Origin of the sequence: Cryobacterium zongtaii, from assembly GCF_002909375.1 — a bacterium.
Lineage (GTDB): Bacteria > Actinomycetota > Actinomycetes > Actinomycetales > Microbacteriaceae > Cryobacterium > Cryobacterium zongtaii.
The window spans coordinates 1-55,820 of sequence record NZ_PPXD01000011.1; the positions used below are offsets into that span (position 1 = coordinate 1).

Below are 55,820 nucleotides of genomic sequence, written 5' to 3' on the forward strand. Positions count from 1 at the left end.
TGGCGTGTGAAGATTCGGGCCAGGCATCGATGTCGAGAGGATCGGCAAGCGTGCGCCGGAGGGACGGCATCATCGCGGTGAGAGTCATGAGCCAGACCTTGTTCCCAGATCGCTGGGTCTAAGGGGCTCCAATGTGGGGCTGTCAGGAGTAGTCATTCTTCAGTCCTAACGGACCCCCGGGCGTAAAACCTCCCCCCTAACGGAAGACATACGGGAATTTCGCGGAACCGAACGGTACCGCGGTGGGGGAGGAGACAGTGGAAATCGCCCGGCAAGCAAAATGGGGCGTGAGGTTCAGCGTGCCGTTTCTGACAACGAGCAAGTAACTGCTCTGAGCATCAGGGCCGCGCAGACCGGGTGCGTACCTCGGATGCGACAGAGGTGAGGGCGTCGGTGAAGGCGGCAAGCTGATCGGCAGTCAAACTGCTGGTCGAGGCGGCGAGCATCTCCGAGAAATCCTGGTGGATGCCGCCCATCACCTCGTGCCCGAGCGGGGTCAACTCCAGGTAAAGGCTGCGCCGGTCGCCGGGGTGATCCACCCGGTGTAACAGGTCCGCGTCCACCAACCGGCGGGCGATCGCGGTGATCGCGCCCGTTGTCATGCCCAGGTGGGCGGCCAGCTCCTTGGGCGTGATGCTCACCGACCGCCCCACCCGGAACAGGGCGCGCAGCTCGGTCGCGCTTACGCCGACGTCCTGCGCAATGCGCTGGCGGTTGGCGTCCAGGGCGCTCACGAATGCAGTGGCCGCCGCCGGAAAACCGGTGAGGGTATGCGCGAGCGGTTCGGGTTGGGTCATGTCTCCTCCGGCCTACGTGGGGGCAAGCCCCGCCCACGCGGCGTTGTGAAGTAATCGTACCCAATTCACCCCAAACAAGGTGAAAATGTAGTTTACTGAGTAAGTCACTTAGTGACTAAGGCAAATCAGGCACCGTCAAAACCGATGGAGTAGATCATGATTCCCGACATTCTCTCGCCCGGCCAGTACGACACGGTCTACAACTCCTTGTCCCTGGTCATCGCCGCCCAGCTGTTCACGGCGGTCTTTCTGCTCATCTCGCTGCCGCGCATCCTGCCGCGGTATCGCCAGGCCATCACGGTGGCCATCGTCGTCTGCGGGATCGCGGCCTACCACTACTTCCGCATCTTCGACTCGTTCAAGGCGGCCTTCGTGACCGAAGGCGTCGGCGGCCAGGCCGACTACAGTCAGGCGGTCGGCGAAGGTTTCAACGAGGGCTACCGCTACGTGGACTGGCTTCTCACGGTCCCTCTTCTGCTCGTGGAACTCATCGCCGTGCTCGCGCTGGCCCGGTCGGTGCAACGTGGGCTGCTAGTGCGGCTCGTTCCGGCCGCCGCACTCATGATCATCCTCGGCTACCCCGGAGAGATCAGTGGCGACAACGGCATCCGTGGCCTGTTCGGGCTGCTGTCCACCATCCCGTTCGCCTACATTCTTTATGTGCTGTTCGTGCAGCTGGGTAAGTCGCTGAACAAACAACCCGTGGGCGTGCGCCGCATCCTGAGCCAGCTGCGTTTCTTGCTGTTGCTGAGCTGGGGTGTCTACCCGATTGCCTATCTGTTGCCGTTGCTGGACATCGCCGGTCCTGATGCCTGGGTCTACAAACAGGTGGGCTATTCGATCGCCGACATTCTGGCAAAGGCCGTCTATGCTCTGATCATCTTCCAGGTGGCACGCATTAAGTCTTTCGACGACGACCCCACGTTCGCCGGTATTGAGCGCTCCCGCGATGAGGCGCCTGCGCGCGTCTGACTTTCTGGCGGTCCACGATCTTGCTGGGCGTGGCTTTGTCAGCAAGCGCGTCGACATCGGCGCCAAGGCCCCCACGGGTGACTTCGAATGGGCAGGTCACTCGTTGCGGTTCTCCACGTGATGCAGATACTCCGCCGGCAAGTTCTGGGTGCTGTGGTTGGTGCGAGGATCCTTATGCGGTTGTGACTGGAATGCGGATGCGGAGCTTGCTGGGCTCGATCCAGGCTTTGAAGGCAACGGCTTTGCCGAACGCGTCGCCGTCGAGTTCTATTTCCTCGGGTCGAGAGAAGCGTGCGGTGAACTCAGAGCCGGTTTCATAGCGCAAGTCGCCGTCGTTCTTCTGTTCCCCGGCGAGGGCCTTTCCCGCTTTGGTTCGACGAACGATGCCGTTGGTCCAGGCCACTTTCACCCATACCCTGATCCAGCCCAGTGCACCGCCTGGCCGGGTCATCATGACATCGAACAAACCGTCATCCAGCACTGCTTCGGGCATCAGCAAGATATTGGCCGGCAACGATCCGCAGTTGCCGAGGATCAGGGTGTGCACCGTTGCTCGCTTGGCAGCGCCGTCGTTGATCTGGAATCGCATGTGCAGCTCATCCGGGTCACGCAGAGACTTGACGATTGCTTTCACATAGGCTGCCCAGCCAGCTTTTGCCTTGAGATCTTCGTCAGTGTTCGTGATCATCTTTGCGTCAAGGCCCAAACCTGCCATCACCACGAACGCGTGCTCGTCGCGCGACTTGTCGTCTCGCTCGATACGAATCATGCCCAGATCAATGGCGCGATCCTCACCGGTGAATGCTGCGCGCACGCTCTCATGCATGTCACTGAGGGTGATGTCGAGATTGCGCGCGAGGAGGTTGCCCGTTCCGGAGGGTATAAGCCCAACGGGCACGTCGTGCCCGCGGACGGCCTCGATGACAGCACGCACGGTACCGTCACCGCCGGCGACGATGATCAGATCAACGCCGAGTTGCAACGCTTTCGCGGTCACGCCCTGGCCGACATCGTCGACGGACGTTTCAAACCAGACGCTCTCAGACCACCCCCCGGCCGCTGTCTCCGTATTCACAGCGTTTCGGAGGGCATCGAGATCGACCTTGACGGGGTTGTAAATGACAGCGGCGTTCCGAAGCGTGACATCACTCATTGAGCCACTGTAAACCAGGCCGAACAGAGATGAGCATGCTCGCAGGGAACGAATCTGCGCTCTAACCTCGCGCTTGTCGCCGCACAGGATTTATGATCGTCCCGGCCGCGTGTTTCGGGCTGCTGCCGTAGGTCGTTGAAGGGACAGCCGTGTCGAAGTCGAAGAAAACAGGTGCGGTCAAGCGCGTTCCGAAACCTCTATACGAGGATGAGCTGGAACGGTTGCAAGCCGAGCTCGTAGGCATGCAGCAATGGGTCATTGAGACCGGGGCGCGGGTGCTGGTCATCTTCGAGGGTCGAGACGCCGCGGGCAAGGGCGGCGCGATTAAGCGGATCGTCCAGTATTTGAATCCGCGCTCCGCCCGGGTCGTCGCACTTCCCACTCCGAGCGAGCGAGAGAAGGGCCAGTGGTATTTCCAGCGCTACATTGAACGGCTACCCGCTGCCGGGGAGATCGTCCTGATGGACCGCTCTTGGTACAACCGTGGTGGCGTCGAACGGGTGATGGGATATTGCACCGATGACCAGTACCGTCTGTTTCTCGAGCAGGTGCCCTTGGTGGAAAAGATGCTCGTTGACGAGGGGATCATTCTGGTGAAGTTCTGGTTCTCCGTGTCTGACAAGGTCCAGGAAGACCGGTTCCGTTCTCGACTGGAAGATCCGATGCGCCGGTGGAAACTCTCCGAGACGGACCTCTTTTCGATTACCCGCTGGGAGGACTACTCGCGAGCCAAGGATGACTTGTTCGCTGTCACGGACCTTCCGTTTGCACGGTGGTGGACGGTTGAGAGCGATGACAAGCGTGCGGCACGAATCAACTCAATCAAGCACCTTCTGTCCAACATCCCCTATGAGCACCGGGTGCCGGACGAAGTGACTATTCCCGATCGCCCGGAAGCAAATGACTACGAGCGGCCCCCAAAGGATGAGGCGAGCCTGGTCACTGATCACGCCAACACTCTGAAGAAGAAATAGAGAGGTCTCATGCTTCGCGCAGGGTATTCTGCGGCTCGCAGGGCGTCAGGCGAGTTCACGGTGACCCGGCGGGTTCGGCGGGTCAGCTCGGCGTCGAAGTAGCGCTTTTGAGCGCCAAAGCAGATCGCCGGCCTTCTAGGCGCAGTTCCATTTCGCTCATGACCACCGCAGCGAGGTCGCCGAGGGTGGCGAGTTCCTCTTCCGACGCCTGGCGCGGTTCGAAGTCGAGAACGCACAGAGTGCCGAGGTTGTGTCCGTCGCGGGTGCGCAACGGCACCCCGGCGTAGAACTGGAGGCCGAAATCGCTGGCGACGAGGGGATTAGCCAGCGTCCGGGGGTCGAACCGGGCATCCTCGACGACCCAGGGCACGTCGTCCAGGATCGCCGAGGCGCAGAGCCCCGGGTGCCTCTCAATGTGGTCGATCTCCAGGCCGTGGTGGGACGTGAACCAGATCCGGTCCTGGTCGACGATCGTGACGAGCGCGACCGGAACGGAGAACACTCGGGCGGCAATGGCCGTGACGCGGTCGAAGGCCCCGTCGGCCGGTGCTTCCGGCAGTCGATAGCGCGCGACCGCGAGCATCCGGGCTTCCTCGGTCGAAGGCGCGGGAATCGCCGCGACATCCCGGTGCCGGCCGGTCTCGGCAGCGACCATCTGGCGAAGCGCCACGACCAGATCGTGGATGGAGGGGCGGTCCTTCGGGTCGCGGGCGGTCATCGCAGCCAGCAGCGCCCGCCATTCCGGGGCGATGTCGGGCGGAATGGAGGGGTCTTTTCTGAGCCGGGCCAGTGCCGACGGGATCGGGTCGCCGGGGAACGCGATGGTGCGAGTGAAGCACTCGAGAAGAACGAGCCCCAGCGAGTAGATATCGCTGGCCGAGCCGAGCGTCTGACCCCGCGTCTGTTCGGGGCTGAGGTAGGCGGCCGTGCCCGTCGTCACGGCGTCCGGGTCTCGGCGGTCGATGGCGCCTACCAGGGCGATGCCGAAATCGGTCAGCTTCGCGCGGTATCGAGCGCCGCCGTGGTTGTAGTCGACAAGCAGGACGTTGGCCGGCTTGACGTCCCGATGCACAACACCCCGATGGTGGATGTACTGCAGGCCTTCGGCCAGGTCGTAGCCGATGTGCGCTATTTGACGAGCCGAGAGAGTGCCCCGCTCGAGCTGGACCTTGAGATCCGCGCCGGTGACGAGCTCCATGACGAAAAAGACACGTGGCCGGCCCACATCCGTGCGGTCGACACCCGCATCGAGCAGGGTGACGAGGCTGTGGTGGCTCAGGCTCGCCAAGAGGTTCACTTCGTCTTCCTGACGACGGATGTCCTTCTCGGTTGTCGCGGACGCCTCGAAGACCTTCACCGCGACATCGCGACCCAGCGTTTCGTCCCTGGCGCGGTAGACAGAGCCCTCGCCGCCTCGACCGATCAGTTCCAACAACCGGTAACGTCCGCGTAGTCGCGGTGGTCCGGCTGCGGTGACCTCAGGAGAGCGCCCGGCCAATGTGATTGCGTCCATAGTGAACCCTTGTTTCGTGGCGCCTCCACCACAGGCGGTCCGGAGTATCCACTTCTAGGACGTAGCTCGAGGCGAATGTGTCACGCCCGACACCAAAATTGCGGGCTGCATCTCGCGTCTGCGTGTCTGATCGATTCCGTTCGGCAGCGTCGGACGGACTCCTTCGGCGGAGTGCGCTCTTGAAGACTGCTATCCGTCGGTACGATCGATTTCACGACTTGGGTGATTCAACCGGTAGCCCGGCGTAATCTGCTGCGAAATGCTGGCCGGCGGACTTGGGAGGACGACGGCGGTGCCGTCCAGACGGCCGTGTACCGCCAGAACAGGCTGCGCCGTAGGGTGATACCGGGCAGCACCCGTCGGGCAACGGCCTTGACCTCGGCGTATGTTTCCGTGGGCGGCTGGATGGGGGAGCGCATGTGAGCGGGCAAGCGGACGGCCGGGCGCGGGTGCAATGCCAAGCCGACCAGAGGATTGAGCAGTGTCGAGATCAGCGACAACGGGATGTCGCGAGCGGTTTCACGGGCGACGCCCACGATGACCAGACGGCCTCCTGGAGCGACGAGCAGGCTCGCTCTGCGCAGAGTTTCCTGAAGGGGGAGGTGGTGGAGTACTGCCACGAACGTGATCAGGTCATACGGGGTGTCGCGGACTTCGGCCCATGTCGATCGGCTGATCACCACGTTGCGGAGCTCTCGCGTGTTGTAACGCGCCGCTTCCACGCTGGCCGGGTCTGGTTCGATGCCACGCACGTCGGAGAGCTCGCGGGACAGGCGTCCGACCAGATGCCCGGTGCCGCAACCGACGTCGAGTGCGCGTGACCCTCCGCGGTTGTGAACGCGTCGGGCCTGATGGACGATCCAGCCTGAGTACGCATCGTTGTGCGACCAAGGATGCCGGTCGTTGAATCGGCCAAGCGCCTGAAGTACCGGGGAGGTCAGTTGTGCCATCACGCGTCATGATAGCGAGTCCAGGACTGGAATGAGCAGCCGGAACTCTGTCAGCGGTGAGGCGATCGATTTCAAGACGCGCAAGTAGCCCTCCCAGAGTCGGACTGGGGGAGGATGACACCGCGGAACGCGCAACGTCATCCTCCGTGGCCGGTCGTTGAAGCTCTCGCCGCAAACACGACCACATTTCCGAACTTCTTGGCGTGTGGAGCGGTCAGGCTGCCAGAAGGCACTGGCGCTCCCACCGCCCATTACTGACTACTCTGCGGGCGCCGGCTTGCGACGAGTGTCGTGGTCGTCGTGGTCGTAGTATTCCCGACTTCCTGACTTAGCGAGGCCGCGGCTGACCATGTAACCGATGGTTAGGAGCGTGGCGTAGAACCAGGCATCCTGAGCGCCGAATCCCTCACCGTCGTCTCCGTTGTCCACCATGGCCGATGCGACGAACAACCCGACGAGTATGACCACATACGCAATGAACTCAGTGGTCTTGAATGCAGCCTTCGTCTCAGTTGAGAGCCGCGTGACGCGGCCCCTGTTGGTGGTGTTGCTCATGGTACGTTCCTCGTACTTTCAGCTTGTCATCTGCTGCTTTAGAAAAATGCAATCACAAGTCGCAAAAGTTGGCATTAACTCATTTTTCCCGTCCTCGGGCGTCCCGAGGTCCGTCAGCGCCGCTGCGACGGTCGATCTCACGAGGCCCTGGTTTGCGGCGCCACAGCGTTGTCGCCGTTCGGCGATGCGTAAACGAAGTCTCCGGGTCCACAAACCCTCGAACCGGGCGCTCCTTCTTTATCGTTTCTTCGTCAAACCTGCATCGAGAAGCGCGGGTGGATGAGCCAGAGTCATGACAAGACATTCCAGCAGGAGGAAGTAATGGTCATGAGCGCGTGGCCGATTCTCGCCGGAATTTGTGTGGTGTTCGTCATCCTCGGGGTGTGGGCGATTGCTCGGATCTTCCCCATAAACGGCAATGACACACCACCAGGGGACGCAGTCCACCCAACCGAACTCCAGAGAAGAGAATGTCCATGAACGGGCACAACCACGGTGGCAAGTCGCATCTCATCGGCATGATTGTGATCGGTGTCGTCATTCTCGGCGGCCTGCTCGCGGCCGGAAGATCGATCGGCGAGGCACTTCCCCTCGCAGCGGTTCTGGCGTGCCCCGTGGTGATGCTCGGGATGATGTTCATGATGATGCGCAGCAAAAACAAGGACGCTGACACCCCGCGGGAATCACCCGTCCACGGCGACACCGGCTTTAACGAAGCCGCGAAGACTACGACCCAGGCTTGACCCTCGGGCGTCCGCCCGTCCCCACGGCATCGGCACGGCGGTGAGTCCGTGCACTTTTGAAGGAGCAATACATGGAGCAGGTCCTGCTCTCCACCACAATCCTCGCCTCGTTCTTAGGCGGCATCGTCGCCCTGCTGGCCCCCTGTTGTGTGTCGGTCATGCTGCCGGCGTTCTTCGCGTCAAGCTTCCGCCGTCGCGGCCAGATCCTGGGAATGACACTGGTTTTCGCTGCCGGTGTCGGCACGATCATCCTGCCCATTGCGTTGGGGGCCGCGATCGTTAGCCGCGCCCTGGCGCAGTACCACTTCTGGATCTTCAGCGTGGTGGGAATTGCCATGGTCGTCGTGGGTGTCGCCACGTTGGTGGGGTGGAAGTTGATGCTCCCGATGCCGTCGGGGAAGAGTTCAGGGTCAGGAATCGGTTCCGTGTACGGGTTGGGCGTGTTTTCTGGTGCGGCGAGTGCTTGTTGTGCACCAGTCCTGGCCGGAGTTGCCGCAATGTCTGGGGCGGCGTCGTCGATTTCTACCGCAGCGCTGGTCGGTATTGCCTACGTCTTCGGCATGGTCGCTCCGCTCTGTGTCCTTGCGCTGGTGTGGGATCGGAAGGACTGGAGCAACAGCCGGCTGCTCACGGCGCGCACTTTCGCCCTGTGGCCCGGCGGACGACGGCTGCCGCTGTCGAGCCTGTTGTCCGGTGGCTTGATGCTCGGGATGGGTATCGTCACCATGATCATCGCGGTTCGCGGCATCGGCATGGCGCCCGACGGCTGGCAGGTTCGGGTCACCGCCTGGCTCAACCACGCAGCTGTGGTTATTCAGCAGTCCGTCGGCTTCATACCCGGCTGGCTCTCGGCCCTCGTGGTCTTCGTCGCCCTCGCCACCCTGGTGTGGAAGGCGCTGCGCGCCCGACGCCCACAGGGAGGTCACACCACTTCCGCGACAGAGCCAGATACGGCAGAGCAGGTAGCGGCCGGTTCGACCACTCCGGCCTGCCACGACACCGCAATGGAATCACAGTAATGGCATCACGCAACAAGAAGCCCGCCGCAGCGATGCGGCCTCTGAAAAAGAACACCAACCGCCTTGCCGTGCTGATCGGTGCCGGCGTGGTCGTGGCCATCTTCGGCGCCTTTTTCCCTATTCTCGCTCAGGAGCCCTCCGCACCCGCCCAGCCGGCCCAGTCCGCTCCTCTGGGCAGGAGCGCCGATGCGGCTGACTACGCGGTGGGATCTCCGGGGGTGGGAGAGATAGCCCCGGGATTCGCAATGGAGTCCACATCGGGGGACACCGTGGATTTAACTGACTACGCGGGCAAATCGGTGCTCTTGTACTTCCATGAGGGACTGGGCTGCCAGCCCTGTTGGGACCAGATGCGTGACCTGGACGCCGCATCCGATCAGCTCACTGCCGTCGGAGTCGACGATGTGCTCACAATCACCAGCGGGCCGGTAGACCTGATTGCGCAAAAGATGGACGATGACAAACTCGCCTCCGTCGCCCTGGCGGACACGAAGATGGACGTCATTAAAAAGTACGGGGCGAACGACTACGGAATGATGGGCGACTCCCGCGCCGGACACAGCTTCATCCTTGTCGGGCCTGACGGCACGATTCAGTGGCGGGCCGACTACGGTGGCGCCCCGGATTACACAATGTACGTGTCCATGACCGACCTTCTCGCCGACATGACGGCTGCCGGGGTGAACGGATCATGATGGTCACCGTCCTGACCCAGGAGGCCTGCCCCTCCTGCGTGAACGCGAAAAACACCCTGGCGCAGCTCGCCGACGAGTATCCCTTCAACATCGTGGAGATTCCGTTGGCATCAGCCGAAGGCCGAGATCTTGCGAGCCGGGTCGGCATCGTTTTCGCCCCGGGCATCTTGATCGACGGCGAGCTGTTCAGCTACGGCCGCTTGTCCGAAAAGAAATTGCGCCGCCATCTCTCCTCAGTGGAGTGGCCCACCACACGCCCGCCCGCGGGCCCCAGCTGACGGAGGCATAGGCGAACGCATTGGCGAGCTCGTCATTGTCGTTGACGGTTACACCCAGTTCCAGCTCTCCCCGCAGGCAAGTTCGGTAGCGCCTATGGGGCCTTCAACCTGGGCGAGCGAGACGGGCAGCGAGCTCGCGTGCCCGACATCATCCCTCATCGCGCGCCAACTTCGGCTGTCCGTCCGGGTTGCTCAGAAGCGCGCGTTGCACGGTCACGGTGTCGACGCCGAGAGTGATGGCGATCGTGTCAATCGTGGCGCCCCTTTCGCGCATATCGATTGCGACAGCGATCCTCTCGTTTGTCATTGCTGATGGGCGTGCGCTGTCGCGCGAATGCGCTCGAGCCAGTGGGGGGCCATCGCGGCGGTGCGCCTGGATCGACTCAGTACGCAACTGAGCGAAAACGGCGATGATGTCGAAAAGGACCCGGCCTGAGGGGCCGGTCGTATCGATCGCCGGTTCCGCTAACGAACGAAGTCCGATGCCGCGTTCGCCGAGCTCGTGAAGGAGTGAAATCAGACGATCGTCACGAGCCAACCGATCCAACTGGCTAAGTTGACAAACCAACAAGACGTCACCGGCCCGCAAGTAAGCCAAGCAGGCTGAAAACTGCGGCAACGACGCCCTATTCTTCGACTCGCCGTGGTCCACGTACACGCGCTCCGCGCCGGCCGCGGTCAACGCGATTTCTCGCTCATCGACTCTCTGCTTGCGCGTTGCAACACGCGCGTAACCGATGACAGTCATCTTTACCTGCTTCGCTCGCGGAATCCGGGGTCCGACCGCTCGCGTATCACGGTCGCTCCTGAACCTGGGGCTACAGTGTGGCGAGGATGCCGTTCATGACATCAATCTCGGCGGTCTGGCTGTTCACGATGTTCGTGGCCATGTCCACAGCGTCCGGGAATTGTCCCTCGTCGATCTCGGTCTGAGCCATCGCGATGGCGCCCTGGTGATGAACGATCATCTGTTCGAGAAAGAGTTTTCCGGCGTCTTCTGAGGGCGCGGACTCGAGGGCGTTCATATCGTCATCAGACATCATGCCGTCCGTGCCGTGATCCATATCGGACATATCCATTTCGCTGGAGCTGGTGTCATCCATGCCCCATGCGGATAGCCAGGATTCGAGCTGCTGAATTTCGGGCTCTTGAGCGTCTTTGATCTCGGTGGCCAGGTCCACGATGCGCTGGTCGATCTCGTCTTTCGCGAGAAGGTCATCGCTCATTTCGACGGCCTGTTCGTGATGGGGGATCATCATCTGGGTGAACTCGACGTCCGCGTCGGCGAGATCAACCGGTGAGGCGGAGGACTCGGGGGAGCTGGGGGCGGCGGATGAGCTGGTGTTGGTTGTTCCGCCAGCGCAGGCGCTGAGAGTGAGTGCAGTCGCGACGGCTGCGGCAGCAAGAATATAAGTATGTGGCTTGGGCATTGTCAATCCATTCGGAGTCAGACGTGAAAAATCGGGTCGCCATACGGCGTGGTGGAGGTAGGCGTCGAGTGACGCTAAGGCCGTTGCTGGTTTTAGGTGCGACTGATGGAGAGAACGACCAAGCTAGGCCGGAAGAGATGAAGCGCGGGGCCCTGAAAGCGAGAGATGACGCGCCCGCCCGCCTCGAGCAGACGCCGATACGTGGCCGGAGAGCTGGCAAGAATGATGAGAGCCGCTAAGACCAGTACCAGGGCGCAGGTCATCGCCCATACGGCGCAATCGAGCATGCCGTCGGCGCTACCGAAAAGGCCGACTTCTGCATGCACGACTACTGGGAGCATCGGCGCCGTCGCCGTGACCGCCACGTCAGTTCCGAAGTCAGCGGCCCCCGGGACGGTGTCGGAATGTGCAGTGGACTCGGCTGCCCCCGAACCTACGCTGTGCTCGCCGATCATGGAGTGCATGCCCAGCAACATGGCTGCCATGACAAGAACCGCCGTGAACGCATAGGCGAGTACAGGCCTTTGGTGACGGTCAGCTACGGAATTGCCGTGCGGGTTCATGTCACCTCCAGTGTCGACAAACCAGGTTGAAATCGCGGGTACCCAGAACCGTATCGACACTTGACAAAGTTCAGCTGGGAATGGCGCGGTGCAGCTCAGCCGAAATCCATTGATAGGTCTTTTGACAAAGATTGACTGGGGATATGGGCGGCAGCCGCTCATCAGAGCGGTCCGGGATGAACCCGGAGGGACAATGAGACCATGATGTCAACGACCTTCAGGCCACAAACCACTGCGGAGCCGCGGCCGCGAGTCCTGGTGGTCGACGATGAGGTGCCGCTGCTCGAGTTGGTCGCCGGCTACTTGGAGCGAGATGGGTTCGACGTGCAGACGTCAGCTGACGGCCAGTCTGCGGTGACGACGGCACGAAACTGGGCCCCCGCCATCATCGTTCTCGACTTGGGCCTACCAGGGATGGACGGCATTGAGGTTTGTCGTACCGTGCGCACCTTCACCGATTGCTACATCATCATGCTGACCGCCCGGGTTGACGAAATCGACAAGCTGGTCGGCCTCTCTGTCGGAGCAGACGACTACCTGACCAAGCCTTTCAGCCCGCGAGAGCTCGTGGCTCGAGTGCGCGCTATGCTCCGCCGGCCCCGCCCCAGCGAACAAGCCGCCGCTGTCGGCACACCGCCTCTTCTCTTTGGCTCCCTCCAAATCGACGTCGGCGGCCGCGAAGTCCGCCGAAGCGGTGAAGCGGTGGACCTGACCCGCACCGAGTTCGAGGTGTTGGCGGCATTGGCCGGTCAACCTCGAATCGTCTTCTCTCGGCAGCAACTCATTGATGCCGTATGGGGAGACGGCTGGATGAGCGATCCGCACCTTGTGGATGTGCATATCGGGCATGTACGACGCAAGATCGGTGATGATCCGGCTTCACCCGTTTTTATTAGGACGGTGCGCGGCGTCGGCTACCAGATGGGCGTGGGAGCGTGAGCAGAACACGCACTCGGGTCCCTGGCCCTCGGGACCTCAGCGCCCGCCTACTTGGCGCCATCCTCGTCGTAGTTCTCGTCGGAGTCGCAACTGCCTGGGTCGTCGTCGCAGGGATCGGCCCAGCCATTTTCCACGTTCACATGATGGGCACGGGTGGTTCTGGGGCTGACTCGACGGTGCATGCCGAGGAGGCATTCCGGACGGCATCAACGCTCTCCCTAGCCTTGGCCCTCATCGCTGCTCTGGCAGCGTCAGTCGGGGTGAGCCTGTTTCTCTCCCGCCGGATCACCCGGTCCCTGGCACCCGTCACTGAAGCAGCTGGCCGGGTGGCTGACGGGGACTACACCGCGCGTATCCCCGCTGTGGGACTAGGCAGTGAGTTCGACGACCTCACTTCGGCCTTCAACTCGATGGCCACCGATCTCGGCCGGATCGAAGCGACCAGAACGAGGATGCTGGGCGACCTGGCACACGAAATGCGCACCCCCATCACCACGATCGGCGCCTACCTGGAGGCCATCGCCGATGGCGTCCAGGAAGCGGATCCGGCAACCCTCACGATGCTGGGTGACCAGGTCACCCGTCTGGCACGGCTAAGCCAGGACGTCGCGATCGTGACGACCGCCGAAGAAGGCCGACTGACAATGCACCGACGACGCCTGCTCGTTTCCCAGGTAGTCGCGGATGCAGTGGCCCAGGCGACAGCGCAATACGCTGCCCAGAATGTGACGCTGACGGTCACTATGTCCGGAGCCGCCCGGGGCGCGGCTGTCGATGGGGACAGCGATCGCATCGGTCAGGTCCTGACAAATCTCCTCGACAACGCGGTTCGACACACCCCGTCCGGGGGCGAGGTCGTGATCTCCGCCGCGGTAGTCGGCGGCAGGGCGGTGGTCGCCGTCTCCGACGAGGGCGATGGAATTCCGGCCGACCACATTTTGCATGTTTTCGAGCGTTTCTACCGAGTGGACGCCAGCAGGGACCGCGCACACGGTGGCTCCGGCGTAGGCCTGGCGATCGCTAAGTCCATCACCGAGGCCCACGGTGGAAGCGTTCGAGCGGACAGCGCGGGTGTCGGCCGAGGAGCGACCTTCACCGTTGAATTGCCGTTGCTCAGCCAGAATCACTAAGGCCAACCGGTCACAGAGGTCGAGCTCAGGTCACCAATATTCAGGGGCGAATCTCGGTGTCTATACGTCGACAAACTTCGGTGTGAAAGAAACGGACACCCGCATCGGTTCCTGACGGGCGGCCAGAATATGGCGATACATCAGCCGATGCTGGCAACTGTCACGTGGATGCTATCGATGCGCGTGATCGAACTGGCATCGAGGACCATGGCGATCGAGTCAAATACGAGCCGGCACACTTCGGTGGCTGGCTCAGAGCTGACGGCCCGAAAAGCCACGGACACGTTAATCCCCGCGTCTCCCATGGTGACGGCAACAAGGTTGGACGTGCGTTCTCGGTGCGTCAGCGCATCGACAATGGCACCGACAATCGTCGCGACGACGGGCTCGGTCGGATACAGAGTGTCCACTCCAGGAACGGCTCGCACCACCGATTCCAATTCTGAGGACAGCGTGTAGGCGAGGTTAGCGGCATCAGTCACAGAATTCGCCGCGTCTTCGGTTGTCTCGACAGAAGTGGTGTTCCTGGATGCGCCACCGATGCCGGGGCGAGGCGGGCTGTCAAGCATTTATGCTCCCCCGATCGTTGCGGATAAAACCGCTGCCGGGGTCTGGGGCAACACTCAGACCCTACGGCGGAGCTGACTGTGAGTCAATTTTCGCCGCCATCAGGGACGCAACCATTTCGCCCTTTCGGCTTCGCCTTTCGCCCACATTTGGCACTGCCAGCTGTTGTCGGGGGAGGGTCACCAGTAGAGAATGTCCACATGAGCGAGCTAGATGAAACTCAAGCCATCGATCAGGTGATCGATCGGTTGGCGGAACGGTTCCCGAGTCTGGAGCGCGGCCATATCGCGGACGTCGTCGACGAGGAGCATGGGAAGTTGGATGGGGGTCGGGTTCGTGACTTCGTTCCGGTCCTGGTTGAGAAGGCTGCGAAGAAGCGGCTGAAAAAGGAAGCGAAGGAGTCGAGCGTTGTGGTCGAACAGCTCGAAGCGCTGGGTCCGGTGCCGGACGGTGACCAGGCCCTGGACCCGATGGAAGTCGAGCGCGCAAGTCGTGAGGGACATCGTGGGCCCCTGCTTGGCGATCTACTCGGAGGCACCGGCGGCAACGAACGCTGATGCGCGCCAACCCGAGGGAGTGGTCTAACTCGTGGCCGCCCAGCCGTCGCCACTGACACGAAGAACTGTCTTTCCGAGCGCGCGGCGCTCATCCAGCGCGGCGATTGCTTCCGGCGCCTGGGTGAACGGGACGACCTCGCCGATGACCGGCGCGAGCGCACCCCGGGCGACATCAGGAGCAAGCCGCGCCCACTGGTCTTGGAGAGACACCGACGTTGAGGGCATGAGGCCTTCCCAGGCGACACCAACGATCGTCGTGTTGGTCAGCAGAAGGCGGTTCACCCGAACGGTCGGGATGCTCCCTCCGGTGAAACCGAGAACGAGCAAGCGGCCGCGGGTAGTTAGCGCCCGCAGCGAATCAGTGAAGCGCTCACCGCCCACCGGATCCAACACCATATCCACACCACGCCCATCCGTGATGCGGCGGACCTCGGTGAGGAAGTCGAAGGGGGAGATGACGTCATCCGCACCGATGCTTCGTGACAGTTCGGCCTTCTCAGGCGTGGAGACCACAGCGATGACGGATGCGCCCAGTAGCTTCGCCTGTTGGGTGAGCGCCACTCCGAGCCCGCCCGCGGCGCCGTGGATTAACACCGTCTCACCGGCACGAAGATTGCCGCGCTCTCCCAAGGCGAATTCAGCGCTGAGCACATTGATCGGCATCGCCGCACCCTGGATGAAGTCGACACTATCGGGCAATGGCAACACCCGATCGGCAGGGGTGACGACGTACTCGGCAAACGCGCCGGAACCAGCTACGCCAAGGACCCGGTCGCCGGCGACGAATCCGGAATCGGGATCAGCGTCAGCGATGATGCCGGAGAACTCACATCCCACAGTGAATGGAAGCGGAACTTTCAGCTGATACTCGCCGCGCGACTGCAGCACGTCAGGGTAAGCGACACCGGCGGCATGTACTTCTACGAGTACCTCTCCCGGGCCGCGGCTCGGGATGGGGATTTGCTGCATCTGCAGCAGTCGTGGTCCGCCGTGCGTTGTATTTCGCAGCGCGTGCATCATCGTGCGGTGTGGACTCATGAGTCAATCATCCGCCGGTGGATGGCTCGATCGATTCACCTCACCCGTTGTCGCGTCCGACCGTGAGTATCCCCGCGGGAATTTCTATCCGGCCGAGCCGTCTGCTGGAATGGGAGCGCAGCCGCGGCACCGTGCGGAGCGAGAGAGACCTCAGGAGGGTGACCATGAAGGGCGACACGCTGCGGCAGCATGCGCGTAACCGCGTCTGGGAGCTCCCGGGGGCCACGTTGGAGCATCCGTTCGGGCCGGATTGGGACGTCTTCAAGGTGCGCGAGAAGGTCTTCATGCTGATGACCGAGATCACCGGTGAGCCGATCGTTATCCTCAAGGCCGACCCGGAGGACGCAAGAGCTCTGCGCGAGCAGTACGCGGATATCACCCCCGGCTACCACATGAACAAGCAGCACTGGATCACCTTGCATCCCGACGGAACCCTGGAGAAGGATCTCGTCGACGACCTCGTCACCGAGTCCTATCGGCTCGTCATTGGGAACCTGCCCCATGCCCAGCGGCCGGTCGACCCCCGAACGTTCGGCCAGAGAGAACTGTGACCCCCTCGGGAGAGTGACGTCACCAGCACGCCCGCGACACCGGCCTAGCGATGGATTGATGCCCGGCTCTCCACCCGGCTCTTCAACGATTGATTGAACGCGACATACCCTCCCGCATTGTGACTCTTCGCGAAGAGGCCTTCGAAGGGCCTGGTGACCGCGTTCACGCCGCCATGTTCGATGGGGCGACGGCAGCGCCGGGGGCGGCGTCTCCGGAATGAAGGACCTCGTCGTGCAGATGATTTCCCTCCTGTCCGACCTCGTCTGCACGATCGACGTCGGTCCCCTCGTCGACGGCGACCACGTCGTGGTCCGTTGGGTGGCAACCGGACACTACGGCGGCGGCATGCCCGGGGCCGGAGCGCCGGTGGGCAGGGAAATGACCTTCCACGGCACCGGCATCCTGCGAATCGCGAACGATCGGGTCATCGAATACTGGCTCAACGCTGACACCCTGGACCTCATGACTCAACTGCCGGTCGGCGCCGGCTGACCATCACTCGTCAGACGAAGACGAGGTGAGTGTCGCAGAGTGCGTCTGGAGCTCGTCTGCTGCGGCACGCAAGTATCGGCTGATCGCGGCCTGCTCCTCGGGCGAGAATTCGAGTGCGAGGCTGTCCAGCGCGGTGAAGAGCGGGGCGAGCTCTCCGAGGATGCGACCCACGGCGGAAGCCTGCGGCACTAGGTTGACTCGACGCCGGTCAGTCGCATCCCGGGCGCGCGCGATGTGGCCCGCAGCTTCGAGGCGGTCCGCCAGTTCGGTCGCCGAGCCGGTACTGATGCCCAAACGGTGGCCAAGTTCGGCCGGCCCGAGCTGGGTTCCTTCCAGATCCATGATGTGACCCATCGCCTCGAAGTCGAGGGCGCGCAGTCCCACCTTGGCGGCCAGGGCGTGCTCGAGCTGGGACGCGGCGCGATTCACCGAGCGCAGCGCCCACGACAGTTCTGCAGCCGACATTCTGCTGCGCTCGACCTGCTCCGCTCCCGGGATGTCGCTGTCTTTCGCCATGGCCACATCATAGTTGACATTTCCTTCCGTAACGGAGACACTCGGTAAAGGAGCTAAAAGAAGGGAATAGTCATGACCGCACTCCCACCCACCACTGCCGCACCGCACATGCCGCTCAACCCGACTCAGCTTCGTGGGCTGCTTGTTGTGCTCTGTGCCGCCCTCGCGCTGGTCGTTGCGGGCAACTCGGCACTGGCGATCGCCTTGCCCGACATCGCGATCGACCTTGAGGCTGACCAGTCCGAGCTGACCTGGATCATCGATGCGTACGCCCTGACCTTCGCCGCCCTCCTTCTCACTGCGGGCATCGCCGCTGACCGAGTCGGGCGGCGCACGATTCTCGTGATGGGCTTGCTGATCTTCGGGGCGGCCAACGTCGCGTCAGCGTTCGCGCCCGACCCCGGCTGGTTCATCGCGCTGCGGGCCATTGCCGGGGTGGGCGCCGCCGCGGTCTTTCCCGTAACCCTCTCCGCGCTCGTTGACGCGTATCCGCCCGAGCGACGAACCTTTGCCATCGGAGTGTGGTCGGGGGTCAGCTCTGCCGGCGCGGTGGCTGGCACGATCATCGCCGGTGCTCTCCTCGAAGCGTATTGGTGGGGAAGCGTGCAACTGGTGTTCGGCGGCGTCGCCGTTGCCCTGATCATCCCGGTACTGATGCTCGTTGCGCAGAATCGCAACCCGCGGCTTTCTCTCGACCCGTTGGGCGCACTCTGGTCGATCATCGCTTTGGCTGGGCTCGTCTTCGGCGTGGTTGAGGGCCCTCAGCGCGGATGGCTCGACCTCGTCACCCTGCTGGCGCTCGCCGTCGGCGCTCTGGGTTTCGTGGCGTTCGTCGTGCACCAGTTGCGTGCGAAAGATCCGTCGCTCGACGTGAGGCTGTTCGCCAATCGTGGACTGGCCGCGGGATCCCTCATCGTCACCGTTCAGTTTTTCGCCTCGCTCGGGTTCTTCGTGCTTTCGCCGCAGTATCTGCAGATCGTGTTGGAATACACGCCGCTCGGAGCGGCTCTGGCCCTGCTCATCGTTCCCGTCGGCGTCGGCGCAGGCATCGGGATATCGGCCGCACTCGAAAGGAGGTTTGGTGCACGCGTACCCGGCTCATTGGGCCTGCTGCTCATGGGGGTCGGGCTCTTCGTCTGCGCAGCGGGCCTGGCCGGCGGGGTGGATGCTTCGATCTGGGTGTTGGGAGCCGGCGTCCTGGTGTTCGGCATCGGGTTTGGCATGGGGATCACCCCCGGAACCCAACTCATCATTGAGGGTCTTCCCGCGGAGCGGCGCTCCGTCGCGAGCGCCGTCAACGACATCACCCGCGAGGTCGGCGGCGTGCTCGGAATCGCCGTGCTCTCGAGTGTCCTGATCAGCTTCTACCGGAGCGACATCAAGCCGGCGCTTGACGGGATTCCCGACCAGGTGCGCCAGGTCGTCGACGCCGGCGCCGGTGCCGCGATCGGCATCGCCGATTCGTTCGGCCCGGAAGGCGAGGCCCTCGCACGTGCTGCCCGGGAAGCGTTCGCGGTCGGGTTCAGCGCGGCGATGCTCGCCGGGGCCGTGATCCTGGTCGTAGCGTCGATCATCACCTTCCTCATCGCACCCGCCCAGCGCGAAGTCGCGACGCGTGAATTCCCAGCAGACGCCCACCGGTAGTTAACCTGGTGCTTACCTTGCGGGCTGAGGATTACATCATGATCACCATGACAGCCATCGTGCGCCCGGTCGAATCGCTCCGTAGTTTCCCGCAACTGGGCCAGAATCTTCGTCGGCACTACGAACACACACTGTTGTTCACGGATCAAATGTTCGTCATCTTTCCCGGCATCGGTGCGGTCCTCGTGACCGAGCACTCCAGCAGGTATCGATTCGACATCGTGGGAACCGATCAGGCAATCGCCGACCATCGCGTCATGAAGCTTGAGGCCTACATTCTGAACGAAACCGGCGGTCAACGCATCCGGTTTGATTGGGCCAAGGCCGCCCACGTCCCTGTGCCCTTCCGGTAGGCAGCACCTCGCACAGGCGGACCGGTGTGACGGCCAGGCTCGAGGAACGAGCATGGAGACGACGTGCACAGCGCCGGACACCACGGCTCCCAGCATGAAGCCGCTCCGGTCGGTGCTCCGGGCTTTTGTCCTGTCAGATGACGGCCCCTAACAGGTAGCCCCTTTCCTCCTGTCCCGCCCGCGCGGATAATGAGGGCATGGATGTGCCGCCGGCGCCCGGCGAGTTCGACGAATCCACCGAGTTGGAGCGCCTGCGCCGACGCGCGTACGGACGGAATGCCGACATCGCGGGGGATGCGGCGGCTCGGGCTCGGCTCACCGAACTGGAGGCCGCGGTCACCGACCCCGACCCTGACTCACGGGCGGTCACCGAGAGCGACCCCGCCGAGGGTCCGATCGCTGATTCCGCTCCCATCGGCGAAGCCCCCGCGGCGCCGTGGTGGCGCCGCCGCCGCAGCTGGCTGACGATCCTCGGCGGTACCATCACGACCCTCGCCCTAACCGCGGCCATCGTCGCGTGGATGCAGCCATCTGCGCCGGACTACGTGCGCACGCCGAACTACGCATTTCCCCCGGACGCCATTCTCGGGCTGGTGTCGGAGGGCACGGAGGCCGATGAGCCGAATGACCCGCACGGCACTCTCAACCGGCTGGGGCTGAATGCCGATGCGATGCGGCGCTACGAAACCTACGGGTACCTCACCGTCTGGAGCGGGAATTCTCGCTACGGTTCTACCTGCCTGCTCGTGGCCCATCCCGTTCAAGGGCTCAACGAGGGGATCGGTGCCGAAGCGTGTTCCCCCAGCGGTGACGAGACCATCGCTGACCTCGCGCAGACGACGCGCAGTCTCACCCGGTTCGTGCTCAAGAGTGACCATGTCGATGTTTACGAGTACGTGCGGCCCGCGGAGCCGGGCCCGCCGCCAGGCTGACCAGACGCCGCGAGCTGATCCGGTCGACCGGTGTCCGCGTGCCCATTAGCGTGAGTGTCGGGGGATCAATGACCTGTGGTACCTCTTCATAGTCTCTCGGCAATCTGGTGCGCCGAGCGGGCCGGTCGAGCCGATGGCACTATCTGGCCGTCAGGCTGCCTGCGCCGCTGCCGCACCTCATCCTCGACGCGACCTCGAACAACAGGCTCGGCAGCGACCTGCCCACCGGAGTCGATCGCGCCCAGCGGTTGTCTCTTGAGGGAGGTTTCGACCGGTGGTTCCACCTGTATAGGCCGGTCACGTACCGGTCGGACGCGCTCTACCTGCTGACACCCGACGTGATGGCGGCGCTCATCGACACGGCCAGCGACTTCAACATCGAGATCGTCGACGACACTCTCGTCTTCTTCACCTCGTCAACCGCCGACTTCGGCACGCCGGAGCCCTGGCTCGCGATACACGCGATCCTCGCCGATTCTGCGTCACGAATCGCTGCCAGCGCTCGACGATATCGGGATGAACGGGTACCCGGGCAGGAGATCCCCCCCCCGGTTTCTTTTTTGCACGTTGCTCTACGTCGCGCCCGGGATCTTCGCGTTTGCCGGGCTGATGTGCATCATCGACGGCTGGTAGGACCAGGCAGCGCGCCAAACCCTTGACACGCTACTTGTTTTTTGCAAGTGTGGATGGTGTCCATCTCCGGACTCCCCAGTGATACCGAACCCACGAAAGGAAGACCACCATGACTTCGATGTTCGTCAATCTGCCGGTGACCGATCTGGATCGCGCGAAGGCGTTCTACACGGCGATCGGATTCACCATCAACCCGCTTTTCACTGATCACAACGCGGCCTGCGTCGTCGTCGAGGAGGATCACAGCGCGATCATGCTGCTGGTGCGCGACTATTTCCAGACCTTCACCGAGCTTCCCCTCGGTGACCCGGCCGTGAACCCGTCGGTGTCGACCGCAATCTTCCTGGACAGTCGGGAGGCGGTGGACGCCAGCGTAGCCGGGGGCGTCGCAGCCGGCGGCACGGAGGCGCAGGAGCCTTCCGACTACGGCTTCATGTATCAGCGTCAGCTCACTGACCCCGACGGCAACATTGTCGAGTTCGGCTACATGGAGCCCGTCGCCGCCGAGCAGGGGCCGGGCGCCGTCCTGAACCAGCAGGCCTAGCCAGCCATGGCTGCACGCGACTATGGGCAGTACTCCGGTGTCTCCCGCGCCATGGAACTCGTGGGCGAGCGCTGGGCCCTGCTCATTGTTCGCGACCTGCTCGTTGGGCCGCGCCGCTACGGTGAGCTCGCCGAGGGACTGCCCCGCATCCCGAGCAACATCCTGGCGGCGCGACTCAAGGAACTGCAGTCGGCCGGTGTGATCCGCCGGGCACCGCGCTCGCGCGTGATCGTCTACGAGCTGACGCCGTACGGCCGCGAGCTCGAGCCCGTTGTGCTCGCGTTCGGCGCCTGGGGCTTCAAGGCGATGGGTGAGCCGCGGGATGAGCAAGTCGTCACTCCCGACTCGCTGACGATGGATCTGCGAACGACGTTCCGCGCCCAGGTGGCAGCGAAGCTGCCCCCTACCGCCTACGCGGCGCAATTCGGTGGCGCCGAGCTGCTCATCAGGGTAAAGGGCAGCACCCTGGACGTGACCCGCGGGGACGGACCTGCAGACCTCGCCTTTGTGGCCGGTCCGGACATCCACCTGCTCATTCTGGGTGAGCTCGCACCGGCTCGTGCGATCACAACGGGGGTGATCAAGGTGCTACACGGACGTGCCGACCTGCTCGACCGTTTCGCGAGCACCTTCAATCTGGTCGCCTGACCACGAGCGCGACCGGGTCGTCCGGCGTAGCTTGGGGGGCAAACGGCGTCACCTTGACCTGAGGGAGCTGAAGATGAAACGACGACTTCGATGCCGGCTCGGGTTGCACAAATGGGTCATCAAGCAGGACTCGCCGGACGCGCCGAGGTACCACGGCTGCCGCTTCTGCGACAAGATCAGGGACGACAGACAGCCCATTGCCGACCTTGGCGGCGGCTTTTGAGTCTCCGGGTGTTGCACCGAGTGCCTCAAAACTCCGAGACTCGAAACCATCGGTTCGGTCGAGCCTCACTGTGACGAAAGTCCCGCTTCACCCCGCGTAGCGTTGACCGGGCGGGATCGAGATGCCTGACGATGTGGGCACGACGCTCACCAGCCACGTCCGTCCGCGAGGAGACAACGCCATGACACCTGCGCCGAGGTCGCGCGTCCGCAGCACCCGCACCGGTCGGGCTCCGCTGAGCAGCCTTGGCATCCCGTTCGGGCTGTCCGGCCTGGCCGGCACCTGGACCATGGCCGCACACACCTCGCTCACGCCGAACATCATCGCCGAGGGGCTGTGGATTCTCGCGGCAGCCGCCTGGATCGTCGTCGTCACGAACTACCTCCGGCGATCCGGTTATCACGGCGGCAGCATCGGCGAGGATCTCCGCGACCCCGTGCAGGGCCCTTTCGCGTCGCTCGCACCGACGTCGGCGTTGTTGGTCTGCACCCACTACGCGCAGTATTTCCCGATCGTCGGCCGCATCGCCACGGGTGTGTTCATGGTGATCGGCCTGCTCTTCGGCGCCTGGTTTCTTGCTCAGTTCGCTCTCCGCGAGCGCAGCATCGACAGCATCCACGGCGGCTACCTGTTGCCAACCGTCGCCGCAGCGTTCATCATCGGGCAGGGGGCAGGCACGTTCGGCTGGACGTTGTTGGGCGAAGCGGCCATCGCTGTCGGTATCTTGTTTTGGCTGATGCTGGGCACGATCATCCTGGCGCGGATTGCGTTCCGCCCGGCGCCGCCCGACGCTCTCCTACCGACCTTCGCGATCTGGTCCGCACCGCCGGCGGTCGCCGGAAACGCGTGGTTCGCGGTCAACGGCGGCCGCGTCGACCTGGTCGAGACGATGTTGCTCGGTGCCTTCGTCGTGCTGATCCTCGTGCAACTGATGATGCTGGGCACCTACTGGCGGCTGCCTTTCACCCTGGGGTTCTGGGCATTCACCTTCACCGCGGCATCCAGCGGAACCTATACGGCACACTGGCTTGCGCTCTGGGGCGGTCCAGGCCACGCGGTGTGGGCGTGGCTCGCCATTGGGGTCGCCACGATGCTGATCGGGAGCATCGCCGTGCGATCCGTCGCCCTGCTGAGCGGTCGGACTGGTAAGACGAGCTGGGCCGACCCGAAGCCGGGAGAGTCGGGCCCGTGTAGTCCGTGATGGTCGCACTCTGGATGTGATGTCTAGCGGCAGAGGGCGTGGGGGACGATCATGGGCCGATGGTGCTCTTCATTGATCGCGTGGAAGCCGGTCGTCGGCTGGCCCTGCAGCTCGACTACCTGCGTGGGCAGGACATTGTGGTGCTCGGCATTCCCCGCGGGGGAGTGCCGGTGGCGTACGAGGTCGCCGCGTCACTCGACGTCCCTCTCGACGTCATCGTCGTGCGCAAGCTCGGCGTGCCCTTCCAGCCCGAATTCGCGATGGGCGCCATCGGCGAGGGCGGGGAGCAACTCATCGACGAATCGACCGTGGCCTTGACCGGGGTGACCGACGCCGAGGTGAGCGCGGTCGAAGCTCGCGAGCGGGTGAACCTCGACGCGCGGGTCGAGCGACTCCGGCCGGGCCGCGACCGGATCCCACTCGATGGCCGCACCGTCGTGATCGTGGATGACGGGGTGGCTACGGGGGCGACAGCACGAGTGGCGTGCGACGTGGCCCGCAGGTTCGGCGCCGCGACCGTGATCCTCGCGGTGCCCGTGATCGCCGCCTCGACCCTGGCGGAGATGACCGGCGCAGACGACATCGTCTACCTGGCGGCGCCGGAGACCTTCTGGGCGGTCGGCCAGTTCTACACCGACTTCTCGGCCACCACCGACGACGAGGTCGCTCGGCTGCTCGACGAGGCGGCACGCCGGCTCACCGGGCCGTCGGGTGCGGGCGACTCGGACCTCGAGGCGGGGGTCGACGACGAGGTCGAGATCCCCGTCGACACCGTGCCCCTGAACGGGCATCTGCACTTGCCCGCGTCGCCGACCGGCGTGGTGCTCTTGGCCCACGGGAGCGGCAGCAGCCGGCACAGCCCCCGCAACCAGTACGTGGCCGATGTGCTGTTCGAGGCCGGGCTGGGCATCCTCCTGTTCGACCTGCTCACGCCGGAGGAGGAGCTGGACCGGGGGAACGTCTTCGACATCGAGCTGCTGGGCCGGCGATTGGTCGCCGTCACCGGCTGGCTGACCGACCGGTCCGACACCGCCGGATGCCGGATCGGCTACTTCGGTGCCAGCACCGGAGCCGCCGCAGCCCTGTGGGCGGCCGGCGATGCCGAGACGCATATTGCCGCTGTGGTGTCTCGCGGGGGCCGGCCCGACCTGGCCGGAACGAGATTACCGCTGGTGACCGCGCCCACCCTGCTCATCGTCGGCGGTGCCGATATCACCGTGCTGGAGGGCAACCGCGAGGCACAGAAACACCTGCGCTGCGAGAACCGGCTGGCCGTCATACCCGGCGCCACCCACCTGTTCGAGGAACCGGGCGCCCTGGGCGCCGCCGCCGAGTTGGCCGCCGGCTGGTTCGCCCGCCACCTGGTGCCGCCGAACACCGCGGAGCCCGCCTAGGAACCAAGAAGTTTCCCGATCAGACGCAAAAAAGCGCCATCCCGGGGCCCCATGCCGTATGGTCGCCCCTGGGGGAACAACAATGAAGCTTCGACTTGCCGTAAAAGATGTGTCCGGGGTGGTGGGTGATGTCGTCGTGACGGCGGATGTCACCGCCACGGTGAGCGACATCGCCAGACACCTCTCCAGCCGAACGGTTCGCGGAACACCGGGGCTCTCGGCAGACACGGCCGGCGCCCAGCCCCCTGGGCTGGCCCCGGACCTCACCCTGCGAGCGGAATACCCCGGCCGGACCCAGGCCCGGCTACTCAACCCGTCCGCCACCATCCACGAGTCGAACCTGCGCTCCGGCTGCACCGTCGAAGTGGTCTCCAGCCTGGAACGCCGGGACGGCGATGACCTCTTCGGCACCGCCGCCGCGATCGTGCGGGTGCTCGAAGGCCCGGATGCCGGCAACGAGTTCACCATCGCCACCGGCGTGAACTACGTCGGTGGCGCCCCCGACTCCCAGGTGCCGTTGAACGACCCGAATGTGTCGCGCCGGCACGCCTCCATCACGGTGGGCGACACCATCAGCGTCACCGACCTGAACTCGGCCAACGGGGTCACCGTCGACGGCGCCCTTTGCCACCGCTCGTTGCTCTCGGCCTCGTCGCGGCTGCAGCTGGGCGCATCCGTGCTCATGGTCATCCCGCTGCCGGTGCCGGCCGGGGCGTCGGCGGAACCGGCCGCCGCGGACTTCTCCCGCTCGCCTCGCGTTGAGCCGGTCTATCTCGGCCGCACCTTCACCGCACCCGAGCTGCCCAACCCGCCGGAGAAGCAGCGCTTCCCGACCCTCGCCCTGATCGCCCCGGTGGTCATGGGCGCGGTGCTGTTCCTGGCCACCCGGCAGGTGTACACGCTGCTGTTCATCGCCATGGCCCCGATCATCCTGCTCGGCACCTGGATCGACAACCGCATCCAGGGTCGCCGCAAGGGTCGCGCCGAGAACGCACGCTTCGACGCCGCGGTCGTCGACCTCGAAGCCAGCCTGGCGGAGGAGCGCGAGCACCAGATCGACGCCCGGCTGGCCGAATCGCCGTCCGCCACCGCCATCGCCACCGCGATGCAGGAGCACTCCGCGTTGCTGTGGACCCGCAAGCCCGAACACGCCAGTTTCCTCGAGGTGCGCCTGGGCCTGGGCGCCCAGCGCAGCCGCAGCACCGTCGCGCTGCCGTCCAAACACACCGGCACCGTGGACGAGTGGCACCGGGTGAACGCCATCATCGACGAGTGCGCCCAGGTGGACGGCGTGCCCGTCGTGGAGAACCTCGCCCGCTGCGGAGCGCTCGGCATCGCCGGCTCGTCGACCCAGGCGGCGGATGCGGCCCGCGCCGTGATCACCCAGTTGGTCGGCCTGCATTCCCCGGCCGACCTCGTCGTCACGGCCTTCGCCGGCGGCGACGCCACCGCGGACTGGGCCTGGCTGAAGTGGCTGCCGCACGTGAACTCCCCGCACAGCCCGCTGCGCGTCAACGGCCTCGCCGCGGACTTCCCCGCCGCGACCGCCCTGCTGGCCACCCTGGAGGGCCTGATCGCGGCCCGCCGCACGGCTGGATCCGGCGCCGAGCAGGTGCGGTCGAGGCTGACCGAATCGCGCACGGCCACCGACGACCTGGCCGCCGCGGTGGACCGGCTCCCGGCCCGGCCGGCGATCATCGTGCTGGTGACCAACGAAGCGCCCGCCGACCGCTCCCGCCTGGTCGCGCTCAGCGAAGAGGGCGCCGACCACGGCGTGTTCCTGGTCTGGCTGGCACCCTCCGTGGCGGCGCTGCCCGTGGTCTGCCGCACCTACCTCGACGTGCAGCCCGACGGCACGAGCGTCGGGTTCGTGCGTGTCGGGCGCACGGTGGCCCTGGCGGCCCTGGAAACCGTGGACCCGGCCGGTGCCGCGACCGCCGCCAGGGCGCTGGCTCCGGTCGAAGACATCGGTGCCCGGGTGCTCGACGAAACCGACCTGCCGCACAGCGTCAACTTCCTCGACCTCTACGACGGTGACGTGGCCGACGACACCGCGGCGGTCCTGCAGCGCTGGGTGAAGAACGACAGCCTCAGCTCGAGCTGGGTGCCCGGCACCCCCCGCGAGGCCGGCGGTATCCGTGCCCTCGTCGGGCAGGGCGCCAGCGAACCGTTCTACCTCGACCTGCGCACGCACGGGCCGCACGCCCTCGTCGGTGGTACGACGGGGTCGGGCAAGAGTGAATTCCTGCAGACCTGGATCATGGGCATCGCCGCGGAATACGCACCGGACCGGGTGACCTTCCTGCTGGTGGATTACAAGGGCGGCGCCGCCTTCGCCGAGTGCGTCGACCTGCCGCACATCGTGGGCCTGGTCACCGACCTCAACCCGCACCTCGTGCGCCGTGCGCTCACGTCGCTCCGCGCCGAGCTGAGGTTCCGTGAGCACCTGCTGAACAGCAAGGGCGCCAAAGACCTCGAGACGCTCGAGAAGCGCTCCGACCCGGACGCCCCGCCGGCGCTGATCCTGATGATCGACGAGTTCGCCGCCCTCGCCTCCGAGGTGCCGGAGTTCGTCGACGGCGTCATCGACGTGGCCCAGCGCGGCCGGTCGCTCGGCCTGCACCTGGTGATGGCCACCCAGCGGCCCGCCGGCGTGATCAAAGACAGCCTGCGGGCCAACACCAACCTGCGGGTGGCGCTGCGGGTGGCCGACGAGGCGGACAGCCACGACGTGCTCGGCGTTGCGGATGCCGCGGGCTTCGACCCGGGAACCCCCGGCCGCGCCGCGGCCAAGCTCGGCCCCGGCCGGGTGTTCGACTTCCAAACCGCCTACCTCGGCGGCCTGACCCCGCCCGCGTCGGCTTCGGTGCCGGCACCGGATGTGGAGGTGGCCGACCTGTCCTTCGGCCCCGGGGCTACCTGGGCGAGCAACGTCGCCCGCCCCCGCAGTGCCGGCGGAGCCCGCGACATCGAACGCCTGGCCCGGACCATTGCCGGCGCCGCGGACAGCCGCGACCTGGCCCTGCCGCGCAAACCCTGGCTCGACCAGCTGCCGGCCCTGTTCGACCTGGCCGGGCTGCCCGTCGCCGGCGAGGGGCTGCTGCCGGTGGGGATGCTCGACGAACCCGAGGAACAACGGCAGTCCCCGTTCGTCCTGGACCTCGACACCATCGGCAACCTGGTCATCCTCGGCACCGGCGGGGCGGGCAAGACCGCCGCGCTGCGCACAATCGCGGTGGCCGCCTCGGCGGCGGCCGAGACGCATCCGGTCGCCGTCTACGGACTCGATTTCGCCGGCGGCGGCCTGAGCATGCTCGAGTCGCTGCCCACCGTGGGCGCGGTGATCGCCGGCGACGACACCGAACGGGCCACCCGCCTGTTCAAGGACCTCGCCCAATTGGTGGACGACCGGGCCGCCCGGTTCGCGCTGGCCAGGGCCGGCTCGCTCGGCGACTACCGGCGCATCACCGCCGTCGCGGAACCGCGCGTGCTCGTTCTCATGGACGGGATGGCGGCGTTCCGCGCCGACTACGAATTCCGCGGCGCCGGAGAGCTGTTCGACAGGTTCCTCAAGCTCGCGGCCACGGGCCGGCAGGTGGGTGTGCACTTCGTGCTCACCGCCGACCGCTCGGGGGCGCTGCCCACCCAGCTGCTGGCCAACGTGGGGCAGCGACTCGTGCTGCGCCTGGCCGGCGAGAGCGAATACTCGGCCGCCGGGGTGCGCCCCGACGTGCTCACCGACGCCGTGCCCGGCCGCGGCCTGGTCGACGGCCACGAGGTTCAGCTGGCGGTGCCGGGCGGTACCGCCGACCTCACCGCACAGGCCGCCTGGGTGGAGACGCTCGCCGCTCGGCTGCGCGCCGCCGGCGTCGACGCAGCGACCGGGGTCGAGCGCCTGGCCGTGCACATCCCGCTCGCCGACCTGCCCGCGCAGGTGGCCGGCCGGCCCACCCTCGGGGTCAGCGACGAGAGCCTCGAACCGGTCGGCGTGCCCCTGGACGGCCTCTTCGTGGTCACCGGCCCGTTCGGCTCCGGCCGCACGACGACCATGACCACCATCCTGCAGTCGGTGCGCGCGACCCGGCCCGAGCTACGACCGTACCTGCTCGTGGGCCGGCGCAGCGCCCTCGCCGACGTCACCGACTGGGCGGAGCTCTCGACCGACGCGGACGAAGCCGAAGCGTTGGCGGTGCGCCTGGCGACCGTGCTGGAGCAACCGGCCACGCCCGGCAGCACCGACCTCCTGATCGTGGTCGAAAACGTGGGCGACTTCGAGGGGCTGCCCGCCGAGGGCGCCGTGGCCCGGCTGATCAAGGCGGCCCGCCGCGCCGGCGTGCCGGTGATCGCCGAAACCGACACCGTCACCGCCGCCAGCGCCTGGCAGATCTACAGCGAGCTGAAAACCGCCAGGGCCGGCATCGTGCTGCAACCCGAAGAAACGGATGGCCTCAGCCTGTTCCGCACCCCCTTCCCACGGGTCACCCGCAGCGACTTCCCACCCGGCCGCGGCCTGCTCGTCGACGCCGGCCGTGCCATCCAGGTGCAGGTGGCCTTCCCGCGCCCGCTCTTCAGAGAGATCCGGAGCTGACATTTACGGAGACACAAGCCGGCTGCGCACGCAGGCGTCGACCACGCGCGAGAACGCCAACCAGCTACGCAGCCGGGCCAGTGCGCTGCTGACCCAGGTTGAAGGAATGGCCTGGGCGTCGAGCGCGGGGGACACACTGCGCGCGCGTATTCGCACTGTGGCCCTGGGTCTGGGTAGCGAAGCCCAGTTGCTCGACGACGCAGCCTTGCAACTGGAGGCCCACGCCCGCGCCGTCGATGAAGCGAAGGCGGCCATAGTGGCAGCTCAGGCGGCCGTGCAGTTGGCCTGGGACAGGTCCGTGAACGTGGTCGGCAACGTCATCGAAACGACCACAGACATCGCGGTGGCTTCGGTCAGCAGCGCCATGAACACCATCGGCAGCGCCCTGAGCGGCGCCGCGGACGAGGTACGTGTGACGATGTTCACCATGGCGGACGAACTGGTGCCAGAGTCGACGGTCGAGCTGGCCCGGAGTGTGGTGCGCGCCGTGCCGGCGTTACCACCGGCGGGCTCCCGCGATTGGCTTGACCTGGACGGCACGTTCTCCACGCAGGGCTGGAAGTGAGCGGCGTAACCGGCGCCACGGCCCGCGGCGCGGAGACCCTGTTCTCGTTGACCCTGCCGGAGGCGCGTCTGCTCCGGGACCACCTGCCTGGCCTGATCCTGCCGGCGTTTATCCCCGCTGCCGAGTCGACAGGCGCACACGATGAGACAAACCAGTCGGCCGGCGTGCTGGCAGGACTGAAGGCGCGGCAGCTCGTCAGCAACGAAGTCGGCCTGGACGATCCCGACTGGTCGACACAGATCCCGTCGACGCTGCTGCTGGCCCTGACCCTGCAGATGTCGGGTCGACTGGTCTTCCAGGTCGTGGCCTGGAGCGCCGCCGACGGGGCCGGGCGCTCGACCACCATGCACTCCACGACCGTGTCCGAGACCGTGTGCGCGGGCTTGACCGTGCGCTCCACCGCGAACGCCGAGGAGGATCCGCAGGTGGAGGTCACACTGGCGCCTGTGACGGGGTTGTACCCGTCGTTGGCCCAGCTGCTGCCGACCGATTCATCCGTGGCCGGCCCGCCGGTCAGCGATGGGTCGGGCCGGGCCGTGTCGCTGGGGATCGTGGAGTCGCGTGCGCTGATCGCCGCGATCCGCGGCGGCGACCACCGGGTCGTGGCGAACCTCACCACCGAACTCCACGCCGCAGACGCTCGTGAGGTGCTACAGGATCTCAGCGGGGCGATGGGCACGGGGTATCGGATCAAAGCCTTCGGTGCGGTCGGAGACACGTCAGGTCGGGCCTTGTTCGCCCGGGACTGGTTCAGGGGGCCGAGGGGCTGGCTGAAGATGTCTGTGACCCTGCCCCGGCCCGTCGCGGGTGCTGACGCCGCGCAGGCCATCACCGACCAGGGACGGGTGACGATCCGGCGCACCGCTCCGGCCGGTATCCACCAGGATCTCCTCGGGCTGGTTGCCGAAACCCTCGTGTCGTCCGCCGAGCAGACCGGAGCAACCGATGCCCGCTGACGACACAGCCCAGCCGGCCTCGACCATCGTCGACGCGTACCTCGACGGAATCGAAGAGACCGCCGCTGCCGGCGCCGCGGCCACACACAATCTGCAGAATGCGCAGGCGACCGCCGCGCGCGACGTGCAGGACGCGCAGGACACCGCCGTGGGTGACCTGCAGGATGCGCAGTCCACCGCCGTGCACGACGTGCAAGATACCCAGGCTGTCGCCGCGCACAACGCACAGGATGCGCAGACCGCCGCCACCGCCGGTGTCCTCGGCTCAGTGGCCCGCGCCGCAGCCTCAACCAGCCGGGCCGTGGCATCGGGCGGGGCCGCAGTCGCGGTCACCTTCGCCGATGTCGAGGCAATGACGACGTCCATCCAGTCGTTGAACCTGCTGGTGGCACCCATGATCGGCACAGTGGCGGCCCTGGCCGTGGACCCCGACCTGCTGGAATCTCTCGTGCTCTCCCCACTGACCGGTGCCAACGCCGAGGCGGCTGCCCTGCGGGCTGCCACGCGCCTGACCACGCAGCTCGTGGTCACCGAGAGTCTTGCCCTGGTCACAGCCTCCGTGGTCACGACCTACCAGCTCGCCGACAGCGCGCTGCAGGTCTCGGCAGCGGCGCTCGGCGGCGGAGTGTCCGTCGGCGGGTCCGTCGTCGGCGGTGCGGTCACCGTGGCTGGAACGAGCATCCACGGCGCCGGTGACGTGGCCGGCGCGACCGCATCCGGCGCCTGGGATGTGGCCGGCGCCGCCGGCACCGGCGTCAGGGGCTTTGCCAGTGCGGCCGCCTCAGGTGCAGGAAGTGTTGCCGGCGTGGCCGTTACCGGTGCGGAAAATGTCGCCGGCGCCGCCGCCTCCGGTGCCGGGGGAGTTGCCGCCGCCCAGGCCGACCTCGCCGTGACGATGGTGACAGGTGTTGGAGTTGCGGCGGGCCTGGCGGGTGCGCTGTCCGCATCGTTCAAAATGGGCTTCCTTCAGGAGACCGCCGAAACGTGGGCCGGCGCCCTGATGGCCGCGGCGGACGAATTCCAGGAGGACCCCATTGGGGTTCTGCGCACTCGTGGAATCCCGCTTGCCGTGGGTGTCGGGGTTTCTTTCTTCGAGAATTTCTCCTTGAGCGACGTTTCGGCCAACAGCGCGGCGAATGTCGGAGCGCTAATCGGTGCGACCGGTCCGTACTTCGATGACATTGTGGGCATGATCATCCACGACGGTCAGACCCTCGGCATGTTCAACGATGGTGAGGCGACTTTGGGTGACTCCGGGCTCAGCGACGAAGCCATCGACGAACGTGCGATATTCGCTTCAAGGGAGAGCCGACGGCTGACAGGCGATGACGTTGAGATAACGACGGATGGCGAGACCGGTCAGGTCAAACCAACCGACGTCGCGTCCCTGCTCGTCAGCGCCAGCCAGATCGATGCCACAGGCAAGGCGGATTTCGCCGAGATCCGCATCTTCCACAGCCAGGCCGAGAAGCTTGATGCGGAAGGCAACGCGGTGCTTGATGCGCAAAACAACCCGGTCATCGAGCACGCATACACGGTGCAGATTCCCAGCACCCAGGTGTGGAACCCGCTCGCCGGCGCAGTCCCCAACGATCTGACCGCGGACCTGCTTGCGGTGCACGGCGATCAGACCGCCCTGATGGACGCCGTTTTCGACGCCATGGAGAAAGAGGGAATCCCGACCGGGCTTGGCGCGCCCCCCGTGATGACCACCGGCTTCAGCCTGGGCGGTATCACCGCTGCGGCGATGGCGGCCGACCCTCGCGGCTACAACATCCAACAGGTGGTCACGGCCGGGTCTCCGATCTCGGAAATGGCCATTCCGGATGGCGTGGATGTCACCGCGTTGGCGGCCGACGAGGACCTTGTGGCCGTAGCGACAGGAGGGCAGAACCCGGAGAGATGGACGACAGTGGGCGGATCCGGGTCGCATCTCACCGGAGAATCCGACTCGACCCCCATGCACGCGTTGAACGTCCACAATGCGAACCGATACGCAGTCATGGCCTCCGAGAACCCCGAAATCAATAATGATCCGAACATCACTGGCTATTTCGCCGGTGACGTGACCGTGAACGACTATCACGCATCTCGAAAGTAGGCTCCCGATGAAACCGGAAGCGACGTTTCCCAAACGCTCACGACGGCCGACCCGCCGGGCGGCAACGTCGGTATTGGGCATTGGGCTGGTAATCGCCCTGACGGGGTGCTCACTTGGCGGTTCGGAGGGGCAGTCGAAGGAATCCGCAGATGCGGCCCTGTCGGCGATCCCGGGAGTCAGCGGGGGGTCTGTGAATACCAGCAGCATGGTGAGTGGCCTCCAGGAGGAGACCCACACAACGATCGAGGTCCAGGTGGAGCCTGGGTTCTCGGTGCCCGACCCGGAGGCCCTGGTCGATTACTTGATTGGCGTCGCGTGGTCGACTAAGACTAAGGAAGCGACCTCGAGCGTGGAGATCATTGTTGTCAGCGACCCGCAGATCTCCATTGTCGATGCTGTCGAGGCGGGACCGTGGGTGGACACCGGGGTCGACCCGAATTTCCCAGAAGGGGCCGTGGTGGGCGCTGACGAAGTCAAGGACCGCTTTGGGGACTGGCCTGGCGAGGTGCCGGTGCTGCCGGATGGGCTCATTGTCGGCCCGACGCCGGAGCCTACGCCGTGACCCGCGTATGAGCGCCGCATGTCGTGGACTGTCCTCGCGACTGCGCCTGTCCGTTGATGCGGCGGGGCTGGTTGTGATCCTGTCGGGATGCGGGATGCGGGATGCGGGTTGGGCGGTTCGGAGGGGCAGTCAAAGGAATCAGCAGACGCTGCTCTGTCGGCAATCCCGGGCGTCAGCGAGGGGCCTGTGAATACCAGCAGCATGGTGAGCGGTTTACCGGACGGGCTCATAACTGCCCCGACATCGGCCCCTGCCCCGTGATCCGCACGTGAGCGCCCGATAACGCCGCCGCGACGGCCCCCATTTGGGTAACAGTCGGTGTGATTTGGACTTTTTTGCCGATAACGGCGTATTTTTTTGAAATATGAGCCTAAGCTGGCGGCTTGCACGGGGGGTGCGGCATCGAGCCGCATCATTGCATGTTTATCTTTAGGGGAGTTCGCGATGGCGAATATCAATGTTTCGTACCAGGAAATCAATTCCAATGCCGATCGCCTTGTGGCCGGCCGCGACGAGATCAACGCGACACTGGGTAAGCTCCAGTCGCAGATCGCCGCACTGATCAGCTCCGGCTTCTCGACGGACAAGTCGTCCGGCGCGTTTTCGGATGCCTACAACCGATTCACCACCGGAGCTCAGAACACCATCGGCGGACTCGACGACCTGTCGCTGTTCCTGCGCACCACGGCGCAAACCCTCGGCGAGGTCGACGCGCAGCTAGCTGCCCGTCTCTCCCGCTAACAGCGCGCGTTCTGCAGCGCGGCGTCGATGCGACGCTGGGCTGCGGTGACGCGTGGTTGACCTGAACGTCGATGCCGCCTTTGTGAGGGGCATCGCCTCATCGATGGATCGCGCCAGTGCGCCATTGCAACTCGGCAGCGACCTCACCCGTGGCGCGAGTAGCGCCGCGCTGGGCTCTGGGCCCGTGGCAAGCACACTCGACGAGTCGACGACCCAGCGCGCATGCCGTGCCGAACTGGCCGGCGAGACAATCGCGGACCTGGGCCGCCGGGCAACCGACTACGTCAAAGAGATCCTCGCCGCGGACACCAAGCTCGTCACTCAACTGGAGAACGGTCGGAGGCAACTGTGAGCTGGACCAGAACCAACCCGGGTGCCGGTGACCCATGGGGCATCCGAAGCCAAGCCAGCATTCGCCAGACCGGTGCCGACAACCTACGCACAACAACGCTCACAAACCTGCAGACCGCCGTCACCGACGCCGCGTCGGCAACGTGGACCGCGCAGGCGGCGACGGCCTTCGCCGCCAGCGCGGAAGGCCTGATCCCCGACGTGCAGGTAATCATCACCGGGCTGGAGACGGATGCCGGCGCCCTCAATCAGTACGCGGCCATGGTCGAGCAAATCCAAGACCAGGCCCGCGCGGTCCAACGTCAGCAAGAAGACGCCCAACGCGACCTGGCCCGACTACTTTTCACGTCTTTCGGTGACATCGCCGAGACGACGAGCCCTCGCTCGGAACCGGACCCCAACGCCCTTGAGCGTGCGCGGGTGGCGGAGGCCCTGAGGGAAACCCGCTCGACGCTCACCCAGGTGGAGGTGCGTTGGGACGAACTCGCACTCCAGCGCCGGGCCGCGGATGACGCCTGTGTCGCGACGCTGACCTCGGTGGGTTCGCGAGGAAACCTGGCCGGGCTCGGGACCCAGCAGCTGAGCTACCTGAGCACGACAGGGCTTCTGCAGAAGCTCGGCGGTCTCAGCGCCACGGAGATCACCATTCTGGTGCAGAACAATCCAGGTCTGGCGGAAAAATTCCGGAACAGCCCGCCGGATACCGCCGGGGTGGAGGTTTGGTGGTCCGGCCTCGACGCGGCCTCACAGGCTGCGCTGATCGTGGCGTTGCCCATTGTGATCGGCAACCTCGAGGGGGTGCCGTACGGCAGCCGGGTGCGGGCGAACAAGCGCAACATCAGCACGGGCATCGCGACTCTGGAGACAGAGATCGTCGATCTGGAGAAGACCGTTGAGGCCAACAAGGACGGCAGCGGCACCCGGGGTGGGGGGAGCGGGCTCGCCCGACGGGAAGCGCAGGAGAAGATCGATGCCCTGCGGGAGCAGATCAGCTATTACCGGCGCCTCCGCGACGAGGAGATTGAGTTTCCGGACCCCGCGACGGGGCTACCGGTGGCCGTCACTGGCCACAACATCCTTGTCTTCGACCATGCCCACGATGCGATCGCGGAATACTCCGGCCTGCTCGATCCGGTCACCGGCAACGTACCCGCCGGGGTGGACTACGTCGGTCTTTATGTGCCCGGAACCAACACGACCCTCGGCAACTTTGACGGCGAGGTCAACCGAAGCGAGTGGTTCCTGAATCAACCCACAGACAAGGGCAGCGTTGGCATGATCACTTGGAAGGGCGGGCCGTTCCCGCAGGATCTCGAGGCGCTGTCCGGGGCAATGGCCGATGGGCTTGGTCAGAAGCTGGCGCACTTTGGCCAGGGCTTAGAGTTGGCGACATCGGCCGAAGTGACCGGGATGGGTTACAGCGCCGGCGGATCGATTATGGGTTCGGCCGAACGTGCGGGTCTCGCACTGGACCGATCGGTTCAACTGTCCAGCGCCGGGATGGGTTTCGGTGTGCGGGACCTGGCAGAGTATCCCGTCACCGCCGACGTTCCGCACTATTCCCTGATGGCCCCGAACGACCCGCTGGTCCTCTTCCAGGGCGCGGAAGCCGGCGACTTGGGCCACGGCGGCAGTCCCTTGACCACCGACGGGTTCATCCGCCTCGAAACCGGCTACCGAGAAAACGGGCAGGTGTCGTCCGGGCAGCTCGAGGGGCATCTGAATGTCTGGGACCGAAAAGGCACGGTGAGACGACAGCTTTACAACGTGCTTGTGGGCGGACAAGTCGAGCTCTACGCGGAACCCGAGGTGGTCGTGATCCCCGGTACGAACCAGAGTTATGCCACCAATCCGATCATGGAACCCGGCTATGAACCGACGTTGGTTGACGTCGAAGGGGGCGAGCAATGATGCACGATCGGCACGGCCGACGGGTGTTGGCAACAGTGCTACTCCTCGCCTCACTGACGATGGCGGGCTGTACTCAGGGAACTGGAGCGAGAACAGATATGAACGTGAATGACGCATCGAAGACCACCGCCGCACACGTGGATGCGCTGATCGAGCGGATTGACCCTGCGTTGATCGAACGCATCGACAAAGTAACGAGTGAGTCGTCGGGTTGCAGAGGAAACGATGTGGACCCTGAGCAGCGTGTGCAGCAGTGGACGAACCAACGATATGTCTGGTTCGTTGGGAGCGTGAGCCCGCTCGGTGGGCTCGATGTGCTGGACGAGCTGGTGGCGTCCCAGGTCGCAGACGGTTGGACGGCGGGCAGAGAAACAACAGAGGGCGACGGCCGCCGGGTGCAGCTCTTCGCCTCTGACGCGGGCAATGATGCCGGCTATGGAGTCGAGCTCGCTGGCGGCGGTGAGAACGGCGGTCTGACCTCACTCAGTATCAGCGCTGTGAGCCCATGCTTCGAGGTTGCCGAGGGTGAGCGGCCGTGACCGATGGCCTGATGCCCAAGGGCCTGGCAGCTGCGCTGGCGCTACTCGCGCTTGCCGCGGTAGCCGGATGCAGCCAGTCGTCGGGTGCGAGAACCGACCTGACGTTGAACGACGCACAGCAGACCACTGCAGCGCACGGGGAGGATCTGATCGCGCGGATTGACCCTGCGTCGATCGAACGCATCGACAATGTGACGAGTGAATCCTCGGGTTGCAGAGGGATCGATGTGGACCCTGAGCAGCGTGTGCGGATGTGGGAGACCCGGCGTTATGTCTGGTTCGTTGAGGGTGTGAGTCCGCTCGGTGGTCTTGATGTGCTCGACGAGCTGGTGACGGCTCAGGTCGCCGACGGTTGGACATTGGCCGGGGACAGACCGGACGGTGACGGTCGTCGTGTGCAGCTCCTTGCGCCTGACCAGGACGACAACGAGGCCGGCTACGGCGTCAACATCGTCGGTGGCGGAGAGGTCGGCGGACTGACTTCGCTCAACATCAGTGCGGAAAGCCCGTGCTTCGAAGCTAGTGAGAGAGCAGCGCAGTCATGACCGAACAGATCAGCCCCGAAAGGACCAGCACGGGCACCAGGCGCCGCACGCCACGCCTGTCCCGTCCGTTGAAGCCGACTGCGGCGAAGGCCACGGGAACGCTCAGGGGAGCCGTGCGCCCGCCGACGAAGTCCCGTCGTAGGCCGGCCGTGATCGCTGCCGGCGTCGCCCTCGCCATCGTCGGCGGACTCGGCAGCTGGTACTACGCATCCACTGTCGGCAATACCGTCACGGTTCTGTCGACGCAGACTGATGTCGCCCGCGGCGCCACCATCACCAGCGCCGATCTCACCACGCTGCAGATCGCCGGCGGCCAGGACACCCCCGCCTTCACCGCCGCGCAGGCCACCGACGTGATCGGCCAGACCGCCACGGTCGACCTGCCGGCCGGCACCCTGGTCACCACAGCGAACGTGGGGGAGGGAATCAGCATCGCTGCGGGCCAATCCATCGTGGGTGTGGCCCTCACCGTGGCGCAGCTGCCGAACTACCCGCTTGCCGCGGGGGATCGGGTGCGCGTTGTGGACACCCCGATCGCGCAGGGTGACCCGCCCGCGACCTCGCCCAAGTCCTTTGTCGCCACGGTCTTCACCAGCCGGTTCGATGAAGGCACCGGCACCTGGGTCGTCGACCTCGTCGTGCCGGCCCAGGAGGCGGCCGACATCGCGGCGCGCAGCGCCACCGGCCGTGTCGCCCTGATCCTCGACGCCCCCAAGGGCGAGTAGCAGTGGCGATCCTTGCCCTGACCAGCCTGGCCGGCTCGCCCGGTGTCACTACCGTGGCCGTGGGCGCCGCGCTGAACTGGCCGCGTCCGGTGATCCTCGTCGAGGCCGACATTTCCAAGTCCAGCAGCATCCTGCCCGGATTCCTCCGCGGCCAGGTGGACCACGCCCTTGGACTCACCCCGCTGTCGGTCGACCACCAGCGCGGTGAGATCACCCTGGCGAACCTGTGGGCCCAGACCATCGAACTCGCCCCGGAGCGATACCTGATCCCCGGTTTCTCCAGCCTGCAGGCCGCCCGCGGCACGACCACGCTGTGGGTGGCGTTGGGTGCGGCGCTCGCCGGGCTCGAAGCGGCAGGCGTCGACGTTCTGGTCGACCTGGGGCGGCTCAGCCAAAACGACTCGCGGATGCCGCTGCTGCAGCAGGCCGACGGCGTGCTGCTGGTCGCGCGCCCGGTGCTTCCCGATGTGGCCGCACTCGCCCCGCGGGTGGGGGATCTCGGCACGGCGCTCGGACTGGCCGGCCGCGACGGTGCCCTCTCCCTGCTCCTGGTGGATTCGGCCCACGAGAGCTACTCCTCCGCCGAGATCAGCCGGGTCCTGGGACTGCCGGTGGCCGCGCGCCTCGACTGGGACGTGCGCTCCGCCGCCGTGTACTCGCTCGGCGCCACCCGGCAGCTCCGATTCGACCGCGCGCCCCTGGCCCGATCGCTCACCACCGCCACCGAGGCGCTGAGTCAGGGACTCGCCATGCGGGCGACCCGGCTCGGCCGCCGCCCGAGCAAACCGACCGACACCGTGCAGACCAACACCGTGCAGACCAACACCGCGCTCGCCGACGCCAGCCAGGCAGGAGATCCCTCGTGACCGACCGCACCGGGCTGACCGAACGCACCGAACCCATGGACGACACCGAGTCGACCGACTCCACCAAACGGACCGACGACCTGGACCGGCCCCGGAACATCGCCGAGTTGCCGTTCTTCGCCGGCGGTTCGCCGATCAGCATTCCGGATGAGGACCCGTCCGACGCCCTGCTGGTCCATCGCCGTCACGGTGACGGGCCGACCTCCGCCACAGCTCCGGCGGCCGTGGATCCGTTGTGGGCCGGTGGGCTGGACGGCAGCCTGCCCGTTTCGTTGCCCTGGGATATCGTCGCTGGGCTCCGCGAGCAGGTCGCGAATCTGCTGGCCCAGTCCGAACTGGCCTCGCCCAGCCTCACCGACGCCTCCCGGCAGGCCCTGGCGCAGGCGCACATCGTTGACGTCATCCGTTCGCAGGTCGACGACATGGTGCGCCTGGCCGGCGGCACCAGCGCCTGGGATCCGCGCACCCAGACCGCTATGGCCAAGGCCATCTTCGACTCGCTGTTCAAGCTCGGCCGGTTGCAACCGCTGGTGGAACAGCCCGAGGTGGAGAACATCGACATCTACGGCTACGACAACGTCTGGCTCACCTACGCGTCCGGGGAGAAAAAGCGGCACGAACCCGTGGCCTCCTCCGACGCCGACCTGATGGCCGAGATCGCGTTCCTCGCTGCCCGGGGCGGCGAGAGCGGGCGAGCGTTCACCGCCACCAACCCGATCCTCGACATGGACCTGCCCGGCGGCGCCAGGCTCGCCGCCGTCGCACCGCCGATCTCGCCGCGGCCCAAGATCGTCATCCGCATCCACCGTTTCGTCGACATCACCCTCGACGACCTCGTGGTCAACCACGGTACCCTCACCCACCCGATGAGCGCCTTCCTCGACGCCGCCGTGCGGGCCGGCAAGTCCATCGTCGTCGCCGGGCATCCCAACGCCGGTAAGACCACCCTCGTGCGGGCCCTGTGCAACAGCATGGACCCGATGGAGGAGATCGTGACCATCGAAAAGGAGCGCGAGCTGCACCTGGACCGCATGGGCGACCGCCACCACATCGTGACGGCCCTGCAGTACCGGCCCGGTCAGGGCGAGCGCACCAGCGACGGCAGCCGGCCGGGCGAGATCACCCTGGTGGAGCTGCTCGAAGAGGCGCTGCGGCTCAACGCCCAACGGATCGTCGTCGGCGAGGTGCGCGGCGGCGAGATCGACGCCATGTTCCAGGCGATGCAGGCCGGAGTCGGCTCCCTGAGCACCCTGCACGCCGAGTCGCCGTCCAATGCCATCGAGCGCATGGCCACCCTCACCCAGAAGAGCCTGAACACCTCGGATGCCTACGCCTACCGGCAGATCGCCCAGCACATCAACTTCATCGTGCAGGTGAGCAAGGTGCGCGACCTCGCCACCGGACGGGTGCGCCGCATCATCACCGAGATCTCCGAGGTCGGCCCGGGGGAGGGCTCGCGGCCCATCGCCACCCCGATCTTCCGCGCCGACCCGTACACGCACGAACAGGTGACCGCCAACCGGCCCCGCGATGAGACCCTGGCCCAGCTGGTGCACGCCGGGTTCGACCCGGCCCTGCTGATCCCCACGCAGGGCGGTGCGCCCTCGTGAATACCACCCTGCTGATGCTCTGCACCGTCGTGGGCCTGCTTGGTCTACTCGTCGTGGTGCTCGGCGTGCTGCCCGCGCCCCCGCCCACGCAGGCCAGGCCGCCGGGTGTGCTGCGGTTGCGGGTGCGCGCCTACCGCAGTCAATTCAGCCGGAAACGTCAGTTGTTGGCCCTCGGCGGCCTCGTCCTGGGTGTGCTCGCCTGGCTGGTGACCGGGTGGTTCGTCGCCGTGATCGCCGTGCCCATCGCCGCGATCGGCCTGCCGGTTCTGCTGGTCAAGGGCACCGAGAACGAGACCATCGAACGGCTGGAAGCCCTCGAAACCTGGACCAGGAGCCTGTCCGGCCTGATCGTCTCCGGCGCCGGAATGGAGCAGGCCATCGCCGCGTCGCTGAGCAGCTCGCCCGGCGCGATCAAGGAACAGGTGAGCATGCTCATCGCCCGGATCAACGCCCGGTGGGCGACCTCCGCCGCCCTACAGGGCTTCGCCGACGATCTCAACGACCCCACCGCCGACCTCGTCGTGGCCCACCTGCTGCTCGCCGAGAAGCAGCGCGGCCCCGGCCTGGTGAACGCCCTCGACGACCTCGCCCAGATCGTCTTCGACGAGGTGCGGGTGCGCCGGCAGATCGAAACCGACCGCGCCAAGCCTCGCGTCAGTGTGCGCATCATCACCATCGTGACGCTCGCACTGCTGGCGGTCATCCCGTTCGTCGGCGAGTTCATGAAGCCGTACCAGACCTTCTTCGGCCAGGTGGCCCTGTTCGTCTGGCTCACCCTCTACGTGGTGCTGCTGGGCTGGTTGGGGCGCATCACGGTGGGCAAGCCCACGCCCCGCATCCTGGAGAACCCGTTCGACTCCGCGCACGAAAACTCCGCACACGGCAAGGTGGCCTGAGATGTGGCAGCTTGCCCTGATCCCCGGCGTGATCGCCGGGCTCGGCGTTGCGCTCGTGCTCTCCCAACTGCTGCCCAAGCAGCCGCAGCTGGCCGCCGCGATCACCCGCCTGGGCAATACCGCCGCCGTCGACGCGAAAACGGATGCCTCCTTCGAGGTGCGGGTGGGCAGCTGGGTGCGCGCCCGGCTGCCCGACCTGCCGGGTTTCACCCTGCCCACCCGCAACCTTGCCCTCGTCGGCGTGTCGGTGAACAAGTACCTCTCCGACAAGGCCCTGTTGGCGGCATTCGGCTTGATCGCGCCCAGCCTGTTCGGCTTGTTCCTGCAGGTGCTCGGTGTTGTGCCGTTCTACCTGCCGGCGCTGCTGGGCATCCCGCTCGGTGTCGCGCTCTGGTTCGGTCCCGACCAGGATCTCAAGGCCAAGGCCGCCACCGCCAGGGAGGAATTCTCCCGGGCCGTGGCGGTCTACCTCGAGCTCGTCGCCGCCGAACGCCGCCGAGGCGCCCCGGCCGGGCATGCGCTGCTCTCCGCGGCGCAGGTCGGGCGGTCGTGGGTGTTCGTGCGCATCCGCCAGGAACTCACCCGGGCGCAGTACGCCGGCACCCCGCCCTGGGACGCCCTGACCACGTTCTCGGAGGAGATCGGCGTGCCCGAACTCGCCGACGTCGCCAAGATCGTGCGGCTCTCGGGCGAAGAGGGCGCCTCGGTGTACGAGACCCTCCGGGCCCGCGGCAAGTCCCTGCGGGTGCAACTGCTCAACAACGAACACACCCACGCCAACGAGGCCAGCGAGCGCATGACCATCCCGATGACCATGCTCGCCATGGTCTTCGTCGGCATCATCCTCACCCCGCTGGTCATGAACCTTCTCATCGCCTGATTTCTCGCCCGACCCATCCGTTCTCGACCCGCACATCATCAGGAGCGCCACATGTTCACTCTCGCCCAATCCCTCTTCACCGAAGTTCGCCGCCGCGCCCGTCTGGTGCGCTCCACCGCAGACGCCGGCCTGCAGACCGTAGAGTGGATCTTCCTCGTCGTCGGCATCCTCGTGATCGCCGGTATTGTCATCGCCGCGGTGACGGCGTTCGTACAGGCCCAGGTCGGCAAGCTGCCGGGCTAAGCCGCAGACCATGGCCAGACGACCGCGTTTCCGCACCACCCTCACGGCACTTCGTCGTGAGGGGGCGTCAGAGCGCGGTTCACAGACGGTGGAAGCCCTCATCGTGCTGCCGATCCTGTTCGGCGTCTTCTTTGTCATTGTGCAGGGTGCGGTGTGGTTGCACGCCGGCAACATCGCCCAGGCCGCAGCGTCCAGCGCCTACAACGCGGCCCGGCTGTATGACGCCGTGGCGGCGGATGGCGTGGCCGCCGGCACCGCTTCTGCCCAGCAGACCGGCACTGTGCTCGACGGTGCCGTGGTGGTGGTGGATCGAACGATGACCACCGTCACGGTCACCGTGACCGGCACCGCGCCCACCCTGGTTCCCGGCTGGGACACCCAGGTGGAACGCACCGTGTCCGGCCCCGTGGAACGGTGGATCGCACCATGATGTTTCGGCGATGGCTGCGCGGGCGGTTGCACGGCTCCGGCGAGCGCGGCTCGATGTCCGTCGAACTGGTGCTGATCGCGCCGGCGCTGGTACTGGTCATCCTGCTGCTGGTGGCCGGTGCCCGGGTGGCCCTGGCCGGCAACGCCGTCGAATCCGCCGCTGTCGCCGCGGCCCGGGACGCGTCCCTGTCCCGCACGACCGCCGGCGCCCAGGCCAGCGCACAGCTGGCCGCGCAGACCTCGGTGGCGCAGTCCGGCCTCGCCTGCGCGGACTTCAGCGTGGTCGTCGACGACAGCGGCCTCAACGCTCCCCTGGGAGAGGTGGGCACCGTCAGCGCCACGCTGAGCTGCACCCTCGACCTGACCGACATCGCCCTGCCCGGCCTGCCGGGCACCAAGACCGTCACCACGACGGCGAGTTCGCCGGTGGATGCCTTCCGGGGACGACCATGACTTCTCGCCGACTCTTCGCACCAGATGTACTTCCAGTCCTTCAAAGGAGCACCATGACCACGCTGAACACACCGATGTCGTTCCGTCAGAACCGCACGGTTGGCCTTTTGGGCTCGTCACTGGTGGCCGCAGCGATTCTGGCAGGTTGTTCGAGCCCGGCACCACAGGCTGCGCCGACCCCTGAAGCCACCGCCGCGACAGCTACTCCACAGAGCTCGGCGGCTCCCGCGCCGACACCCACCTCAGCGGCTGCTCCCACGAGCGAGTCTGAGGCTGTGGTCGCGGCTGAGGCGACCCTCGCTCAGTTCGTTCAGATCATGAACGCTGTTATTGCGGAGAAGGGTGTTTCACCCGAGCGAATCAACGCGGTTGCAGTCCCTCCAGCAAATACCTCTGTCATCACCACGGCTCAAGCCATCGCCGATCAGGGCTACGTGGTCACCGGGGGAATCACCAGCACCGTAGAGGACTCATATTCTGGGGGCCTGGAAGCGGATGGGACGACCGTCCCCTTCGGATCGGTGATGGTCACCACCTGCTACGACAGCTCCACCCGAACGGTCACCCTGCCCAGCGGGGAGGCTGCACCCCAGCCACCGAACCCGCGTGGTTTGTCGACAATAACTGTCGTATATAGCCCCGCCGCGGGTGCCTGGTTTGTGAGGTCGTTGGATGACACAGGTGAAGCTTGCTAAACAACAGACGTCTGCTCCTCCTCACCTTGCTCAATGGAGCACTCGTGGCAGGAGCAGTTGCCGGCGCTCCCATCGCGGCCTTCGCCGAGACCGCACCCGGTCTTTACTGCAACGAGTTCACGGATGTTTGTTATGAAGTAAGAGAACTGCCAGGCACAGATCCCATCTCAAACCCCGATCCTGAGACCGGTTTCACCCCCGGTCCGGTTGAGTGCACCTGGCCCAACTTCGCCGATGCGACAAACGTCGTCGTACCTTGCTCTACCGACAACGGATATTGGAGCAACAAGAGGCACTGCTATATCAAGCTCACTAGCCCTCAACTCGAGATCCCGCCGGGGGAGGACGCCAACGGTGCCTGGTACACCTGCGACCCTCCCGCGGATTCTTGCGGCTTGTACGAGTGCTACATCCTCACGTACTGGTCTGACACCCCACCACCAGGCGTGAATACAATGACACCTGGACAGGCCGCTCAGCGACTCATCAGCAGCTTCCGGCTGCAGGGCATCACGGTGGGCTTTGCACCGGACCCGACCGTGCCCGGCTCGAAGAGCTACGTGGGCGTCCCTATTTGGATGTGGGCGGCGAACCCGACCCCGCTCAGCTACGGCCCATACGTGCAATCGACGACCCTGGGCGGTGTGACCATCACCGCGACAGCGCAGGTGAGCTCCATTGTCTGGAATATGGGTGACGGCACCACCGTCGCCTGCGCCAACGCGGGAACCCCGTTCGTGGTTGCCTATGGCGCCGTAGATTCACCCACCTGCGGTCACCGGTACGCCCGTACCTCCGCCACCCAGCCGGGCGGCACGTTTCCGATCGCGGCGACCAGCCAGTGGCAGGTCAGCTGGGAGGGCGGCGGAGAATCCGGAACGATCCCGCTGACCACCACCGCGACCAGTGCGGTGCGGATCAACGAGATCCAATCGGTGAACGTGGGACCCGGCCGATGAGCAGGCCTACGGTGTTTCTCCGGGACCGGCTCGCCGCGCTGCGCGGAGACCGCGGGTCCGCGTCGGTCTCGTTCCTGCTCGTCTCCGTCACCCTGATCGTCGTGATCGGCCTCGTCGTCGACGGAGCCGGGAAGATCCAGGCGAACGAACGCGCCGACCTGGTCGCGGCATCCGCCGCCCGCACCGCCACGAACTCGATCGGCGGCGACACCGTGCGGGTGGGCGCGCTCACCCTCGACGCCGCGAAGGCGACCGCGGCCGGCGAGGCCTACCTCGCGGCGGCCGGCATGCCCGGCACCGTCACAGTCACCGGTGAGGTCGTCACCGTCACCGTCAGCACCACCTACAGCACCCGCTTTCTCAGCCTGATCGGCATCGTCGAGCTCCCCGGCACCGGGGAAGCCTCGGCCCGGCTGATCACCCAATAGTTTTCGATGCAGGAGACCACCATGAAAAGACTCGCTCTCGGACTCGGTTCGTTGGTGCTCGTGCTCGCCCTGCTGGTGGGTATCCCGGCCGCCCTGCTGTTCCTAGCCGGCAACCCGTTCCCCAGCGGAGACGAGCTGTCACGGGCGTTGAGCACGCCGGACTACGGCGGCGAGTTTCTGGTGGGCACCCTGCTGCCCCTGATCGCCTGGGTTGCCTGGGCCACCTTCGCGCTCGGCTTCCTAGTGGAGCTGCCGGGGCACATTCGCGGCATCCCCAGCCCGCACCTGCCCGGCCTCGGCCTGCAACAGCTCTGGGCCGCGGCCCTGATCGGGGCCATCGTCGTGATGCTCACCGGCGTCGGAGCCCTCGCCGGGTCGACTGCGGGATCGCCCGCGTCCGCGCCCGCATCCGTCAGCGTGTCCCAAAGCGGCACCGGTGCCACGTTCGGCTCGACCCAGGCGCATGGCGGCACCGGCGCGGGATCGACGGACAGCGCCGCGGTGAGCATCGACACGACGGTGGAGGCTGCACCCGCCGCGCCGATCGCCGCCGCGCCCACCTACGTCGTGCAACCCGGCGACTCGCTCTGGCGAATCGCGGAGCAGCACCTGGGGTCGGGGGAGCGGTTCGCCGAGATCGCGGGCTTGAACCTGGGTGTGGCTCAGGGCGACGGTCATTCCCTCACGGCCGAGAACTGGCTCAACGCCGGCTGGGTACTGACCCTCCCCGCCGATGCCGCGGTTCCGGCTGCTCCCGAAGCCGCCACCCCGGCTGAGCACGTTGTCGTCGAGGGCGACACGCTCTGGGACCTGGCCGCCGACGCATACGGCGACGGCACCCGGTACCCGGAGATCGTCGCGGCCAGTGCCGCGGTGGTGCAACCCGACGGCGCCACGATCACCGACCCCAACCTGATTCAGCCCGGCGAGACGGTGAACCTGCCGGGCGTCGGCGCACCGACACCGGATGCGGTCGCCGGGACAGCAGCCGCCAGCCCGGTTGCCGAGGGAGTACCGGTCGGAGCAACGATCGAGGCAGCATCGCCGACCGTCACCCCGGCCGTGGCCGCTCCCGTTGACGCCTCAGCCGGGGTGGAAGCCAACGCTGCCGGGGCTGCCGCGTTCTCGCACACGGCACCCGCACACACAACGGGCGGCATCGGTGCGGTGCTCGCCGTGGGACTGCTTGGGCTGCTCGCGCTGCGCCGGGCCGGTCAGCGTGGACGCCGGGAGTTCGGGCGCCGGATCGCCCTACCCACCGCTGAAGCCAGCACCCTGGAACTGGAACTGCGCGCCGTCGAGAACCGGATGGGCCTGGACGACATCGATCACGCACTGCGGTACCTGGCCGTGTGGGCCGAGGACACCGGGAGGACCCTGCCCTCGATTGAGGCCATCCGTCTCGCCGATGATGACATTACCCTGTATCTGTCCGGCACCGACCCGCTACCGCGACCGTTCCGCACCGAGGCTGTTCCTGCCAACGTCTTGCCCGCGAACAGCACGACGGCCTGGACGATCGACCGGGCTGCACTGCCCGGAGTGGAACGGGTGCCGCAGCCGCCGTACCCGGCATTCGTGACCCTCGGCCAGGACCAAGCCGGAGCGCACATCCTGGTGGACCTCGAGCGACTCGGCACGCTCGGCGTGACCGGGCCGCTCGAGTTGCGGCTGGGCGTGCTCACCGCGATCGCCGCCGAACTGGCGACCAGCCGCCGCTCCGAGATCCGCGTCACCCTCGTCGGCGCCGCCGACGACCTGGCCACGGCGCTGGCTTCGCCACGGCTACGGCATGTGCCGGATGTGGCCACCCTCCTGGCGCACCCGGCCGGAGATGCCCTCGCCGCGGAGACCCCGGAAATTGTGATCCTCGCCTTGGCGCAACCACTCTCCGACCGGCAGCGGGCCGCCCTGGCCGCCCGGTCCGCGCGGCTGGGTATCGTCCAGTCGGGTTCAACGGCCCGCGCCGCGGCGGCACCCGACCGGGCGCCCTGGACTCTCAACGTCGACGACATCGGCGCCGCCCGGCTGCTGCCGGTGGGGCTCAGCCTTGCCCCGCAGCTGCTGGGGGCCGCGGAGTGCACCCGGCTGATCGAGCTGTTCCGCAGCACCGCCGCCCACAGCGTGACCGGGCCCGAGTGGGCGCGGCAGATGGGTGCGGCGGGTGTCGGCGGAGCCGGTTCGACCGGTACGGCGGAAGCGGCTGACGTCGGAGCATCCGGTGCCCCGTGGATTCGCCTGCTCGGGCCGGTCGAAGTGATCGGCGCCCGCGGTGTTGAACCTCGCGGCACTGCCGGCGGTGCGGAACTGTTTCGGCTGCCGTGGGCGACCGAGCTGGTGGCCTTTTTCACGGTGCACCGCACTGCCAGCGCGGTCGACGTGCAAACGGCACTCTGGCCGGCCGATCTGCCCACCGGCCTGGCCGCCCAGCAGAACCGCAACGCGCTGACGAACGAGACCCGGGCCTGGCTCGGCGACAGCACCGACGACGAACCGTACCTGCCGGTTGTCGGCGCGGACGGCCTGCGCCTGCACCCCGATGTGCAGAGCGACTGGGACGTCTGGCGGCAGCTGCTCGGCGACGATGTCACCCTCACGACGACAGCGACACTGGTCAGCGCCCTGCGGCTGGTCACCGGGGAGCCATTGAGCGGCCTGCCGACCAACCATTTCGTCTGGGCCGAGCCGCTTCGGGAGGAGATCACCGGAGCCGTCCTGGACGCCGCCGACGAGCTTGCGGCGCGGGCCCGGATCTCGGGCGACGCCGACAGTGCTGCCCTCGCCGCGAGCGCGCGCGGGCTCGTCGAGCCTGTACCGTTGGTCGAGCCTGCGGCGTTGGTCGAGCCTGTCGAGACCCGGTGAGACAGGTCAAAAAACTGCACCGTCGCGCAAAATTTGTCAGAAAGGATGCGGAGAGCCCGAACGGGTGATCCCAACCAAGTCAGTATGAAAACCTTCTTCCACCACTTCTCGTGGTCGCTCATCGTGTCCTTGATAGCGCTCGTCATCGCGCTGGTCTACGGCGGCTGGGCTGCGGTTGCCCTCTGCGTGATCCTCGGGTTGATGGAGATCTCTCTGTCATTCGACAACGCGGTTGTCAATGCCAGGGTGCTGGAGAAAATGTCGGAATTCTGGCAGAAGATCTTCCTCACGATCGGCATCCTCATCGCCGTCGTGGGGATGCGCCTGATCATGCCGCTCATCCTGGTGTCCGCAACCACGGGTCTGTCTTTCGGCGAGGTCATCACCCTGGCCCTGCAGAAGGGTGACCCGGCCACCGTCGGCACCTACGGCCACTATCTGCACGATGCCCACCCGCAGATTGCGGCCTTCGGCGGAATGTTCCTGCTCATGCTGTTTCTGGATTTCATTTTCGAAGAGCGGGACATCACCTGGCTCAGCTGGTTGGAGAAGCCGCTCGCACGGGTCGGAAAGCTTGATTCCCTGTCGTACGTTGTCGCGCTCGCGGCCCTGCTGGGCGGAGCTGCCATTGCCGAAGATGCCTCTGTGGTGCTTGTTGCCGGCGTGCTCGGCCTCATCACGTACGTTCTGGTGAACGGACTCGGGTCATTGTTCGAGGGCAGCGACGCGGCCGAGGCAGTTTCGGACACCACACGCGGCGGCGCGTCCACGCTTGCCGTACTCACCGGCCGGGCAGCGTTCTTTTCTTTCCTCTACCTCGAAGTCCTCGACGCCTCTTTCTCGTTCGATGGCGTCATCGGCGCGTTCGCAATCACCGCGGACCCGATTATCATCCTGCTCGGTCTCGGTCTGATCGGCGCGATGTTCGTCCGATCGCTCACCATCTTCCTGGTGCGCCAGGGCACCCTCAACGACTACATCTACCTCGACCATGGCGCCCACTGGGCCATCGGTGCGCTCGCGGGCATCCTGCTTCTGAGTATCGGTTTTGAGATCCCGGAGATCGTCACGGGTCTCATCGGGGTGTTCCTGATCTGCGCGGCCTTCCTCTCGTCGGTTCTCGCGAACCGGCGCGAATCGGCCGAAACCCAGGTGAAGGCCCCTGAACTCGTCGACAGTCCCTAGCGTCGGTTCTCACCGCGCCAGCGACCGTCGTGGAAAGCCAGGGCCGCCGGGCGCACCTCGACGACTCCGTAAAGTGCGGCGGGGCACTTCTCCGCCCACTCCAGCGCGGCGGCACGGTTCGGCACGTCGATCACAAAGCAGCCGGACAGGGATTCGACGGCGTCGATGAACGGGCCGTCGCGCACCTCCCGGCTGCCGCCGCGGAGCGTCACCGTAGTTGACTCCGCGGCGGGCCTGAAGATGTCCGCTGCGACCAACGCGCCCGATTCCTGTAACGACGCCGCGTACGCGTCGAACAGCTCCCGAAACGGCGGCAGCTCCTCCTCGGAGATATCGCCCTCCCTGGTCTCAGCCTTGATGATGAGCAACGAGAAGCGCATGAGATCTCCTTCGATATGCGGTTACAGGTCGAGCGATTCGTGGGGTTCGAGCGGGAAGAAGGTGCCGCCGTTCTGCTCCGTGGCGGACTTGATGCGGGAGCCGGCGAGGTCCTTGCCACTCCGCGACAAACCCATCTCGTGGGTCGGAAAGCTGCGCATCGGCTTGATAGCGAGAACGTAGTCGATGACCTCGCTGATCTTCAGCCACGGCGCCCCAGCCGGAACGGCCAGGGTCTTCACCGTGACTCCCTCGGGGATGGTGAACGCATCACCGGGGTAGAACAGCTCGTCGTTCACGAGCACCCCCACGTTGTCGATCACCGGAATGGACGAGTGGATCACGGCGTGCTTCTGGCCGAAGAACCGCAGCGTGAACGGCCCGGCCTCAACGGTATCTCCCTCGGCGACCACGGTCACGGCGATGTCACCGGCCGCTGCGGCGACACCGGCCGGCCCGTAGATGGGAACGCCGGGGTTCATGGCCAACACCCGGTTCAACTGCTCGGGTGTCCAGTGGTCGGCGTGCTCGTGGGTGATCACGATCGCGGCCGCATTGGCGGTCTCGGTCAGTGCGGTGGTGAACGAGCCGGGATCGATGAACAGCTTCTGCCCAGAGGCTTCGAGGACGAGTGCGGCGTGTTCGAGTTTGGTCAACTTCATGTCTCGAGCTAATACCCAAACCAGACCGCGGGCAACGCGCGACACGCGTATCCTGTGAGCACCTGCACCCCGCACGACGCGCGGACGACGCGCTCGATTTGAACTCGGTAACCAGGCTGTGGCATACTCGTGAAGTTGCAAAAACGGCCCCATCGTTTAGCGGCCTAGGACACCGCCCTCTCACGGCGGTAACACCGGTTCGAATCCGGTTGGGGTCACCAACGCCCGGCCTCCTTCTCACGAAGGAGGCCGGGCATTTTTTGTTTTGGGACGTTCGACCCTGTCGTTGCTGAACGCCGGCTGGGAGTCTGGGACTCACAGCCCAATGTCAGACGACACGGGCGCCATCAATCGACCCAGAGGAAACTTCCCATGGCCACCAGCACCACCCGCGGGGCAGCGGTCACCGCCCCCGCCGCGACGACCGGCACCACCCTGCTCCAGCGTCGAACCCTCGCGGTGCTGCGACTGGCCATCGGATTCATCTTCCTCTGGGCGTTCCTCGACAAGACCTTCGGTCTGGGCTTCTCCACTCCCGCCGAGCGTGCCTGGCTCAACGGCGGAACCCCGGCGCAGGGCTTCCTGAACAGCCCCGGCGTCACCGGACCGCTGCAACCGTTCTTCGTCGGAATCGCCAGCCCGCTGGTGGACTTCCTCTTTATGCTCGGCATGATCGCCGTGGGACTCGCCGTCATGCTCGGTGTGGGTCTGCGCGTCAGCGCCGTTGCCGGCAGCCTCATCATGGTCTTCATGTACCTGGCCGAGTGGCCCTTCGCCGCCGGCGCGGCCTCGACCAACCCGCTGGTGGACTACCACATCATCTACGCGCTGGCTCTGATCGTCGTCGCCGTCTTCGCGGCCGGCGACACCTGGGGCTTCGGCAAGACCTGGAAGGCACTGCCGATCGTGCAGAAGTACACCTGGCTGATCTAGCCAGTCAGCACGCAGAAGTACCTGGCCGGCCGCCCTTCGGGGTGGCCGGTTCTGTTCTACCCGCAGCCGGCCGCAGGCTACTTGGCGGCGCCGCGCTGGTTGCCGCGGGTGATTCGGGCGACTTCGTCGTCAATGGCGTCTTCGGTGATGATGCCCCGGTTGGGTCCGAAGGCGTCGAGGCCGATGAAGAAGGCAGCAATGCCCATGCCGCCGATCGGCCAGATCGGCCAGAAATACCCGCCCGGATCCGTCAACAACCACACGGCGATGACGATGAGAGAAACCCCGAGCCAGACGCCGCAATAGTTCCAGAAGTCACGGCGCGCCTTGAGCCGCTTCGTCGCGAGTTTGCGGAGTTCTTCGTTGTTCATACCGCGAGGGTATCGCCGGTACGGTGCCGCGACCATCCCCCGACCGGCCGAGGTGGCCGAAGGGGAGTGCGACGCCCGTATTTCCCGGTCAGAGTGCGTCTGAACAAGCCCGGGGTATTGGTACGGTGGTACCTCGACTTCCCCCGAACAGGGCGGAAGCGCTCCGAATCGGAGCCGGACGGATTTTTTCGGAGTGCACATGGCAGTCAACGGCGAGAGTGCGATCACCCTCGGCGACTCGAGCGTGCACTTCAGCTTCAGTGCCGGCAGCGACGTCGGACGGGTGCGCAAGGTCAACGAGGACAGCTATTTGGCCCAGTCACCGGTGTTCTTCGTCGCCGACGGCATGGGTGGTCACGCGCACGGTGACGCCGCCAGCCAGACCGTCATCCGGGTCTTCGACGACCACATCGAACAGGGCGTGCCCTCGACCCCCGAGCGGATCCTCGACGCGATCCACTCGTCGAACGACGCGGTGCGCGACCTCAGCGCTGCTGACGACTTCGGTACCGCAGTGTCCGGCACGACCCTCACCGGCGTCGCGTTCGTCGATGCCGGCGACGACGTCGGCTTTCACTGGATGGCGTTCAATATCGGTGACTCCCGTATCTACACCTGGGATGGTCGTACCCTCGAGCAGCTCAGCGTCGACCACTCCGCGGTTCAGGAGATGGTGGACGCAGGCTTGATCAAGGCGATGGATGCCGAGAGACACCCGGACCGCAACGTCATCACCCGCGCCATCGGGGCCGACGAATTCGTCGACGCGGATGTCTGGCTGTTGCCCGCGACCGGACGCCACACCTTCCTGCTCTGCTCCGACGGTCTCACCAAGGAACTGTCGGTCGTCGAGATCGCGGAGCTGCTGGCCTCGCACGCCGTTCCGGAAGACCTCGGATCACTGGCCGACGTGCTCGTCGCCGCGGCGCTGGCCAAGGGCGGCCGGGACAATGTCACCGTCGTCATCGTCGAGTCGACCTGGGGCGATCCTGGTCCGGACAACGATGTGACCCGCGAAAGCCCGGCAGGGTTGCACCAGAATCTTGAAGATACGCGGCCACGCAACACGAATCCGGACTGAAGAACGGCAATGGGGGGATCTGTGCTTTCGTACGACGACGACAACCGGGGCGGATGGCTGGCGGCTGCGACGGGGGACCGTCTGGTGCTCCTGCCCGCCGCCGATTCCGCCGCCGGCGCCCGCGTCTGGGCGAGCCTGGTCGGTGCCGGGTCGAGCGAGCAGGGTGCCCGCGCCGTGCTCGACGACCTCACCGCCGGCGGCCTGTCCAAGACCCCGCCGTTCGCGCTTCTCACCTGGGATGACTCGGTGCCGGCGACGGTACGGGTCTTTGTGCGCGGAGAAGTCGAGGTCGTTCTGACCACGGCCGACGGTGACCTGTCGATCGGCGGCCTGGGCGTCTCAACCTGGGTGGAGCGCTCCGTAGCGGACGTCACCGCTCTCTCGGTGACCGCTGTGCCCGTTGTTGCGGATGCCGACCCGATCGGCACGGATGGCCTCGCCGCCCTGCTGCTCGGGGCCGGCCTTCCCCTCCGGGCGGGCATGGTGCGCACCCGTCGCCTGCGCCTGGCCGTCGACGGCGCCAGTGCGGCGTCGCCGACTCGGGCCGAGCCGACTCGGGCCGAGCCGACTCGAGTCGAGCCCGCTCGAGTGCAACCGACCGCGCAGATCGTGCCGCCGCCGGCAGCGCCGAAGACCGCACCGCCGCCGCTGCCGCCGGCCCGCCCGATCGCCGAACCGGCCAGCGAACAGACCATCTCCGACATCCCGGCGGCGGAGCCTGCCAACGCACCGGCCATCGAGCCCGCCCCGGAGCCCGACGCCGACCCCGCCGGCGGCTACGACCACCTGTTCGGTGCGACCGTGATGCGCGGTGTCGAGCAGGCGGCCGTGCGGCCTGAAGCCGAGGCCGATGACGAAGAGCCCGTCGCGAAGGCAGATGTCGGCCCCTCCGACACCGACCGTGACGACACCGACCCTGACGACACCGACCCGGACGACGACGATCCGGACGACGACGAGCTCGACGGCGACCTGCCCGGCGACCACGACGGCCACACCGTGATGAGCGGTGACATCCAGAGGATGCGCGCTTCGCGTCGCCGTGTCGTCGCCGAACCAGCCGCCGTCGCGCCTCGGCTCTACCTGCTGCTGCCCAGCGGGGTGCGGGAACCGCTCAGCCAGCCGATCCGGGTGGGTCGGGCGCCGAGCGTCAGCAAGATCTCCGGCGGCCTCGTGCCCAAACTGGTGAGCCTGGGCGGTGCCGACCAGGATGTGTCGCGCAACCACGTGCACTTCACCGTCGAGGGCGACACCGTCGTCGTCACCGACCTGCATTCCCGCAACGGCACCCTGGTCGTGCTGCCGGGCAAGCCGGCCCAGAAGTTGCGCCAGGGCGAACCCACCGCGGTCATCGTGGGCACCGTCATCGACCTCGGTAGCGGCATCACCCTCACGGTCGGCCAGGAGTGATGCGCCGCGCGCCGTCCGTCGCCCCGGAATTGCCCGGCTACGAATATGTCTCCGTCCTCGGCTCCGGCGGCTTCTCCGACGTGTTCCTCTACCAGCAGCGCCTGCCCCGCCGCCGGGTCGCGGTGAAGGTCCTGCTCACCGAGCAGCTCAACCCCTCCACCCAGGCGCAGTTCGTCGACGAAGCCAACCTGATGGCGCAACTGTCGACCCATCCGTACATCGTCACGATTTACCACGCCGACGTCGCGGGCGATGGCCGCCCGTACTTCGTGATGGAGCACTGCTCGGGCCCGAGCTTGGCCGAGCGTTACAAGCGCCAGAAATTCGGGGTCGAGGACGCCCTGCGCACCGGAGTACGCCTGGCCGGCGCGATCGCGACCGCCCATTCGGCCGGCATCCTGCACCGCGACATCAAACCGGCCAATGTTCTCACCAACGACTTCGGCTGGCCCGCCCTCACCGACTTCGGCATCTCGTCGAGCCTCGACGAGGAACTGCCCGTACAAACCAGCACCGGTAACCACCGCCCGGCCGGGTCGGAGTCCACCGGCACCGGAGAAAGCCAGTCGGTCGGCATGAGTGTGCCCTGGTCGCCGCCGGAGATGTTCGAGGACGACCCGCGGCCCGACGTGCGCAGCGACGTCTTCTCGCTGGCCGCCACCATCCACACCCTCCTGGCCGGACAGACGCCGTTCGAGATCCACGGGCGCTCCAACGGCACCCTCGATCTGATCGGTCGCATCGAACGCGGTGCCATCACCCCCATCGGCCGTGACGATGTGCCGCGCTCGCTCGTGGCCGTACTGGCCAAGGCCATGGCCACCCGACGCGACGACAGGTTCGCCACCGCCGTGGACTTCGCTCGCGCCCTCCAGCGGGTGGAGCTCGAA

The 55,820-nt window shown here is 66.1% G+C and carries 61 protein-coding genes and 1 tRNA gene (1 of these 62 running past the window's edge); 47 read left to right on the top strand and 15 right to left on the bottom strand.

Annotation, left to right across the window (positions count from 1 at the left end):
* Window positions 1-338: 338 nt before the first annotated feature.
* Window positions 339-797, bottom strand: coding sequence for a MarR family winged helix-turn-helix transcriptional regulator (locus C3B61_RS09310; protein WP_103460367.1), 459 nt, complete (start codon window positions 795-797; stop codon window positions 339-341).
* A 156-nt stretch (window positions 798-953) separates the two neighbouring features.
* On the opposite strand from C3B61_RS09310, the gene C3B61_RS09315 reads away from it, so the two are divergent.
* Window positions 954-1,769 (top strand): bacteriorhodopsin-like, encoded by an 816-nt coding sequence (locus C3B61_RS09315; protein WP_088456555.1) that lies wholly within the window; start codon window positions 954-956, stop codon window positions 1,767-1,769.
* Here C3B61_RS09315 and C3B61_RS09320 read toward each other — a convergent pair.
* Entirely contained in the window at window positions 1,696-1,869 is a 174-nt protein-coding gene (locus tag C3B61_RS09320; RefSeq protein ID WP_103460368.1) for a DUF3618 domain-containing protein, read from the bottom strand. The two genes, C3B61_RS09315 and C3B61_RS09320, sit on opposite strands and share 74 nt — an antisense overlap.
* Before the next feature lie 72 nt (window positions 1,870-1,941).
* Window positions 1,942-2,922: a diacylglycerol/lipid kinase family protein gene (locus tag C3B61_RS09325; protein ID WP_103460369.1), complete on the bottom strand. Its 981-nt coding sequence runs from the start codon at window positions 2,920-2,922 to the stop codon at window positions 1,942-1,944.
* 149 nt (window positions 2,923-3,071) lie between these two features.
* On the opposite strand from C3B61_RS09325, the gene ppk2 reads away from it, so the two are divergent.
* A complete protein-coding gene (gene ppk2 / locus C3B61_RS09330) occupies window positions 3,072-3,896 on the top strand; it encodes a polyphosphate kinase 2 (RefSeq protein ID WP_103460370.1) in 825 nt (274 codons plus the stop codon).
* 82 nt (window positions 3,897-3,978) lie between these two features.
* On the opposite strand, the gene C3B61_RS09335 is transcribed toward ppk2, so the two are convergent.
* The 3 genes from C3B61_RS09335 to C3B61_RS09345 form a co-directional block, all read right to left on the bottom strand.
* Window positions 3,979-5,409, bottom strand: a complete 1,431-nt coding sequence (locus tag C3B61_RS09335; RefSeq protein WP_103460371.1) for a protein kinase domain-containing protein — start codon at window positions 5,407-5,409, stop codon at window positions 3,979-3,981.
* Between the two features lie 227 nt (window positions 5,410-5,636).
* The gene (locus C3B61_RS09340) at window positions 5,637-6,359 is read right to left on the bottom strand and encodes a class I SAM-dependent methyltransferase (RefSeq protein WP_103460372.1); all 723 of its coding nucleotides are present in this window, start codon (window positions 6,357-6,359) and stop codon (window positions 5,637-5,639) included.
* A gap of 258 nt (window positions 6,360-6,617) precedes the next feature.
* Window positions 6,618-6,914, bottom strand: a complete 297-nt coding sequence (locus C3B61_RS09345; protein ID WP_103460373.1) for a hypothetical protein — start codon at window positions 6,912-6,914, stop codon at window positions 6,618-6,620.
* Between the two features lie 476 nt (window positions 6,915-7,390).
* Between C3B61_RS09345 and C3B61_RS09350 the strand changes: the two genes are divergently transcribed.
* From C3B61_RS09350 to C3B61_RS09365, 4 genes are all read left to right on the top strand, one after another.
* Window positions 7,391-7,657: a hypothetical protein gene (locus C3B61_RS09350; RefSeq protein WP_103460374.1), complete on the top strand. Its 267-nt coding sequence runs from the start codon at window positions 7,391-7,393 to the stop codon at window positions 7,655-7,657.
* Window positions 7,658-7,728: 71 nt separating this feature from the next.
* Window positions 7,729-8,676 carry a cytochrome c biogenesis CcdA family protein gene (locus C3B61_RS09355; protein ID WP_103460375.1) on the top strand — a complete coding sequence of 316 codons (948 nt, stop codon included), beginning with the start codon at window positions 7,729-7,731 and terminating at the stop codon, window positions 8,674-8,676.
* Window positions 8,676-9,371, top strand: a complete 696-nt coding sequence (locus C3B61_RS09360) for a peroxiredoxin family protein (RefSeq protein ID WP_103460376.1) — start codon at window positions 8,676-8,678, stop codon at window positions 9,369-9,371. Before C3B61_RS09355 ends, C3B61_RS09360 begins: the two co-directional genes overlap by 1 nt.
* Window positions 9,368-9,649 (top strand): glutaredoxin family protein, encoded by a 282-nt coding sequence (locus C3B61_RS09365; protein ID WP_103460377.1) that lies wholly within the window; start codon window positions 9,368-9,370, stop codon window positions 9,647-9,649. Before C3B61_RS09360 ends, C3B61_RS09365 begins: the two co-directional genes overlap by 4 nt.
* Before the next feature lie 148 nt (window positions 9,650-9,797).
* Here C3B61_RS09365 and C3B61_RS09370 read toward each other — a convergent pair whose 3' ends face one another.
* The 3 genes from C3B61_RS09370 to C3B61_RS09380 form a co-directional block, all read right to left on the bottom strand.
* Complete coding sequence (locus C3B61_RS09370) at window positions 9,798-10,397, bottom strand: recombinase family protein (RefSeq protein ID WP_103460378.1); 600 nt, start codon at window positions 10,395-10,397, stop codon at window positions 9,798-9,800.
* 70 nt (window positions 10,398-10,467) lie between these two features.
* The gene (locus C3B61_RS09375) at window positions 10,468-11,079 is read right to left on the bottom strand and encodes a DUF305 domain-containing protein (protein ID WP_103460379.1); all 612 of its coding nucleotides are present in this window, start codon (window positions 11,077-11,079) and stop codon (window positions 10,468-10,470) included.
* A 92-nt stretch (window positions 11,080-11,171) separates the two neighbouring features.
* A complete protein-coding gene (locus C3B61_RS09380; protein WP_103460380.1) occupies window positions 11,172-11,642 on the bottom strand; it encodes a hypothetical protein in 471 nt (156 codons plus the stop codon).
* A gap of 201 nt (window positions 11,643-11,843) precedes the next feature.
* Here C3B61_RS09380 and C3B61_RS09385 point away from each other — a divergent pair, with 201 nt between their 5' ends.
* Window positions 11,844-12,581: a response regulator transcription factor gene (locus C3B61_RS09385; RefSeq protein ID WP_165787981.1), complete on the top strand. Its 738-nt coding sequence runs from the start codon at window positions 11,844-11,846 to the stop codon at window positions 12,579-12,581.
* Window positions 12,582-12,841: 260 nt separating this feature from the next.
* Complete coding sequence (locus C3B61_RS09390) at window positions 12,842-13,711, top strand: HAMP domain-containing sensor histidine kinase (RefSeq protein WP_241990337.1); 870 nt, start codon at window positions 12,842-12,844, stop codon at window positions 13,709-13,711.
* Window positions 13,712-13,851: 140 nt separating this feature from the next.
* On the opposite strand, the gene C3B61_RS19425 is transcribed toward C3B61_RS09390, so the two are convergent.
* Window positions 13,852-14,280 (bottom strand): hypothetical protein, encoded by a 429-nt coding sequence (locus C3B61_RS19425; RefSeq protein ID WP_133159821.1) that lies wholly within the window; start codon window positions 14,278-14,280, stop codon window positions 13,852-13,854.
* Between the two features lie 198 nt (window positions 14,281-14,478).
* On the opposite strand from C3B61_RS19425, the gene C3B61_RS20045 reads away from it, so the two are divergent.
* Complete coding sequence (locus C3B61_RS20045) at window positions 14,479-14,835, top strand: three-helix bundle dimerization domain-containing protein (protein WP_241990338.1); 357 nt, start codon at window positions 14,479-14,481, stop codon at window positions 14,833-14,835.
* A 24-nt stretch (window positions 14,836-14,859) separates the two neighbouring features.
* Here the strand turns inward: C3B61_RS20045 and C3B61_RS09405 are convergent, their stop codons facing one another.
* Complete coding sequence (locus C3B61_RS09405) at window positions 14,860-15,873, bottom strand: NADPH:quinone oxidoreductase family protein (RefSeq protein WP_244285900.1); 1,014 nt, start codon at window positions 15,871-15,873, stop codon at window positions 14,860-14,862.
* Between the two features lie 164 nt (window positions 15,874-16,037).
* Between C3B61_RS09405 and C3B61_RS09410 the strand changes: the two genes are divergently transcribed.
* Together C3B61_RS09410 and C3B61_RS09415 are read left to right on the top strand one after the other, a co-directional pair.
* A complete protein-coding gene (locus C3B61_RS09410; RefSeq protein ID WP_088458038.1) occupies window positions 16,038-16,424 on the top strand; it encodes an MmcQ/YjbR family DNA-binding protein in 387 nt (128 codons plus the stop codon).
* A 217-nt stretch (window positions 16,425-16,641) separates the two neighbouring features.
* The gene (locus C3B61_RS09415) at window positions 16,642-16,917 is read left to right on the top strand and encodes an ester cyclase (RefSeq protein ID WP_103460383.1); all 276 of its coding nucleotides are present in this window, start codon (window positions 16,642-16,644) and stop codon (window positions 16,915-16,917) included.
* 3 nt (window positions 16,918-16,920) lie between these two features.
* On the opposite strand, the gene C3B61_RS09420 is transcribed toward C3B61_RS09415, so the two are convergent.
* Window positions 16,921-17,433, bottom strand: coding sequence for a MarR family transcriptional regulator (locus tag C3B61_RS09420; RefSeq protein WP_103460384.1), 513 nt, complete (start codon window positions 17,431-17,433; stop codon window positions 16,921-16,923).
* A 72-nt stretch (window positions 17,434-17,505) separates the two neighbouring features.
* Here C3B61_RS09420 and C3B61_RS09425 point away from each other — a divergent pair, with 72 nt between their 5' ends.
* The 31 genes from C3B61_RS09425 to C3B61_RS09565 all read left to right on the top strand — a co-directional run bounded on the left by C3B61_RS09425 (window position 17,506) and on the right by C3B61_RS09565 (window position 50,095).
* Entirely contained in the window at window positions 17,506-19,077 is a 1,572-nt protein-coding gene (locus C3B61_RS09425) for an MFS transporter (protein WP_103460385.1), read from the top strand.
* A 38-nt stretch (window positions 19,078-19,115) separates the two neighbouring features.
* Window positions 19,116-19,430 carry a hypothetical protein gene (locus C3B61_RS09430; protein WP_088456535.1) on the top strand — a complete coding sequence of 105 codons (315 nt, stop codon included), beginning with the start codon at window positions 19,116-19,118 and terminating at the stop codon, window positions 19,428-19,430.
* Window positions 19,431-19,627: 197 nt separating this feature from the next.
* Window positions 19,628-20,362, top strand: a complete 735-nt coding sequence (locus C3B61_RS09435) for a hypothetical protein (RefSeq protein WP_103460386.1) — start codon at window positions 19,628-19,630, stop codon at window positions 20,360-20,362.
* A 107-nt stretch (window positions 20,363-20,469) separates the two neighbouring features.
* Window positions 20,470-21,021: a hypothetical protein gene (locus C3B61_RS19430; protein WP_133160253.1), complete on the top strand. Its 552-nt coding sequence runs from the start codon at window positions 20,470-20,472 to the stop codon at window positions 21,019-21,021.
* 83 nt (window positions 21,022-21,104) lie between these two features.
* Window positions 21,105-21,539, top strand: a complete 435-nt coding sequence (locus C3B61_RS09440; protein ID WP_103460387.1) for a VOC family protein — start codon at window positions 21,105-21,107, stop codon at window positions 21,537-21,539.
* A 6-nt stretch (window positions 21,540-21,545) separates the two neighbouring features.
* Window positions 21,546-22,187 carry a winged helix-turn-helix transcriptional regulator gene (locus C3B61_RS09445; RefSeq protein WP_103460388.1) on the top strand — a complete coding sequence of 214 codons (642 nt, stop codon included), beginning with the start codon at window positions 21,546-21,548 and terminating at the stop codon, window positions 22,185-22,187.
* Window positions 22,188-22,591: 404 nt separating this feature from the next.
* Window positions 22,592-23,611 carry an SLAC1 family transporter gene (locus C3B61_RS09450; protein WP_165791141.1) on the top strand — a complete coding sequence of 340 codons (1,020 nt, stop codon included), beginning with the start codon at window positions 22,592-22,594 and terminating at the stop codon, window positions 23,609-23,611.
* Between the two features lie 59 nt (window positions 23,612-23,670).
* The gene (locus C3B61_RS09455) at window positions 23,671-25,005 is read left to right on the top strand and encodes a phosphoribosyltransferase (protein ID WP_103460390.1); all 1,335 of its coding nucleotides are present in this window, start codon (window positions 23,671-23,673) and stop codon (window positions 25,003-25,005) included.
* Between the two features lie 82 nt (window positions 25,006-25,087).
* Complete coding sequence (locus C3B61_RS09460) at window positions 25,088-29,593, top strand: FtsK/SpoIIIE domain-containing protein (protein WP_165791142.1); 4,506 nt, start codon at window positions 25,088-25,090, stop codon at window positions 29,591-29,593.
* Between the two features lie 106 nt (window positions 29,594-29,699).
* Window positions 29,700-30,158 carry a hypothetical protein gene (locus tag C3B61_RS09465; RefSeq protein WP_103460392.1) on the top strand — a complete coding sequence of 153 codons (459 nt, stop codon included), beginning with the start codon at window positions 29,700-29,702 and terminating at the stop codon, window positions 30,156-30,158.
* A complete protein-coding gene (locus C3B61_RS09470; protein ID WP_103460393.1) occupies window positions 30,155-31,114 on the top strand; it encodes a hypothetical protein in 960 nt (319 codons plus the stop codon). The genes C3B61_RS09465 and C3B61_RS09470 overlap by 4 nt, the downstream gene beginning before the upstream one ends.
* Window positions 31,104-33,215 (top strand): hypothetical protein, encoded by a 2,112-nt coding sequence (locus C3B61_RS09475; protein ID WP_103460394.1) that lies wholly within the window; start codon window positions 31,104-31,106, stop codon window positions 33,213-33,215. Before C3B61_RS09470 ends, C3B61_RS09475 begins: the two co-directional genes overlap by 11 nt.
* A 190-nt stretch (window positions 33,216-33,405) precedes the next feature.
* Window positions 33,406-33,777 (top strand): hypothetical protein, encoded by a 372-nt coding sequence (locus tag C3B61_RS09480; protein ID WP_133160254.1) that lies wholly within the window; start codon window positions 33,406-33,408, stop codon window positions 33,775-33,777.
* Window positions 33,778-34,221: 444 nt separating this feature from the next.
* Window positions 34,222-34,518, top strand: coding sequence for a WXG100 family type VII secretion target (locus C3B61_RS09485; protein ID WP_103429634.1), 297 nt, complete (start codon window positions 34,222-34,224; stop codon window positions 34,516-34,518).
* A gap of 52 nt (window positions 34,519-34,570) precedes the next feature.
* Entirely contained in the window at window positions 34,571-34,870 is a 300-nt protein-coding gene (locus C3B61_RS09490; protein ID WP_103460396.1) for a hypothetical protein, read from the top strand.
* A complete protein-coding gene (locus C3B61_RS09495) occupies window positions 34,867-36,780 on the top strand; it encodes a hypothetical protein (RefSeq protein ID WP_103460397.1) in 1,914 nt (637 codons plus the stop codon). The genes C3B61_RS09490 and C3B61_RS09495 overlap by 4 nt, the downstream gene beginning before the upstream one ends.
* A 98-nt stretch (window positions 36,781-36,878) precedes the next feature.
* Entirely contained in the window at window positions 36,879-37,319 is a 441-nt protein-coding gene (locus tag C3B61_RS09500; protein WP_103460398.1) for a hypothetical protein, read from the top strand.
* Window positions 37,316-37,864, top strand: a complete 549-nt coding sequence (locus C3B61_RS09505) for a hypothetical protein (RefSeq protein ID WP_103460399.1) — start codon at window positions 37,316-37,318, stop codon at window positions 37,862-37,864. The genes C3B61_RS09500 and C3B61_RS09505 overlap by 4 nt, the downstream gene beginning before the upstream one ends.
* On the top strand, window positions 37,861-38,589 hold the full coding sequence (locus C3B61_RS09510) for an SAF domain-containing protein (RefSeq protein ID WP_103460400.1): 729 nt from the start codon (window positions 37,861-37,863) through the stop codon (window positions 38,587-38,589). The genes C3B61_RS09505 and C3B61_RS09510 overlap by 4 nt, the downstream gene beginning before the upstream one ends.
* Before the next feature lie 2 nt (window positions 38,590-38,591).
* Complete coding sequence (locus C3B61_RS09515; RefSeq protein WP_103460401.1) at window positions 38,592-39,455, top strand: hypothetical protein; 864 nt, start codon at window positions 38,592-38,594, stop codon at window positions 39,453-39,455.
* A complete protein-coding gene (locus tag C3B61_RS09520; RefSeq protein ID WP_103460402.1) occupies window positions 39,452-41,065 on the top strand; it encodes a TadA family conjugal transfer-associated ATPase in 1,614 nt (537 codons plus the stop codon). The genes C3B61_RS09515 and C3B61_RS09520 overlap by 4 nt, the downstream gene beginning before the upstream one ends.
* Window positions 41,062-41,961, top strand: coding sequence for a type II secretion system F family protein (locus C3B61_RS09525; RefSeq protein WP_103460403.1), 900 nt, complete (start codon window positions 41,062-41,064; stop codon window positions 41,959-41,961). Before C3B61_RS09520 ends, C3B61_RS09525 begins: the two co-directional genes overlap by 4 nt.
* 1 nt (window position 41,962) lies before the next feature.
* Window positions 41,963-42,841 carry a type II secretion system F family protein gene (locus C3B61_RS09530; RefSeq protein ID WP_103460404.1) on the top strand — a complete coding sequence of 293 codons (879 nt, stop codon included), beginning with the start codon at window positions 41,963-41,965 and terminating at the stop codon, window positions 42,839-42,841.
* 51 nt (window positions 42,842-42,892) lie between these two features.
* On the top strand, window positions 42,893-43,084 hold the full coding sequence (locus tag C3B61_RS09535) for a hypothetical protein (protein WP_103460405.1): 192 nt from the start codon (window positions 42,893-42,895) through the stop codon (window positions 43,082-43,084).
* A gap of 10 nt (window positions 43,085-43,094) precedes the next feature.
* Window positions 43,095-43,514, top strand: coding sequence for a TadE/TadG family type IV pilus assembly protein (locus C3B61_RS09540; RefSeq protein WP_103460406.1), 420 nt, complete (start codon window positions 43,095-43,097; stop codon window positions 43,512-43,514).
* Window positions 43,511-43,966, top strand: coding sequence for a TadE/TadG family type IV pilus assembly protein (locus tag C3B61_RS09545; RefSeq protein ID WP_244285901.1), 456 nt, complete (start codon window positions 43,511-43,513; stop codon window positions 43,964-43,966). Before C3B61_RS09540 ends, C3B61_RS09545 begins: the two co-directional genes overlap by 4 nt.
* Before the next feature lie 53 nt (window positions 43,967-44,019).
* Window positions 44,020-44,661, top strand: coding sequence for a hypothetical protein (locus tag C3B61_RS19435; protein WP_133160256.1), 642 nt, complete (start codon window positions 44,020-44,022; stop codon window positions 44,659-44,661).
* Between the two features lie 455 nt (window positions 44,662-45,116).
* Window positions 45,117-45,620, top strand: a complete 504-nt coding sequence (locus C3B61_RS09550) for a hypothetical protein (RefSeq protein ID WP_103460407.1) — start codon at window positions 45,117-45,119, stop codon at window positions 45,618-45,620.
* Window positions 45,617-46,048 (top strand): hypothetical protein, encoded by a 432-nt coding sequence (locus tag C3B61_RS09555; protein ID WP_198416814.1) that lies wholly within the window; start codon window positions 45,617-45,619, stop codon window positions 46,046-46,048. The genes C3B61_RS09550 and C3B61_RS09555 overlap by 4 nt, the downstream gene beginning before the upstream one ends.
* A gap of 21 nt (window positions 46,049-46,069) precedes the next feature.
* A complete protein-coding gene (locus C3B61_RS09560; RefSeq protein WP_165791143.1) occupies window positions 46,070-48,910 on the top strand; it encodes a LysM peptidoglycan-binding domain-containing protein in 2,841 nt (946 codons plus the stop codon).
* An 84-nt stretch (window positions 48,911-48,994) separates the two neighbouring features.
* Window positions 48,995-50,095, top strand: coding sequence for a DUF475 domain-containing protein (locus tag C3B61_RS09565; protein ID WP_103460409.1), 1,101 nt, complete (start codon window positions 48,995-48,997; stop codon window positions 50,093-50,095).
* Here the strand turns inward: C3B61_RS09565 and C3B61_RS09570 are convergent.
* Window positions 50,092-50,475, bottom strand: a complete 384-nt coding sequence (locus tag C3B61_RS09570; RefSeq protein WP_088456523.1) for a YciI family protein — start codon at window positions 50,473-50,475, stop codon at window positions 50,092-50,094. The two genes, C3B61_RS09565 and C3B61_RS09570, sit on opposite strands and share 4 nt — an antisense overlap.
* Before the next feature lie 21 nt (window positions 50,476-50,496).
* The gene (locus tag C3B61_RS09575) at window positions 50,497-51,135 is read right to left on the bottom strand and encodes an MBL fold metallo-hydrolase (protein ID WP_103429612.1); all 639 of its coding nucleotides are present in this window, start codon (window positions 51,133-51,135) and stop codon (window positions 50,497-50,499) included.
* Between the two features lie 145 nt (window positions 51,136-51,280).
* Here C3B61_RS09575 and C3B61_RS09580 point away from each other — a divergent pair.
* Window positions 51,281-51,356, top strand: a tRNA-Glu gene (locus C3B61_RS09580).
* 151 nt (window positions 51,357-51,507) lie between these two features.
* Window positions 51,508-52,068 carry a DoxX family protein gene (locus C3B61_RS09585; protein ID WP_198415728.1) on the top strand — a complete coding sequence of 187 codons (561 nt, stop codon included), beginning with the start codon at window positions 51,508-51,510 and terminating at the stop codon, window positions 52,066-52,068.
* Between the two features lie 77 nt (window positions 52,069-52,145).
* Here the strand turns inward: C3B61_RS09585 and C3B61_RS19675 are convergent, their stop codons facing one another.
* The gene (locus C3B61_RS19675; protein ID WP_165787985.1) at window positions 52,146-52,439 is read right to left on the bottom strand and encodes a 2TM domain-containing protein; all 294 of its coding nucleotides are present in this window, start codon (window positions 52,437-52,439) and stop codon (window positions 52,146-52,148) included.
* Between the two features lie 199 nt (window positions 52,440-52,638).
* Between C3B61_RS19675 and C3B61_RS09595 the strand changes: the two genes are divergently transcribed.
* The 3 genes in view from C3B61_RS09595 to C3B61_RS09605 are tightly spaced (at most 21 nt apart) and all read left to right on the top strand, a layout consistent with a single transcriptional unit that may run on beyond the window.
* A complete protein-coding gene (locus C3B61_RS09595; protein ID WP_103460412.1) occupies window positions 52,639-53,520 on the top strand; it encodes a PP2C family protein-serine/threonine phosphatase in 882 nt (293 codons plus the stop codon).
* Window positions 53,521-53,541: 21 nt separating this feature from the next.
* A complete protein-coding gene (locus tag C3B61_RS09600; protein ID WP_133160257.1) occupies window positions 53,542-54,930 on the top strand; it encodes an FHA domain-containing protein in 1,389 nt (462 codons plus the stop codon).
* Window positions 54,930-55,820, top strand: the 5' portion of a protein-coding gene (locus tag C3B61_RS09605) for a serine/threonine-protein kinase (RefSeq protein WP_103460414.1). 825 nt of this gene lie beyond the right edge of the window; the window shows 891 of its 1,716 coding nt (coding positions 1-891); the start codon lies at window positions 54,930-54,932; the stop codon falls past the right edge of the window. The genes C3B61_RS09600 and C3B61_RS09605 overlap by 1 nt, the downstream gene beginning before the upstream one ends.

Coding starts and splice junctions, on each gene's coding strand:
- C3B61_RS09325 (WP_103460369.1), bottom strand. CDS start 2,922: ATGAGTGATGTCACGCTTCGGAACGCCGCTGTCATTTACAACCCCGTC.
- C3B61_RS09420 (WP_103460384.1), bottom strand. CDS start 17,433: ATGGCGAAAGACAGCGACATCCCGGGAGCGGAGCAGGTCGAGCGCAGC.
- C3B61_RS09460 (WP_165791142.1), top strand. CDS start 25,088: ATGAAGCTTCGACTTGCCGTAAAAGATGTGTCCGGGGTGGTGGGTGAT.
- C3B61_RS09310 (WP_103460367.1), bottom strand. CDS start 797: ATGACCCAACCCGAACCGCTCGCGCATACCCTCACCGGTTTTCCGGCG.
- C3B61_RS09560 (WP_165791143.1), top strand. CDS start 46,070: ATGAAAAGACTCGCTCTCGGACTCGGTTCGTTGGTGCTCGTGCTCGCC.
- C3B61_RS09450 (WP_165791141.1), top strand. CDS start 22,592: ATGACACCTGCGCCGAGGTCGCGCGTCCGCAGCACCCGCACCGGTCGG.
- C3B61_RS09535 (WP_103460405.1), top strand. CDS start 42,893: ATGTTCACTCTCGCCCAATCCCTCTTCACCGAAGTTCGCCGCCGCGCC.
- C3B61_RS09550 (WP_103460407.1), top strand. CDS start 45,117: ATGACACCTGGACAGGCCGCTCAGCGACTCATCAGCAGCTTCCGGCTG.
- C3B61_RS09540 (WP_103460406.1), top strand. CDS start 43,095: ATGGCCAGACGACCGCGTTTCCGCACCACCCTCACGGCACTTCGTCGT.
- C3B61_RS09345 (WP_103460373.1), bottom strand. CDS start 6,914: ATGAGCAACACCACCAACAGGGGCCGCGTCACGCGGCTCTCAACTGAG.
- C3B61_RS19675 (WP_165787985.1), bottom strand. CDS start 52,439: ATGAACAACGAAGAACTCCGCAAACTCGCGACGAAGCGGCTCAAGGCG.
- C3B61_RS09485 (WP_103429634.1), top strand. CDS start 34,222: ATGGCGAATATCAATGTTTCGTACCAGGAAATCAATTCCAATGCCGAT.
- C3B61_RS09595 (WP_103460412.1), top strand. CDS start 52,639: ATGGCAGTCAACGGCGAGAGTGCGATCACCCTCGGCGACTCGAGCGTG.
- C3B61_RS09335 (WP_103460371.1), bottom strand. CDS start 5,409: ATGGACGCAATCACATTGGCCGGGCGCTCTCCTGAGGTCACCGCAGCC.
- C3B61_RS19435 (WP_133160256.1), top strand. CDS start 44,020: ATGACCACGCTGAACACACCGATGTCGTTCCGTCAGAACCGCACGGTT.
- C3B61_RS09530 (WP_103460404.1), top strand. CDS start 41,963: ATGTGGCAGCTTGCCCTGATCCCCGGCGTGATCGCCGGGCTCGGCGTT.
- C3B61_RS09355 (WP_103460375.1), top strand. CDS start 7,729: ATGGAGCAGGTCCTGCTCTCCACCACAATCCTCGCCTCGTTCTTAGGC.
- C3B61_RS19425 (WP_133159821.1), bottom strand. CDS start 14,280: ATGCTTGACAGCCCGCCTCGCCCCGGCATCGGTGGCGCATCCAGGAAC.
- C3B61_RS09465 (WP_103460392.1), top strand. CDS start 29,700: ATGGCCTGGGCGTCGAGCGCGGGGGACACACTGCGCGCGCGTATTCGC.
- C3B61_RS09340 (WP_103460372.1), bottom strand. CDS start 6,359: ATGGCACAACTGACCTCCCCGGTACTTCAGGCGCTTGGCCGATTCAAC.
- C3B61_RS09360 (WP_103460376.1), top strand. CDS start 8,676: ATGGCATCACGCAACAAGAAGCCCGCCGCAGCGATGCGGCCTCTGAAA.
- C3B61_RS09475 (WP_103460394.1), top strand. CDS start 31,104: ATGCCCGCTGACGACACAGCCCAGCCGGCCTCGACCATCGTCGACGCG.
- C3B61_RS09370 (WP_103460378.1), bottom strand. CDS start 10,397: ATGACTGTCATCGGTTACGCGCGTGTTGCAACGCGCAAGCAGAGAGTC.
- C3B61_RS09555 (WP_198416814.1), top strand. CDS start 45,617: ATGAGCAGGCCTACGGTGTTTCTCCGGGACCGGCTCGCCGCGCTGCGC.
- C3B61_RS09405 (WP_244285900.1), bottom strand. CDS start 15,873: ATGAGTCCACACCGCACGATGATGCACGCGCTGCGAAATACAACGCAC.
- C3B61_RS09585 (WP_198415728.1), top strand. CDS start 51,508: ATGGCCACCAGCACCACCCGCGGGGCAGCGGTCACCGCCCCCGCCGCG.
- C3B61_RS09315 (WP_088456555.1), top strand. CDS start 954: ATGATTCCCGACATTCTCTCGCCCGGCCAGTACGACACGGTCTACAAC.
- C3B61_RS09380 (WP_103460380.1), bottom strand. CDS start 11,642: ATGAACCCGCACGGCAATTCCGTAGCTGACCGTCACCAAAGGCCTGTA.
- C3B61_RS09500 (WP_103460398.1), top strand. CDS start 36,879: ATGAACGTGAATGACGCATCGAAGACCACCGCCGCACACGTGGATGCG.
- C3B61_RS09575 (WP_103429612.1), bottom strand. CDS start 51,135: ATGAAGTTGACCAAACTCGAACACGCCGCACTCGTCCTCGAAGCCTCT.
- C3B61_RS09545 (WP_244285901.1), top strand. CDS start 43,511: ATGATGTTTCGGCGATGGCTGCGCGGGCGGTTGCACGGCTCCGGCGAG.
- C3B61_RS09570 (WP_088456523.1), bottom strand. CDS start 50,475: ATGCGCTTCTCGTTGCTCATCATCAAGGCTGAGACCAGGGAGGGCGAT.
- C3B61_RS09365 (WP_103460377.1), top strand. CDS start 9,368: ATGATGGTCACCGTCCTGACCCAGGAGGCCTGCCCCTCCTGCGTGAAC.
- C3B61_RS09415 (WP_103460383.1), top strand. CDS start 16,642: ATGAAGGACCTCGTCGTGCAGATGATTTCCCTCCTGTCCGACCTCGTC.
- C3B61_RS09455 (WP_103460390.1), top strand. CDS start 23,671: ATGGTGCTCTTCATTGATCGCGTGGAAGCCGGTCGTCGGCTGGCCCTG.
- C3B61_RS09425 (WP_103460385.1), top strand. CDS start 17,506: ATGACCGCACTCCCACCCACCACTGCCGCACCGCACATGCCGCTCAAC.
- C3B61_RS09385 (WP_165787981.1), top strand. CDS start 11,844: ATGATGTCAACGACCTTCAGGCCACAAACCACTGCGGAGCCGCGGCCG.
- C3B61_RS09430 (WP_088456535.1), top strand. CDS start 19,116: ATGATCACCATGACAGCCATCGTGCGCCCGGTCGAATCGCTCCGTAGT.
- C3B61_RS09510 (WP_103460400.1), top strand. CDS start 37,861: ATGACCGAACAGATCAGCCCCGAAAGGACCAGCACGGGCACCAGGCGC.
- C3B61_RS09445 (WP_103460388.1), top strand. CDS start 21,546: ATGGCTGCACGCGACTATGGGCAGTACTCCGGTGTCTCCCGCGCCATG.
- C3B61_RS09350 (WP_103460374.1), top strand. CDS start 7,391: ATGAACGGGCACAACCACGGTGGCAAGTCGCATCTCATCGGCATGATT.
- C3B61_RS09440 (WP_103460387.1), top strand. CDS start 21,105: ATGACTTCGATGTTCGTCAATCTGCCGGTGACCGATCTGGATCGCGCG.
- C3B61_RS20045 (WP_241990338.1), top strand. CDS start 14,479: ATGAGCGAGCTAGATGAAACTCAAGCCATCGATCAGGTGATCGATCGG.
- C3B61_RS09375 (WP_103460379.1), bottom strand. CDS start 11,079: ATGCCCAAGCCACATACTTATATTCTTGCTGCCGCAGCCGTCGCGACT.
- C3B61_RS09410 (WP_088458038.1), top strand. CDS start 16,038: ATGAAGGGCGACACGCTGCGGCAGCATGCGCGTAACCGCGTCTGGGAG.
- C3B61_RS09565 (WP_103460409.1), top strand. CDS start 48,995: ATGAAAACCTTCTTCCACCACTTCTCGTGGTCGCTCATCGTGTCCTTG.
- C3B61_RS09435 (WP_103460386.1), top strand. CDS start 19,628: ATGGATGTGCCGCCGGCGCCCGGCGAGTTCGACGAATCCACCGAGTTG.